50 protein-coding genes, 1 tRNA gene, 2 pseudogenes and 1 riboswitch (2 of these 54 cut by a window edge) are annotated in these 57,671 nt (G+C 50.7%); of the genes and pseudogenes, 25 read left to right on the forward strand and 28 right to left on the reverse strand.

What is annotated here, in order from left to right; all coding sequences use genetic code 11:
- The 8 genes and pseudogenes from alr to CPA57_RS01405 form a co-directional block, all read left to right on the forward strand.
- Positions 1-1,059, forward strand: the 3' portion of a protein-coding gene (gene alr, locus CPA57_RS01370) for an alanine racemase (protein ID WP_182080837.1). Its footprint begins 18 nt before the window's first position; only the last 1,059 of its 1,077 coding nucleotides appear in the window; the start codon falls outside the window, past its left edge; the stop codon is at positions 1,057-1,059.
- 79 nt (positions 1,060-1,138) lie between these two features.
- Positions 1,139-1,247, forward strand: a riboswitch (TPP riboswitch).
- A gap of 182 nt (positions 1,248-1,429) precedes the next feature.
- A pseudogene (thiC, locus tag CPA57_RS01380) lies at positions 1,430-2,651 on the forward strand (phosphomethylpyrimidine synthase); the annotation flags it as partial.
- Between the two features lie 361 nt (positions 2,652-3,012).
- Positions 3,013-3,141: a hypothetical protein gene (locus CPA57_RS08995; RefSeq protein WP_268235187.1), complete on the forward strand. Its 129-nt coding sequence runs from the start codon at positions 3,013-3,015 to the stop codon at positions 3,139-3,141.
- 20 nt (positions 3,142-3,161) lie between these two features.
- Positions 3,162-3,503, forward strand: coding sequence for a thiamine phosphate synthase (locus CPA57_RS09050; RefSeq protein WP_407647556.1), 342 nt, complete (start codon positions 3,162-3,164; stop codon positions 3,501-3,503).
- Between the two features lie 75 nt (positions 3,504-3,578).
- Positions 3,579-3,854 carry a HesA/MoeB/ThiF family protein gene (locus CPA57_RS01390; protein ID WP_182080841.1) on the forward strand — a complete coding sequence of 92 codons (276 nt, stop codon included), beginning with the start codon at positions 3,579-3,581 and terminating at the stop codon, positions 3,852-3,854.
- A gap of 43 nt (positions 3,855-3,897) precedes the next feature.
- Positions 3,898-4,509 carry a ThiF family adenylyltransferase gene (locus CPA57_RS09055; RefSeq protein WP_407647557.1) on the forward strand — a complete coding sequence of 204 codons (612 nt, stop codon included), beginning with the start codon at positions 3,898-3,900 and terminating at the stop codon, positions 4,507-4,509.
- Between the two features lie 432 nt (positions 4,510-4,941).
- A pseudogene (locus CPA57_RS01400) lies at positions 4,942-5,058 on the forward strand (hypothetical protein); the annotation flags it as partial.
- A gap of 130 nt (positions 5,059-5,188) precedes the next feature.
- Positions 5,189-6,574: a peptide MFS transporter gene (locus tag CPA57_RS01405; protein ID WP_182080847.1), complete on the forward strand. Its 1,386-nt coding sequence runs from the start codon at positions 5,189-5,191 to the stop codon at positions 6,572-6,574.
- 19 nt (positions 6,575-6,593) lie between these two features.
- Here CPA57_RS01405 and CPA57_RS01410 read toward each other — a convergent pair whose 3' ends face one another.
- From CPA57_RS01410 to mutM, 10 genes are all read right to left on the reverse strand, one after another.
- A complete protein-coding gene (locus tag CPA57_RS01410) occupies positions 6,594-9,179 on the reverse strand; it encodes a cation:proton antiporter (RefSeq protein WP_182080849.1) in 2,586 nt (861 codons plus the stop codon).
- Positions 9,180-9,307: 128 nt separating this feature from the next.
- Positions 9,308-11,131, reverse strand: coding sequence for a glutamine--fructose-6-phosphate transaminase (isomerizing) (glmS, locus tag CPA57_RS01415; RefSeq protein WP_182080851.1), 1,824 nt, complete (start codon positions 11,129-11,131; stop codon positions 9,308-9,310).
- A complete protein-coding gene (glmU, locus tag CPA57_RS01420) occupies positions 11,131-12,459 on the reverse strand; it encodes a bifunctional UDP-N-acetylglucosamine diphosphorylase/glucosamine-1-phosphate N-acetyltransferase GlmU (protein ID WP_182080853.1) in 1,329 nt (442 codons plus the stop codon). The genes glmS and glmU overlap by 1 nt, the downstream gene beginning before the upstream one ends.
- Positions 12,460-12,508: 49 nt before the next feature.
- Positions 12,509-13,330, reverse strand: coding sequence for a DUF3108 domain-containing protein (locus CPA57_RS01425; RefSeq protein ID WP_457851367.1), 822 nt, complete (start codon positions 13,328-13,330; stop codon positions 12,509-12,511).
- Between the two features lie 52 nt (positions 13,331-13,382).
- Positions 13,383-15,830 carry a DNA topoisomerase (ATP-hydrolyzing) subunit B gene (gyrB, locus tag CPA57_RS01430; RefSeq protein ID WP_182080857.1) on the reverse strand — a complete coding sequence of 816 codons (2,448 nt, stop codon included), beginning with the start codon at positions 15,828-15,830 and terminating at the stop codon, positions 13,383-13,385.
- Between the two features lie 127 nt (positions 15,831-15,957).
- Positions 15,958-17,058, reverse strand: a complete 1,101-nt coding sequence (gene recF / locus CPA57_RS01435; protein ID WP_182080858.1) for a DNA replication/repair protein RecF — start codon at positions 17,056-17,058, stop codon at positions 15,958-15,960.
- Between the two features lie 9 nt (positions 17,059-17,067).
- Positions 17,068-18,192 carry a DNA polymerase III subunit beta gene (gene dnaN / locus CPA57_RS01440; protein ID WP_182080860.1) on the reverse strand — a complete coding sequence of 375 codons (1,125 nt, stop codon included), beginning with the start codon at positions 18,190-18,192 and terminating at the stop codon, positions 17,068-17,070.
- 74 nt (positions 18,193-18,266) lie between these two features.
- On the reverse strand, positions 18,267-19,715 hold the full coding sequence (gene dnaA / locus CPA57_RS01445) for a chromosomal replication initiator protein DnaA (protein WP_195805388.1): 1,449 nt from the start codon (positions 19,713-19,715) through the stop codon (positions 18,267-18,269).
- A gap of 286 nt (positions 19,716-20,001) precedes the next feature.
- A complete protein-coding gene (gene rpsT, locus CPA57_RS01450; protein WP_077395865.1) occupies positions 20,002-20,274 on the reverse strand; it encodes a 30S ribosomal protein S20 in 273 nt (90 codons plus the stop codon).
- A gap of 108 nt (positions 20,275-20,382) precedes the next feature.
- The gene (mutM, locus tag CPA57_RS01455) at positions 20,383-21,237 is read right to left on the reverse strand and encodes a bifunctional DNA-formamidopyrimidine glycosylase/DNA-(apurinic or apyrimidinic site) lyase (RefSeq protein WP_182080870.1); all 855 of its coding nucleotides are present in this window, start codon (positions 21,235-21,237) and stop codon (positions 20,383-20,385) included.
- Positions 21,238-21,266: 29 nt separating this feature from the next.
- On the opposite strand from mutM, the gene ubiE reads away from it, so the two are divergent.
- The 5 genes from ubiE to CPA57_RS01480 all read left to right on the forward strand — a co-directional run bounded on the left by ubiE (position 21,267) and on the right by CPA57_RS01480 (position 26,592).
- On the forward strand, positions 21,267-22,055 hold the full coding sequence (gene ubiE, locus CPA57_RS01460) for a bifunctional demethylmenaquinone methyltransferase/2-methoxy-6-polyprenyl-1,4-benzoquinol methylase UbiE (protein WP_077395531.1): 789 nt from the start codon (positions 21,267-21,269) through the stop codon (positions 22,053-22,055).
- A gap of 3 nt (positions 22,056-22,058) precedes the next feature.
- Entirely contained in the window at positions 22,059-23,246 is a 1,188-nt protein-coding gene (gene coaBC, locus CPA57_RS01465) for a bifunctional phosphopantothenoylcysteine decarboxylase/phosphopantothenate--cysteine ligase CoaBC (RefSeq protein WP_182080872.1), read from the forward strand.
- Positions 23,247-23,281: 35 nt separating this feature from the next.
- A complete protein-coding gene (dut, locus tag CPA57_RS01470) occupies positions 23,282-23,734 on the forward strand; it encodes a dUTP diphosphatase (RefSeq protein WP_182080874.1) in 453 nt (150 codons plus the stop codon).
- Between the two features lie 254 nt (positions 23,735-23,988).
- Positions 23,989-25,269 (forward strand): ABC transporter permease subunit, encoded by a 1,281-nt coding sequence (locus CPA57_RS01475; RefSeq protein WP_182080876.1) that lies wholly within the window; start codon positions 23,989-23,991, stop codon positions 25,267-25,269.
- A gap of 3 nt (positions 25,270-25,272) precedes the next feature.
- Positions 25,273-26,592, forward strand: coding sequence for an ABC transporter ATP-binding protein (locus tag CPA57_RS01480; protein WP_182080878.1), 1,320 nt, complete (start codon positions 25,273-25,275; stop codon positions 26,590-26,592).
- Positions 26,593-26,638: 46 nt separating this feature from the next.
- On the opposite strand, the gene msrA is transcribed toward CPA57_RS01480, so the two are convergent.
- Complete coding sequence (gene msrA, locus CPA57_RS01485; protein ID WP_182080880.1) at positions 26,639-27,172, reverse strand: peptide-methionine (S)-S-oxide reductase MsrA; 534 nt, start codon at positions 27,170-27,172, stop codon at positions 26,639-26,641.
- A gap of 171 nt (positions 27,173-27,343) precedes the next feature.
- Here msrA and ilvD point away from each other — a divergent pair, with 171 nt between their 5' ends.
- Entirely contained in the window at positions 27,344-29,197 is a 1,854-nt protein-coding gene (gene ilvD / locus CPA57_RS01490; protein WP_182080882.1) for a dihydroxy-acid dehydratase, read from the forward strand.
- A gap of 74 nt (positions 29,198-29,271) precedes the next feature.
- On the opposite strand, the gene CPA57_RS01495 is transcribed toward ilvD, so the two are convergent.
- Complete coding sequence (locus tag CPA57_RS01495) at positions 29,272-31,977, reverse strand: valine--tRNA ligase (RefSeq protein ID WP_182080889.1); 2,706 nt, start codon at positions 31,975-31,977, stop codon at positions 29,272-29,274.
- 97 nt (positions 31,978-32,074) lie between these two features.
- Complete coding sequence (locus tag CPA57_RS01500) at positions 32,075-33,520, reverse strand: TolC family outer membrane protein (RefSeq protein WP_407647558.1); 1,446 nt, start codon at positions 33,518-33,520, stop codon at positions 32,075-32,077.
- Positions 33,521-33,721: 201 nt separating this feature from the next.
- Here CPA57_RS01500 and CPA57_RS01505 point away from each other — a divergent pair.
- Positions 33,722-33,795 (forward strand) — tRNA-Cys (locus CPA57_RS01505).
- Positions 33,796-33,942: 147 nt separating this feature from the next.
- Here CPA57_RS01505 and glk read toward each other — a convergent pair.
- Positions 33,943-34,932 carry a glucokinase gene (gene glk, locus CPA57_RS01510; RefSeq protein ID WP_182080891.1) on the reverse strand — a complete coding sequence of 330 codons (990 nt, stop codon included), beginning with the start codon at positions 34,930-34,932 and terminating at the stop codon, positions 33,943-33,945.
- Positions 34,933-35,027: 95 nt separating this feature from the next.
- On the reverse strand, positions 35,028-35,849 hold the full coding sequence (locus CPA57_RS01515; RefSeq protein ID WP_182080893.1) for an SDR family NAD(P)-dependent oxidoreductase: 822 nt from the start codon (positions 35,847-35,849) through the stop codon (positions 35,028-35,030).
- 60 nt (positions 35,850-35,909) lie between these two features.
- Between CPA57_RS01515 and CPA57_RS01520 the strand changes: the two genes are divergently transcribed.
- Positions 35,910-37,088 (forward strand): hypothetical protein, encoded by a 1,179-nt coding sequence (locus CPA57_RS01520; RefSeq protein ID WP_182080895.1) that lies wholly within the window; start codon positions 35,910-35,912, stop codon positions 37,086-37,088.
- Between the two features lie 59 nt (positions 37,089-37,147).
- Here CPA57_RS01520 and thiL read toward each other — a convergent pair whose 3' ends face one another.
- From thiL to nrdR, 3 genes are read right to left on the reverse strand one after another with little or no spacing between them, the layout of a single operon-like run.
- Positions 37,148-38,092 carry a thiamine-phosphate kinase gene (gene thiL / locus CPA57_RS01525; protein WP_182080897.1) on the reverse strand — a complete coding sequence of 315 codons (945 nt, stop codon included), beginning with the start codon at positions 38,090-38,092 and terminating at the stop codon, positions 37,148-37,150.
- 11 nt (positions 38,093-38,103) lie between these two features.
- The gene (gene nusB, locus CPA57_RS01530) at positions 38,104-38,586 is read right to left on the reverse strand and encodes a transcription antitermination factor NusB (RefSeq protein ID WP_182080899.1); all 483 of its coding nucleotides are present in this window, start codon (positions 38,584-38,586) and stop codon (positions 38,104-38,106) included.
- A complete protein-coding gene (nrdR, locus tag CPA57_RS01535) occupies positions 38,583-39,068 on the reverse strand; it encodes a transcriptional regulator NrdR (protein ID WP_182080901.1) in 486 nt (161 codons plus the stop codon). The genes nusB and nrdR overlap by 4 nt, the downstream gene beginning before the upstream one ends.
- A gap of 149 nt (positions 39,069-39,217) precedes the next feature.
- Here nrdR and CPA57_RS01540 point away from each other — a divergent pair, with 149 nt between their 5' ends.
- A complete protein-coding gene (locus CPA57_RS01540; RefSeq protein ID WP_182080903.1) occupies positions 39,218-39,727 on the forward strand; it encodes a copper chaperone PCu(A)C in 510 nt (169 codons plus the stop codon).
- A gap of 12 nt (positions 39,728-39,739) precedes the next feature.
- Here the strand turns inward: CPA57_RS01540 and recQ are convergent, their stop codons facing one another.
- The 4 genes from recQ to cydD all read right to left on the reverse strand — a co-directional run bounded on the left by recQ (position 39,740) and on the right by cydD (position 45,484).
- A complete protein-coding gene (gene recQ / locus CPA57_RS01545) occupies positions 39,740-41,584 on the reverse strand; it encodes a DNA helicase RecQ (RefSeq protein WP_182081761.1) in 1,845 nt (614 codons plus the stop codon).
- A 41-nt stretch (positions 41,585-41,625) separates the two neighbouring features.
- Positions 41,626-42,042 (reverse strand): OmpA family protein, encoded by a 417-nt coding sequence (locus tag CPA57_RS01550; RefSeq protein WP_182080905.1) that lies wholly within the window; start codon positions 42,040-42,042, stop codon positions 41,626-41,628.
- Positions 42,043-42,152: 110 nt separating this feature from the next.
- Entirely contained in the window at positions 42,153-43,790 is a 1,638-nt protein-coding gene (gene cydC, locus CPA57_RS01555) for a thiol reductant ABC exporter subunit CydC (RefSeq protein WP_182080907.1), read from the reverse strand.
- Positions 43,790-45,484 (reverse strand): thiol reductant ABC exporter subunit CydD, encoded by a 1,695-nt coding sequence (cydD, locus tag CPA57_RS01560; RefSeq protein WP_182080909.1) that lies wholly within the window; start codon positions 45,482-45,484, stop codon positions 43,790-43,792. The genes cydC and cydD overlap by 1 nt, the downstream gene beginning before the upstream one ends.
- A 134-nt stretch (positions 45,485-45,618) precedes the next feature.
- On the opposite strand from cydD, the gene CPA57_RS01565 reads away from it, so the two are divergent.
- Positions 45,619-47,430 (forward strand): ABC-F family ATP-binding cassette domain-containing protein, encoded by a 1,812-nt coding sequence (locus CPA57_RS01565; protein ID WP_182080911.1) that lies wholly within the window; start codon positions 45,619-45,621, stop codon positions 47,428-47,430.
- Positions 47,431-47,483: 53 nt separating this feature from the next.
- Here CPA57_RS01565 and CPA57_RS01570 read toward each other — a convergent pair whose 3' ends face one another.
- Both CPA57_RS01570 and CPA57_RS01575 read right to left on the reverse strand, forming a co-directional pair.
- Positions 47,484-47,918: a superinfection immunity protein gene (locus CPA57_RS01570; protein ID WP_182080913.1), complete on the reverse strand. Its 435-nt coding sequence runs from the start codon at positions 47,916-47,918 to the stop codon at positions 47,484-47,486.
- Positions 47,919-47,965: 47 nt separating this feature from the next.
- Complete coding sequence (locus tag CPA57_RS01575; RefSeq protein ID WP_182080915.1) at positions 47,966-48,946, reverse strand: Gfo/Idh/MocA family protein; 981 nt, start codon at positions 48,944-48,946, stop codon at positions 47,966-47,968.
- A 156-nt stretch (positions 48,947-49,102) separates the two neighbouring features.
- Here CPA57_RS01575 and secD point away from each other — a divergent pair, with 156 nt between their 5' ends.
- Positions 49,103-50,641, forward strand: a complete 1,539-nt coding sequence (gene secD, locus CPA57_RS01580; RefSeq protein ID WP_182080917.1) for a protein translocase subunit SecD — start codon at positions 49,103-49,105, stop codon at positions 50,639-50,641.
- Between the two features lie 5 nt (positions 50,642-50,646).
- A complete protein-coding gene (gene secF, locus CPA57_RS01585) occupies positions 50,647-51,576 on the forward strand; it encodes a protein translocase subunit SecF (protein ID WP_182080919.1) in 930 nt (309 codons plus the stop codon).
- 79 nt (positions 51,577-51,655) lie between these two features.
- Here the strand turns inward: secF and CPA57_RS01590 are convergent, their stop codons facing one another.
- On the reverse strand, positions 51,656-51,952 hold the full coding sequence (locus tag CPA57_RS01590) for a hypothetical protein (RefSeq protein ID WP_182080921.1): 297 nt from the start codon (positions 51,950-51,952) through the stop codon (positions 51,656-51,658).
- Between the two features lie 38 nt (positions 51,953-51,990).
- Complete coding sequence (gene mscL, locus CPA57_RS01595) at positions 51,991-52,455, reverse strand: large conductance mechanosensitive channel protein MscL (protein WP_182080923.1); 465 nt, start codon at positions 52,453-52,455, stop codon at positions 51,991-51,993.
- 244 nt (positions 52,456-52,699) lie between these two features.
- Here mscL and rpmE point away from each other — a divergent pair, with 244 nt between their 5' ends.
- The 4 genes from rpmE to CPA57_RS01615 all read left to right on the forward strand — a co-directional run bounded on the left by rpmE (position 52,700) and on the right by CPA57_RS01615 (position 55,455).
- The gene (gene rpmE / locus CPA57_RS01600) at positions 52,700-52,927 is read left to right on the forward strand and encodes a 50S ribosomal protein L31 (RefSeq protein ID WP_077395507.1); all 228 of its coding nucleotides are present in this window, start codon (positions 52,700-52,702) and stop codon (positions 52,925-52,927) included.
- A 268-nt stretch (positions 52,928-53,195) separates the two neighbouring features.
- Entirely contained in the window at positions 53,196-53,807 is a 612-nt protein-coding gene (locus tag CPA57_RS01605) for a DUF1013 domain-containing protein (RefSeq protein WP_182080925.1), read from the forward strand.
- A gap of 20 nt (positions 53,808-53,827) precedes the next feature.
- Positions 53,828-54,322 (forward strand): 5-(carboxyamino)imidazole ribonucleotide mutase, encoded by a 495-nt coding sequence (gene purE, locus CPA57_RS01610; protein ID WP_182080927.1) that lies wholly within the window; start codon positions 53,828-53,830, stop codon positions 54,320-54,322.
- Complete coding sequence (locus CPA57_RS01615) at positions 54,319-55,455, forward strand: 5-(carboxyamino)imidazole ribonucleotide synthase (RefSeq protein WP_182080929.1); 1,137 nt, start codon at positions 54,319-54,321, stop codon at positions 55,453-55,455. Before purE ends, CPA57_RS01615 begins: the two co-directional genes overlap by 4 nt.
- On the opposite strand, the gene CPA57_RS01620 is transcribed toward CPA57_RS01615, so the two are convergent.
- Entirely contained in the window at positions 55,456-56,001 is a 546-nt protein-coding gene (locus tag CPA57_RS01620; protein WP_195805390.1) for a JAB domain-containing protein, read from the reverse strand.
- Positions 56,002-56,097: 96 nt separating this feature from the next.
- Positions 56,098-56,721 (reverse strand): RadC family protein, encoded by a 624-nt coding sequence (locus tag CPA57_RS01625; RefSeq protein WP_182080931.1) that lies wholly within the window; start codon positions 56,719-56,721, stop codon positions 56,098-56,100.
- A 99-nt stretch (positions 56,722-56,820) separates the two neighbouring features.
- On the opposite strand from CPA57_RS01625, the gene CPA57_RS01630 reads away from it, so the two are divergent.
- Positions 56,821-57,671, forward strand: partial view of an ATP-dependent helicase gene (locus CPA57_RS01630; protein ID WP_182081763.1) — the start only. 1,360 nt of this gene lie beyond the right edge of the window; 851 of the gene's 2,211 nt are visible here — the first part of the coding sequence; the start codon lies at positions 56,821-56,823; the stop codon falls past the right edge of the window.

Consider the following 57,671-nt stretch of genomic DNA (forward strand, 5'->3'; position numbering starts at 1 on the left):
ACAAGTGCTCGCCTGACGGTAGACCTTGCCGCCATCAGGAAGAATCATGCTTGGTTGGCCAAGCATGTAGAGGGGGCGGAATGTGCTGCTGTCGTGAAGGCAGATGCCTATGGTCTGGGTATGCGGGAGGTTGCGTCCTGCCTAGCTGACAATGTTCAGACATTCTTCGTGGCGCAGCCGGAAGAAGGGCGTCAGCTCCGCCGGCTGTTGCCTGAGAAAAAGATTTTTGTGCTGCATGGTTTCGCACCGGGGCGGCCGGAAACGATGGCGGAATATGAATTGGTTCCGGTGCTGAATAGTTTGGATCAGGTGCGGCAGTGGCGAGCCTTTTGCCAGCGGGAGGGTACGGATCATCCTGCGGCCCTGCAGCTGGATACGGGTATGTCCCGGTTTGGTATTTCGGAAGATGATTTGGGCGATGAGGTGGTGAGGGGGCTGAAACCTGTTCTTGTCATGAGTCATCTGGCCTGTGCAGATCAGCCTGATGATCCTGCCAATGAAGAGCAACGCCAGCGTTTTTTGGCCATGAGTGTCGCCTTTCCCGATGTGCCACGCTCATTGGCGGCTTCAGCAGGTATTTTCCTGGGCCCCGACTACCATTTCGAAATGGTTCGCCCTGGTATTGCGCTTTATGGTCCTCCGCTTCACGAGGAGACCAATCTGCTTGTTCCAGCTGTAAGGCTTGAGGCCCAAATACTACAGGTTCGTACCATCGAAGCAGGAGGTCGTATTGGATATGGCCTGACCTATCGTGCCGTACAGCCTATGCGTGTGGCGACTGTAGGCATTGGATATGCTGATGGTATCTTTCGTTCTTTCGCTCGGAACGGAGCTCTCTGGAAGGGAGATATACGATTGCCTGTGCTAGGGCGGATTTCCATGGACAGTCTTTCAGTCGATGTCACGCATTTACCTGATGACGCCACGCAGGAAGGGGAGTGGCTGACAGTTATCGGGCCACAGCAGGATATTGCCGATATGGCTGATCATGTTGGTACGATTGGTTATGAGGTGCTGACGTCTCTTGGTTATCGGTTTGACCGTTTTTATCAAGGTTAGACAAGGCGGCACCTGTTGCAGGCGTTTATGCAAGGTGGTTTTTCATCTTGACGGAGCGGCGTAGGCTCGATACGCAAGAAAGATGGCCCGGGGGTGTCCTGTCTTTAGTCAGGGCTGAGACGGTAAATACCGAACCCTTTGAACCTGATCCGGGTCATGCCGGCGAAGGAACGGGAAAATGTAGATGGGGGGTGTATGTCCTCTGCCTGAACTCCTTATAGATTGTCATTTACTCCCGGATCTTTTCTCACATTTAACATGTGGAGAGAAAATCAATGCAGGGCTTCACGGTTACTACAGGCCTTCGGAGAGAGCGGACATTCAGGGGGGCATGCTCGCTGATGAGATTCAGCCTGTGCAGCGTCTGTAGGATACATCCGGCCCTTATACCGATCTAAATGTCAGTACGGCACTGGATGTAGGTTTACCCAAAATAAGAGAACAGTGGCTGGAAGATAGGAAATTGGGCCGTCAGCAGGGACAAGGCGAGTTATCTGCGTCTGATGTTCCTTTTTGTCCGGCACCGCATACGTTAAGACGGGGCGTAAAAGGGCAGCATGTCACTCAATTGGATTATGCCCGCGCCGGGATCGTGACTGAAGAAATGATTTATGCAGCTTGGCTGTTACGCCCGGCGTGGCAGAAGAAGTGGGAAAAATGGTCTGGGCTACCCGTTGGGGCGCAGATACAGTCATGGACCTTTCAACAGGCAGCTATATTCGGCAAGTTCGTTCATGGATTCTGCGGAATGCTTCTATGCCGATTGGAACTGTGCCTATGTATGAGGCACTGGAGCGTTTCGGGAATGATCCACTCGCCTTAAGCTGGGAAGTTTTTCGAGATGTGCTGATTCATCAGGCTGAGCAGGGGGTGGATTATTTCACCATTCATGCCGGTGTGAGATTGGCTCATATCCCTTTGACAGCCAAGCGTGTAACAGGGATCGTTAGTCGTAGCGGGTCCATTATTGCCCATTGGTGTCTGAATGGGCATCGTGAGAGTTTTCTTTACGAACACTTCGATGAAATCTGCCATCGTTATGACATTGCTCTTTCCCTTGTGGATGGTCTGCGTCCGGGGAGTATTGCTGATACTAATGATGAGGCCCAGTTTGCGGAACTGAAAACACTAGGAGAATTGACCCAGGTTGCTTGGAAACATGGTTGTTAGGTCATGATCGAAGGGCCTGGCCATGTACCGATGAATCTGATCCATGAAAATATGGAAAAACAGAAGGAATTCTGTGCAGATGCTCCGTTCTATACGCTTGGCCGCTTACAACGGATATTGCGCCAGGATATGACCATATAACATCTGCCATTGGAGCCGCCATGATAGGGTGGTTTGGTACGGCGATGCTCTGTTACGTCACGCCTAAAGAACATCTTGGCCTGCCAGATCGGGATGATGTTAAGACTGGGGTGATCACCTATAAGTTGGCTGTTCATGCGGCGCACCTAGCCAAAGGTCATTCAACCGCTCAGCAGCATGATGATGCATTGTCTCGTGCGTATTTTGCTTTTCGCTGGGGAGATCAGTTCAATCTAGCGTTAGATTCCGAGACAGCCCGTTCCTTCCATGATACGACAGTCTAACCCTCCTTCAGTTGGCATAATTTTATAAAATAGCTGAACTCATACCTGCTCTTACTCCAAAGGGAAAAAGTTATTCCATTCATCTTTATAAAAAGACGAAACATTTAGGTGAGAACATATGAGGGTACCGTAAAAGCCGGTAGCCTTGTTCTTTCAGCAGCACGTGACCGAAGTGAGATCATCCGTTTTGGTCGCTGTACACAAGAACATCAAATTGTAGATGAGAGCAGACTGGACAGGTTAGAGTCTGATCTGGGTGGCCGTTTCCAAGAAGGATTGGTTCTATCCTCGAGAAGCACATATCGACCCTCGTCGAGCTCTTCCAGCTTTAGAGGCGTACTTAAAAAGCGCAGGAGGTGTGGTAAGCCGTGGTGTCGAGGTTCAAGCAGAAGAGTTAAAGGAAGATATCATCGTGGATTGTTGCGGTCTTGCGGAACGAGCAGACCTACCTGCATTGAGAGGTGTGCGTCTTTTGGTGCGCTATTAGTAGTTAATGACCATTGGAAAATTGCCTTGGAGGAGGGAGCTCCTTACATCCATCTTGGTCAGGATGACCTGAAAACGGCAGATGCAACTCGTATTCATCAAGCTGGTGTGAAGTTAGGGATTAGTACTCATGATCATATGGAGTTAGGGAAAGCTCGCGCCATTCGACCAGCTTATATTGCACTAGGGCCCATCTGGGGAACCACGCTGAAAGTAATGCCTTGGCGTCCACAAGGGATAAATCATGTGAAGCTGTGGTCTATGTTTGCTGAACCCCATTCCTCTCGTGGCAATTGGTGGCATTACAGCATAACGAGCTCCGGCTTGTCGTATGGCGGGAGTTGCAGCGGTGTCCGCTGTTAGTGATATTTTCCGTAATGGCGATCCAATAGCGCAGATCCATCATTGGCGGAAATGTCTGCAGGAAGGGAACGCCTGATGTCCCGTTATGATAGTCAAATGATTTTGCCAGAAATCGGCGAGATAGGGCAAGCTAGATTAAAGCGGGCAAGGCTTTTGGTTGTTGGGGCAGGGGGGCTTGGCTCGACTCTTTTGCCTATATTGGTTGGAGCTGGTGTTGGTCACATTCATATCATGGATGACGATGTTATCGAAGAAGACAATCTTTATTGGCAAACACTTTATAGCATGGAGGATATAGGTCGCAATAAAGCTATCGTGGCCGTATCTTGTTTGAAGGGCCTTGAACCCTGATGTTTCCCTTATAACCCATCCGGTTGGCGCACAAGCTGACACGGTGGCGTCAGTCATGGAAGAGCTGTGCGAGATAAGTGGAGAAGAGGACTATCTGGCCGTATTGGATACGGCTGATAATTTTGCCACTACTCATATGTTGAGCGACTTTTGCCAATGTATGACGTATTCTCTCATTAGTGCATCAGTCATTCATTGGATGGGATATGCGGCGATCTTCTGTGCTGAAGTACCTAGTTATCGGGCAGTTTTCCCCGATATAGGTCAGAATATGCAGGACTGTCGGACAGCGGGTGTCTTAGGGCCTGTCGTAGGGTTAATTGGGTTGTTGCAGGCCCAGCTGTGCTTATCGCATATTCTCAGAGTGATACCATCTCCGGGTCGGACAGCTGTATCATTGGAATGCAAAAACAATGCGGATGAGTTCGTTATTGTTATAGATGTCCGTTCTTTCGGGGAAAAACCGACCATATCGTACAAGAATTTACACTTCGTACCATTAGATCATTTGATCAGATTAAAGAAAGTGGATGTGAAGAAGGATAAGAGAGTGGTTCTTTGTTGCCAGAGTGGCCTTCGATCTGCACGGGCAGCGATTCTGCTATATCGACAAGGGTATAAATTCTTGGCTCTTTTAGCTGTTAAGCACCAGTAGTAGAAGAGGGGCGCATATATGGCGGGTCGTACCTCAGTGGATATGCGCTGACCGTTGTTACAGCTGTCATTGCTCAAAGTAGTTATCGGGTATTTAAAAGGTTGTCGGTATTAGCAGAGATGATTGTTGCGCATTGATGCGATTAAAATAGGACTATTACCTTAAGTAGAGAGCGTGCAGGCTGTATCGGTTTTTTTGCAAATAAAATAGCCATTTGCTGTTATGTTAGGCTAGTACGCAGCACTGTCTCGTAGATGAGATTGTTTCTTGTATGATGAGAGAACATATTTTTCCGTATATTAGCTTGGTAACTCCCAGTTTGTCTGAAGCCGCTCGGTTGTTAGAGGGAGGGGGTAGCCCAGGCACGGGGTGAAATGTTTTTACAGGCGGGGGCATTACGGAAGTTGGGGATAGCCAACTGAAAACGTAAGCTTTGATTTGTTGATAACTGAAGATGGCACCATACGCTGGTATGAGGCAGAACGAATTGTTACATCTCATGGCCGAGGAACAGGCTGTACGTTAGTGTCAGCTTTGGCATTTCTTTAATAAATCATACAAAGAGTTATGTTGCCTAGGCATTGTGGACTGCTAATAAGTTGGCATAATATATATTATACGACTTTTATATGAGCGAACAGTACTCCCATATGGATGCTTGTGATGCTATAAAACCTCTATGACTGACGATCCAGCCAACATATTGTCCAATAACAAAAGTGAGCCTACCTCTAACATATTAGGCCATCCAAAAGGCTTGTGGGTCTTATTCTGGACGGAAGGTTGGCTTTCTTTCGCACAATACGGAATGCTTTCCATATTAGTGCTATATTTAAAGGACATTTTTCAACACCCTGAACGAGCTCAAAAAATCATTGGGCTCCCTTCCCTCTTGGCTATTAATCATAGTTTCTATGCGCCAAAAGGATTAGATGCCACGGCTGGCAGTCTTTCGGGGCTTATAATGGCTGTTATTTTTGCTGCTCCATTTATTGGAAGCTTTATAACTGATCGTGGCCTTGGCAGAACCCGTTCTACCATCATAGGTATCAGCTTACTAACAATCAGCTTCGGTCTTATGGAAGAAGAAACCTGTTTTGTTCTAGCGCTATGGTTGTTCCTTGCCGGGGTCGGTTTTTCAGGTAGTTTGAAGGCACAGGTTGGAGCTTTATACGATCTCGAAGATCGTCGCCGTTCTGATGCTTACCAACTTTATAGCCAGAGCATACAGATCATGGCTATTATCTCTCCCCTACTCTGCGCTTTTCTGGGAACAATAGCTTGGCGTTGGGCTTTTATGGCAACAACCTGCGGTATGATTATGGGGTTAGCCGGCTATCTTATGGGACGAACTTATCTTCCAATAGAAATAAGCTTCCCGGATCCGACAAAGACCATCCAAGCTAGAAGCTGTTCCAAATTAGAAAAACAGCGTATTTTCTTTTTGCTCTGGATAGTAGGGTTATTTGCGCTTGGTATTCTTCCTAACCAAGAAATTATGGACGGCTATCTTCTTTGGGGGGAAGAACATTACCAGCTAACAGTACTCGGAATTACATGTCCTGTGAGTACACTCGTATCACTGGATAGTGTAATAAGCATGATTACAGGGTTTCTAGTATTATGGTTCTGGCGTTGGTATGATTACCGATATGGTGTAGTCCGTGATATGACGAAAATCATCATCGGCAGTGCTATTGCTACAATAGGACCACTTTTCCTTATTGCAGGAGAATATGTCCAACCGGCTCCCCATCAAATAAGCCTATGGTGGGGTGTAGCTTTTCATACAATCAACGATATTGGTTGTGGGATGACCTTCCCTATTGGGATGGCGCTTTTCTCTCGGTATGCACCCGAGCGACATAATACGACATTGATATCCTGCTTTACGCTTCATATTTTTCTAGGAAATCTAATGGTCGGTAAGCTGGCCGGAATGTTGCATCAGATTCCGGATATTATATTCTGGTCCCTTCACTCAGGGGCGGCTTTGCTTTCTACTGTTGGGTTAATAGCGTCCAGCCGGATCAGTAGCCGCCTATTTGCTGTGGTACCTTCCTAACCCCTCTCGCTTTTGAAAGTCAGCGTTTCTCCACGATGGGTGAAATGATGAATCCGGCTTCGTGGACAGGAGAAATAGTATTACCATCTCTAGTAATTACTACATTGGCTTCAAGAGAACCATTCAGCCGCATATCATGCCTTTTCATGATCTGGCGCTTTACTATAGGGAAACGTTGAAGAAGCTTGTCAAAATCAGCTCTAGGAATGGCAAGCATGTGGGAGAATTGTAGGGAGCGAACGGTATTATGGGCTCTTTGCCCCTGAATATGACTATTAGCTCCGATTAGGTCCCCTGCTCCCAGCATGACTTCTTGCGTTTCTGAACTAGTAGATGATTCAACAAGGCCAGCAACCTGTGCATAAATAGTACGAATACGTTCACCTTTACGGATCAGGATTTCCCCTGGTGAAAGGAAGCAGATAAACACTCGCCCAGCCAGATCATGGAGAGCTGCATCTGGTACACCATTAAAGGCCGGGAATGATCTTAACCGCTGCTCGATACCACTGCGAAGATTGAAACGCAGCGGGGTATCGAGCCGGTTTCTTTGCCGCTCGATGGATTGATGAAGCTCACGATGCAGCTCCTGCGAGATGAGATTATCTTTTGCGAGCGTAGCGTATTCTTCATCCTCCAAACGTAGCGCAATTTGGCGTAGAAGACGCCCTTCTAACGCTTCGGAATAACCAGAATAATGCAGGCGTAGCGTTGCCAAGGCATCGTCCAAAAGTTTGCGTTGCCTGCCTAGTACCTCAGACACGATCTCTGTAATACGGAGCCCTAAGGTGGGTTCCATACGTTCCCGAACAAAACGGATTAGGGATGTTGAAACCAGATGAGAAATAATTAACGTTTCAAAACGCTCCATCATACAGATTGTCAGGGGGCGATCTATATGGAAGCGTCTATGTAGCATTTGGGCCAGACGAAGACGCCATGAAGGTTGAAGGCTCTTACGGCGTGTTTTGACATACCCATACCGTCCTTCCAGCTGGGTCGCATCCACAATGGCCTCGGTCGCACGTAATAATGTCTCAATTACCCGACGACTAGACATTCCCTGAACGCGGAAAAGGTCCAGCAACAGAGAGCGTTCTTGATTGGCAATAGTTAGCAACGCCATATTGACGCGGTCTTTGTCAGTCAGAGCGGTTTCAAAGTTATTGCTGGCTTTTTCTTTTTCAGCACGTTGCTCAAGGCGGCTGATTACTCCCCCCCGTGTACGGGCACCAAAGCTTAGCTCATCAGATACATGGGCCACACGTTGGGCGACATGACTCAACCCGATACCAATGATCTGATTTCGTAACGCCTCATCAACGGGAGACAGCCTATCCAGTTTCAGGAAGAGAACGAGAGAGCGTAAGGTCGTGCCATTAACAAGAAGTGTCGTTAACACGAATCCCGTGGCCACAATCCCAACAAAATGGGTGATGGAATCATTAATATGGGGGTTTTCATTTACAGCTAACGCTAGAGCCAGCGTAATAGCTCCTCGTAGCCCCCCCCATGCCATGGTTGTTTTAAAGCGCAAAGGTACAGGCGGCGAAAGTCTGGTGATGATAAGAAGTGGTAAAAGGCCAAAAATGACTGCCGCTCTGGCAATTAGTCCGGCGAGACTGGCAATGAGGATTAGGAGTAAATCCCATTTCGTCATGCCGATCATCATACGAGGGACAAGCATAGCAGCCAGCATGAAAACAAGCGTACTGGCCCAGAACTCAATCTGTTCCCAGAGCTCCCGAAGGAAGCGCCATGTCTGCGGGCGGAACGTTGATGGACCGAAGGCAGAGATGGTTAGACCAGCAGAAGCTGTTGCTACAACGCCAGAAAATCCCAGAATGTCATCACAAAGAATATACACCCCATAGGGTAATACGAGGGAAAGTGTAATTTCGGCGGCAGGAAATCCGCTGATGGCAGTAATCATGACCAGGGTTAGCCGTGCTACGGCGACACCGATGATGACGGCACCGGCAAAATTGGTCAGGAAGTCGATGCAGGCTTCACTGAAGCTGATCTGATGATGAGCCGTAATGGCTGCAACAAGAATAGTAAAGATAGCAATGGCGGCTGCATCGTTTAGCAAAGCCTCCCCTTCCACCAAACGACTTAGCCGGGCGGCGGCACCAATTTCCCGGAAAATACTGGCCACAGCGGAAGGGTCTGTCGTGGCAACAATAGCACCAAGTAGTAAGCAGGCGATGAGACTCTGTTGTGCAAAGGGATATAAAGCGAAACCGATCGTTGCTGTGGAGACTATGACCGCCACGATGGCTAGTAGTAGTACCGTAGCAATTTCGTGCGTCAGACTACGGACATTGATTCCCATGGCCCCCTGAAAAACCAGAAGCGGCAGGAAGATAAGTAGGAAGCCCTCACTGCTTATAGGAAAAGACAGCAAGGCCCCTGCAGGCCCTTCCAGTAGGTCTAACCCCATGGAATTATTAACAAGAGACGATGCGGCCCCCAGTCCTATTCCTAGAACAGCAATGATAACCGTTTCCGGCAGATTGATCTTCTTGGCCAAGGGCGGAATGAAGCTGATGAGAAAAAGGAGGAAAACAAGGGTCAGAAGAACAGCTGCTAGCCCTATTTCCATCTGATGTCCCCTTTCTCACCCTCTGATATTCTGGTCGGAGAGTAAGCGTAAAACCCCCGTCAGGCAAGCCTTACAGGGGTTCATTACCTGTTTTCCATCTTCAGCGGGATGTAAACAGAAGGTGCCCTTTACTCCACAGTGACAGACTTGGCCAGATTGCGAGGCTGGTCCACATCCGTACCCTTCAGCAGAGCCACTTCATAGGCTAGAATCTGTACCGGGATGGTGTAAAGAATGGGAGCAGCAAAAGCACTGACATCTGGAAGGATGACAATATGCTCAGCAATATCCTTCAGTCGCTCGGCCCCTTTTGCATCTGTGAAGACAAGAATGCACCCACCACGAGCACGGGCTTCTTGAAGGTTGGAGAGTGTTTTGTCGAATAAAATGGTAGACGGAGCAATAGCTACTACCGGCACGCTCGGATCAATTAGGCTGATAGGACCGTGCTTCAGTTCTCCAGCGGCATAGGCTTCGGCGTGGATGTAGCTGATTTCTTTAAGCTTTAATGCTCCCTCCTGTGCTACAGGCATGCAGATACCACGCCCCAGATACAGGACATCACGAGCCTGAGCGATGACCCGGGCCATAGTACGTATCTGGTCGAAAAGGCCAAGCACCTCCATGGCGTGAGAAGGAAGATCAAGCAGATTGTCCGTCAGTTCCCGCTCTTTTTGCTCATCAAGCAGTCCACGTTGACGGGCAAAATCAATGGTCAGAGCCGCAAGAACGGATAGTTGAGCTGTAAAGGCCTTGGTAGAGGCAACGGATATCTCCGGGCCGGCTACCATACCTAGAACAAGATCGCTTTCTCGGCCCATGGTGGAATGTTCTACATTTAGGATCGAGACAATATTCTGCCCTGCTCCCTTGAGTTCCCTCAACACACCGAGTGTATCGGCCGTCTCACCGGACTGCGATATCAGCAGGGCAAGCCCTTTATCCGGCTGTGGCGGGTTGCGGTAACGCAACTCCGAAGCGACATCAATATCCACCGGTAGCCGAGCAAGCTCCTCGAGCCAATAACGCCCAACCATACCAGCATAAAAAGCCGAACCGCAGGCTGTAATAGTGGCGCGGGAGAGTGTGGCAACATCAAATGGCATGTCAGGCAGCGCAATGCGGCGTGTTACCGGATCGACGATACGCTGAAGAGTTTGACCAATGGCAACAGGATGTTCATGCAGTTCCTTCTCCATGAAGTGCCGGTATCCATCTTTGCCGATCTGTCCTGTCGTCAAAGAAGCGGTTTGAACAGGACGTTCAACGACTTTGCCCTGCCCGTCCAGAATCTCAACATGATCCTGCGTTAGGACGCACCAGTCCCCATCCTCTAGGTAGGTTATCCGGTTGGACAGTGGTGCCAGTGCCAGGCTGTCGGAGCCGAGAAACATTTCGCCTTCGCCATACCCGATGGCCAAAGGAGCCCCATGACGAGCGCCAATGAGAAGATTGTCATGTCCCTCAAAGATCATGCCAATGGCGTAGGCCCCCTGGAGTTGACGGATTGTTGCAAAGGCAGCTTCTTTTGGAGACATGCCCTGTTGCATATACTCATCTAGAAGATGGGCGACGGCCTCTGAATCAGTTTCAGTTTTAAAGGTGCGGCCCTTAGCTTCCAAAGCGTTTTTTAAATCTGCGAAATTCTCGATAATGCCATTATGGACAATGGCTACCTGACCAACCCTATGGGGATGAGCATTGTTAGTGGTTGGAGCCCCGTGAGTAGCCCAACGGGTATGGCCAATGCCTGTTGTACCTGCAAGGGGGGTATTTTCTAGAGCATTTTTCAGATTATCTAGCTTTCCCGCAGCACGGCAACATGCAAGGCGGCCATGTTCTACAGTTGCAATCCCGGAGGAATCGTACCCGCGATATTCTAAGCGGCGGAGTCCTTCAAAGATGATCGGAGTAGCAGGACGGTGTCCAACGACGCCACAAATACCACACATCAGCCCTGTTCCTTCTTTTTCCGTAGTGCCTGCTGAAGGGCTCTCCCCTTGCCTGCCTTATTTTCCTGCCGTGCCCGCCCGAAAGCAAGAGCCCCAGATGGCACAGCCTGTGTAATGACGCTGCCAGCAGCTGTCATGGCGTCATCTTCGATTTGAACCGGTGCCACCATGATACTGTTAGAGCCGATGAAGCAATGGTCGCCAATAGTGGTTCTATGCTTGAAAACACCATCATAATTGCAGGTAATGCTACCAGCTCCGATATTGCTCATCTTTCCTATTTTAGCATCACCCAGATAAGTTAGATGATTTACTTTACTGCCAACGCCTAGATCGGTGTTTTTGAGTTCCACGAAATTACCGATATGACTATTTTCATGGCAAACCGTGCCAGGACGTAACCGGGCATAGGGGCCAATCGTAGCACCATTCTTCACAAGACAGCCTTCTAGATGAGAGAAGGCACGGATTAAGCAACCTTCTTCCAACGTAACGCCCGGCCCGATAAACACGTTGGGTTCAATTACGACATCACGGGCAATGACTGTGTCAGGATCAAGGAAGATGCTTGAGGGGTTAATAAGGGTTGCCCCCTGTTCTAGGGCGTTCTGCCTTAATCTTTGCTGTAGCCGGTTTTCTGCTTGTGCCAGTTCGGCACGAGAGTTGATGCCCGCTAGTTCTTCTTCAGTGCCTTCCACGCAACTGACCCGCCCTTCTTTGGCTGCCAGAGCAACAATATCTGTTAGGTAATATTCATTTTGGGCATTTTCGGGAGTAATGCGGCTCAACCAGTTTTTTAGATGGGCAACATCCGCACACATCATGCCAGCATTGCAAAGTGTAATACTGCGCTCTGCAGCAGACGCATCCTTGAACTCAACAATACGCTCTACGTGCCCCTCTACTCCCGTTACGATCCTACCATAATGCCCGGCTACTACAGGGCGCATACCCAAGAGAGATAGGATATGTCTTCCTTCATGAGCATTCAGCAAGCGTTGCATTGTATTTGCTGTCAGTAAGGGATTATCCGCATATAGAATAATAGCTTTACCATCATTCAGCATGTCCACGCCTATTTTGGCAGCATGGCCCGTCCCTAAACGGTCATACTGGATGACTGTCTCGTGAGGAGAAACTTGTTGGGCTAGTTCATCCATGCCCGGCCCGATAACAACTACGATACGGTCTACAATCTGTCGGGCTGTTTCGATGAGATGCCAGATCATGGGACGATTTCCCAGACGCTGCATGGCCTTGGGGAGCCGAGACTTCATGCGCGTTCCCATACCGGCAGCCAAAATGACAGCAGTGGTGGTAGAACTCATAGGTCAGGTCTCCTTGGGGTATTTGAACAGGCTTATCGTGTAAAAAGGCTTAATGTGTCTGGGAGCGTACTACAGTGGAAATCTTCGGTGCGGACTGTAAGACAACAAGAATCTGCCCTAATTTGTAATGAGCAAACTCGATACGAGCCGGAATAAACCCACCTTGTTGATCATGAACGAACCAGACAGCTCCTTTGTGTGGTGAAGACTGAGCCGCCTTGAAATGGGAGCCAAGAGAAAAACCACCGATCTGTCGGCCTGTAAACTCGCACTTCAAGGCATCACTTTTGAAATAAGAACCGTGATCTTTCGGAATGGTCGTCTGACTGGGGCCATGTACTTCCAGATAGGATAACCGGACACCATCAAAAATGGGCCTGCTCAGAGTGCAGTCATGCTTCAGAGAAATGCGATGTGTTAGCTCAATAAGAAAACTGAGCATGTCGACGGATTGCTTCAGCTCTGGTTTAGGCAGTGGCTCTCGCTGCTTTTCAACTGGCAGAAGGACAGTTACGTGAGGACCAGACAGATCAAAATCAATATGCGTCGTTTCCTCCTCACCATGAGCAAAGCCACTATTGTTGAAGGAAATTGGTGCTACATCATCCCCATTGAAACGTCCCTGGGTACTACTCATTAGGTTTAGTGTAAGAAACCAGCTCGCAAGGCCAACGGTATAAAGATGCGTTTCTACACCGTATCCCCATGGCTGCAGAACGTAATCTGCATCAGCACTAAGGGCATGATAATCGTGGACGAAAACGCCGTATCGAAGATGTATGTTCTGCGCAGCAGATGCCACTGGTGCAGAAGGGGGACCTGCTGAATCTGCAGCAGCACCCGCTTCCCCCGCAAGGTAGCTAGAGGCCATTATCAGGCTAGTGAGCCATCCACTGATGACGAAACAACGGATGGAAGGCGTATCAAACGTCAAGATTGGCCACTTTCAGTGCATTATCTACGATAAATTCACGGCGAGGTTCTACAACGTCCCCCATGAGGGTTGAGAAAACCTGCCCCGCCTCTTCCACATCGCCGACCTGCACTTGAAGGAGAGTGCGACTAGCGGGGTCTAATGTAGTATGCCAGAGCTGTTCATCATTCATTTCTCCTAGCCCTTTGAAGCGGTTGATGGCCAGACCACGACGTCCCTGTGTCAGTATTTGCTCCATCATCATACCGGGGCCAGAAAATTCGAAATCTTTTTGATCAAGCCGTAATGTTACAGGCTTACTGAAGAAATCAGCCAACCACTGAGATTGAGTTTGAAGGCGGCGCGCCTCGCTGGAACGGAGAAGTGTTACCTCAAACGTATAACGCTCCCCAACACCACGGAGGAAACGGCGGCAGGTCACGCCCTGCCCATCAGCTTCCACACTCCAGCCCCGTTCACTTTCGGGGGACGCCGCATTAAGGCGGGTCACGAAACCATCAAGAGCTTTTTCTCTGATTGTGGCATCAGGGTTGATGATGCCACTGACGGCAGCCTGTTCTACGATCCAAAGCGGAACACGGGCTGAGAGTGCCCGCATATCCTGCGCAATCCGACTAAAACGGTCGATTACCTCACGGAGGGCCGTGCCTTCCAAAACAGCCCCATCATGACAGGTCAAAGCTGCATTATTCAGGGCTTTATCCAGCAGGTAATTGTCCAGTGCTAGCTCATCCTTAAGGTAACGTTCCTCCTGCCCACGCTTAGCCCGAAAGAGTGGAGGCTGGGCGATGTAGAGATGACCATTTTCAATCAGCTGAGGCATCTGGCGGAAGAAGAAGGTCAGCAGCAGGGTCCGAATATGAGAACCATCAACGTCAGCATCGGTCATGATGACGATTTTGTGGTAGCGGAGCTTCTCAATATTAAAGCCCCCCTGCTCGGCAGGGCCGTGACCAATACCTGTTCCTAGTGCCGTAATCAATGTGCCGATTTCAGCAGAACCTAGCATACGATCGAAGCGAGCTCGTTCAATATTGAGAATTTTACCACGTAAGGGAAGAATGGCTTGGAAACGGCGGTCCCGCCCCTGCTTGGCTGTACCACCAGCGGAATCACCCTCCACGATGAACAGTTCGGCCCCCGCTGGGTTGCGTTCCTGACAGTCAGCTAATTTCCCAGGCAAGGATGACACGTCCAACACCCCCTTACGGCGTGTCAGTTCCCGTGCACGCCGGGCTGCCTCTCGGGCATTGGCCGCATCTGCAATTTTGGCAATGATGATGCGTGCTTCTTTGGGGTGTGTTTCAAACCAATGGCCAATCATGTCAGCTGCAATGGCATGTACAACAGGCTGTACTTCGGAGGAAACCAGCTTGTCTTTCGTTTGAGAAGAAAATTTGGGGTCTGGCACTTTAACAGATAGGACCGCAGACAGTCCCTCCCGCATATCCTCACCAGTAAGGTTGTTGGTCTCTTTCTTATTTCCCAACATGGAAGCATATTTCCCGACAGCTCGTGTCAAGGCTTGTCGGAACCCTGCTAGATGTGTTCCGCCGTCGCGCTGGGGAATATTATTGGTGAAGCACAGCATTGTCTCGTGGAAGCTGTCATTCCAGCAGAGTGCAAATTCCACCTTAATACCGGAAGCGTCATCCTGGAGCTCACCAGTAATAGGAGGATCAATTAAGGGTGTTTTGGAGCTGTTGAGCCATTGAACAAAAGCCGTCAGCCCGCCTTCATAATGAAAAACCACCTCTCGGGGCTCGCTATGACGCTCATCACGGAGAATGATTTTCATGCCAGAGTTCAAGAAGGCCAGCTCACGGATGCGGCGTTCCAGAATGCTGAACTCGAATTCGGTTTTGGAAAAGGTTTCTGCGCTAGGCTTAAAGGTAACTTCTGTACCGTTTTCCTCGGTTGAGTCGCCAATGACTTCCAATGGAGCCACTCGCTCACCGTGGCGGAAATGGATGGCATGCTCCTTCCCTTGGCGCCAGATACGGACATCCATAGTTTCGGAGAGCGCATTAACAACCGCCGCCCCTACGCCATGCAGACCACCGGAAACTTTATAGGAATTCTGGTTAAATTTACCACCAGCATGCAGTTTGGTAAGAACAACCTCAGCGGCACTGATGCCCTCTTCCTCATGCAGGTCCGTTGGAATACCCCGCCCGTTATCCCGGACAGTCACAGAGCCATCCCCATTCAGGGTGAGAATGCAATAGGAAGCGAAACCGGCCTGAACCTCATCAACGGCATTATCGATGATTTCGAAGACCATATGATGCAGCCCGGAGCCATCATCCGTATCACCGATATACATGCCGGGCCGTTTACGAACAGCATCCAATCCCCGTAGGACAGAGATGGAAGAGGCGCCATATTCCTCATGATCGGAAGACTGGATTTCCGGCTGGTTATGGGATTCTGACATGCCTGCGCATTACTCCGGTTAGCTGAGAGCTCTGATAAGCGAATATACTGTCAGAACCCTTCCCTGACCAGTGCTGTCGCCCGTGTTATCCCGAAAACCGTAAGAAAAGTGCCGTATCCCCGTTTAGTTATGCTGGATGGAGAGTGCCATCATGAACGTGAAAGAAAGAGGCAACTTTTTTGATGGGAGCAAAAGGTTCTGCTTCCGTCCCGGTCAAGATGGTTGTTGTTTTCAGAGCGGAGAGACTTTCCATCAAAATGATACGGCGACGCTCATCAAGGTGGGTTAAAGGTTCATCTAGCAATATAACCGGAGCATGTCCCCAAATTCTACTGATGGCATAAGCGTGCGACAAGATAACGCTAAGGAGCATAATTTTCTTTTGTCCACTACTAGACTGAGATGCTTCACGGCCAGTCATGGAATCTTGCAGAGTCATGTCTGCCTTATGCGCCCCGATAGATGTGCTTTTACGGGCTCGGTCCTGCTCCCGTGATTGTTGCAAGGCATGGCACAGCCTGTCTTCAACCTCCAGTGCTGGACTGGTCTTCAGAGCGGCGGCAATGGGGCAATGTAGGTTCAGAATTGTTTGGGGGAAGACTTCATTACCGAAGGGGGTTTCAGCCAACGTTTCGACAAGGTGCAGACGAGCCGCAGTAGCTGCAACGGCATGACGGCTTATTGATCCCTCCAGTGAGGTCAGCCAAGCGGTTTCGTGGGGCTGTTCCAGAAGGACACGGTTCCGACTCATGACGGAACGTTCATGGGCCATAAGCTGTTGGGTGTGGTCGGGGAGAAGCGCTACGGTTAACCGGTCCAGAAAACGTCTTCGGCTGGAGGCCCCTTCCAAAAAGAGGCGCTCCATTTGCGGTGTTAGCCAGACGCAAGAATATAGGTGGGCAATTTCTGAGAGGGTCTTCGTCCGTTCACCATCAAGGAGAAAGACACGCCTTCCCCGCCCTTCTGCTAGACCGGTAGATAATTGGAACTGTTGTCCATTTCTATCCAGATGAGCGGCGATACCCCACTGGGTTGCCCCGTGACGGGGCAGTACATGAGCGGGTGATCCCAAAAGCCCCCGCCCTGGAGCAAGCAGGGAGAGAGCTTCTAGAAAATTGGTCTTGCCGCTGCCATTTTCTCCTGTCAGGACAGAGAGAGCTTTTGATGGCTCCCAGACGCAATGTCTGTAATTACGAAAATCCGTTAATGTCAGACGTTGCAGGTTCAAGGAGACCGTTCAAACTCTGATGGGCATAAGGACATACAAAGCTGCTGGCTGACTAGTATCGCGGATCAGTGTTGGAGATGAACTGTCTGCGAAGGCAAATTCGGCCTCAACATCAATCTGATCCGTGATATCCGTCAGGTACCGAGCTTGGAAGCCAATTTCCATGTCATCACTACCATAAGTGACGCTACTCTCATCCAGTTCTTCCTGAGCAATACCCTGATCGGGGTTGGTAGCTGAAAGAGTTAGATGATTCTTGGTGATGGTCAGTTTCACAGGGCGATGACGTTCCTGACTGATGGCCGCCACACGTCCTACGGCTGCTGCAAGGTCCTGCTTAGTAACACGCAGGAGGCGTGAATTGGACTGGGGAATGACCCGGGTATATTCCGGGAAGGTGCCATCCACCAGTTTGGACGTCAGAAGAATAGAGCCGATGCGGAACTGTATGCGTGTCTCGGACAGGGCTACTTCTACAGAAGCTTCGTCATTGTCTAGTAATTTCCGAACTTCTGTAACTGTTTTGCGTGGAACGATGATCCCTGGCATTTCTTTGACGCCAAACGGTGCAGGAACATCAACCTTGGCCAGCCGGTGTCCATCGGTGGCAACAGCTCTTAGATAGTTTTTCTTTCCTTCCAGTACAATATGGAGATAAATGCCGTTTAGGTAGTAACGAGTTTCCTCGTTAGACATGGCAAAGCGGGTGCGGTCAATCAGCCCTCTTAGATCACCTCCCTGAATGGTGAAGTGGTGAGGAAGATCACCAGCAACCATGGCCGGGAAATCGTCCACAGGCAGGACATTCAGACTTGTTTCATACCGCCCAGCCCTCAACTGCAGGGGGCTTTCCGAATCTATCTGCGTAAACTCGATCAACGAACCATCGGTGAGCTTACGGACAATCTCAAAAAGGACAGCAGCAGGAACGGTGACAGCACCCGCTTGCGTGGCCTCAGAAGAGATTTCTTCAACAACGGCAATTTCCATATCCGTTGCTGTTAGGCGCAAAAATTCACCGTCATGCTCCATCAGCACATTGGCGAGAATGGGGATGGTGTTCCGTTTTTCAGCTACACCCTGAATGTGAGACAATGCACGCAGGAGCGGCGCGCGATCAACCGTGAACTTCATGACAACCCCAAAGCCTTATCGGGAAGAGTAATATGTCTCTCTAGCAAAATAAGAACATGCTTGAAAAGCCATCTTCAGCTTTCTAGCATATGGCGGAGCAGTTCGACGCTTTCGGCTAGACCGGGGTCCTGCTCCATCAATTCTGAAATGCGGTTTACAGCGTGCATGACGGTTGTATGGTCCCGATTACCAAATTTGCGACCAATTTCTGGCAAGCTACGGCTTGTAAGTTGCTTGGCCAGATACATGGCAATCTGCCGAGGACGGGCAACGGCTCGTGCTCGACGTGCAGAGGACATGTCTGTTAGGCGGATATTGAAATGTTCTGCCACCTTACGTTGAATCTCATCAATCGTAACACGACGCTCATGGGCCTTGAGCATGTCCTTCAGGACATCCTGTGTCGATTCCAGTGTCACAGGGCGACCAACGAGATCGGCATGTGCAATAAGGCGATTTAGGGCCCCTTCCAGCTCCCGGACATTGGTGGTAATTTTATGGGCCAAATACTCCAGAACCTTAGGGGGAACTGGCGTTCCAGAAGCTTTGGCTTTTGCTTCCAGAATGGAAATTCGCAACTCGAATGTTGTGGCATGAATATCCGCCACCATACCGCAGCCCAGTCGTGTGCGGAGCCTGTCTTCCAGACCAGAAAGATCTGAGGGACTCTTATCAGCACTAACGATGATCTGCCGCCCAGCATCTACCAGCGCATTAAATGTATGGAAGAACTCTTCCTGCGTGCTGTTTTTTCCAATCAGGAACTGGAGGTCATCAATCATCAGCACATCGACTGACCGGAGCTGCTCCTTGAATTCCATCTGTGATTTGGATTGCATGGAAGCGATAAAACGGTACATAAATTTCTCGGCGGACATGTAGGCGACCGAAATATTTCCCCGTTCAATCAACTTAAGGCCAATAGCATGCATGAGATGCGTCTTGCCAAGACCTACCCCACCATAAAGGAAAAGGGGATTAAAGCCGGGACTAGCTGGATGGTCTGCTACGCGCCCCGCACAGGCATAGGCAAATTCATTGGGTTTGCCGACAACGAAATTATCGAACGTAAACCGCCGGTCCAGCGGGACAGCCAGGTCGTTCCGAACCTCATTTGTTGAAGTGGGTACCGCTATAGTCGCCTCTTCACGTTCTAAAGCAGCAGCGTCTTCACTGGCCATAGCACTGACAGAAGAACTGTGAGCAGCACTGCCACTACTAGCCTGAGGTAGATCATCCATAGCTGCTGCACGCTGTGCTTTTTTGTCGATACGAAGTTCAACATGCTGGACGACCGGGTTTTCTTCGCGCCACAAAGACTGAAGACGCTGGCCATATTGTGCACGGACCCAATCTCTTAGGAAGCGTTCCGGCAGGTAGAGTGTGATTTCGTCATCATCCAGTGGCCCCAAAGTGATGCGCTGGATCCACATCCGATATTCCACATCACCGACCTCACTTTTCAGACGGTCGCAGATGCGTAACCAGGATATTTTAAGGGCAGAACCATCAGAAGAGGCCATAGCAGCGTCCTGGGACTGAGCTTTTTCCACTTCTGATCTCCGTACTTTGTAGTCTGGCAAACCTCCAGTCAGGGTAGAACCCGCTGGAAGGGGTAATCAAGTGTTTTTGCCGGCGTGGTGGATATCCCGTCACACTACCTTAACCTTCATGGAAGGAAAAGCCTGTTCAGGGTTATATCCCTATCACTCCTTACGGACGGCAAAAAAAGAACGCGCCCACAGCGGGCGCGCCCAGAACCGCTTCATCAGGAATGATGAAGCGGGCCATTCTGCTTTGATCAGTTGATCAGGCAGCGGCAGCAAGGGATTTGATACGGGCAGACAAACGAGAGATCTTGCGGCTGACCGTGTTGCGGGAAATCACCCCCTTACCGGCTGCACGCTGCATCTCAGGCTGAGCGGCGCGTAGTGCTTCAGCTGCTGCGGTCTTATCGCCGGACAGGATAGCCTTCTCAACATTCTTGATGAAGGTACGCATACGGGACAGACGAGAAGCGTTGCGCAGACGGCGGCGCTCGTTCTGACGGATGCGTTTACGGGCAGATGCGTTGTTTGCCATGGGCTTCAGGTTTCCTGCGGATAGTTCGCTAAAAAATAATGTCTGCTCCTCTACCCCCATGCCAGCATTACGTCAAGCATTGTCTTTATGCTCTATAGCGATGACAGATCACTTATGCGGATTTTTCTGACAGTGTGGACAGAAAAACGTGGATCGGCTGCTTTGTGTTATGCGTTGTACGGAGACAGAGCGTCCTTTCGTCAGGCAAATGAGACAGCATTCCCCTTCTCTACCATATACAAGATGTAAGTTTTGAAAAGCGCCGGGCTGGCCATCGGTGTGGACATAATCCCTTAAAGTGGACCCACCCGCTGCAATAGCCTCCTGAAGTATCTCCACAATGAAACCGTGAAGGCGCTTCATATCTTTTTTGTCCAGACTGTTTGCTGCTTTTTGGGGATGAATGCGTGCCTTAAACAAGGCTTCACAGACGTAAATGTTTCCTAGCCCAACAATACGGCGCTGATCTAATAAGGCATTCTTGATCGGCATGCGGGTTGTGGCAAGAGCTTCAGCGAGGGTTTGCGCTGTAAAATGGTCGGAGAGTGGTTCTATACCCAGATGAGCCAGTTGTGGTTGTTGCTCTTCCTGTTTTGTTTGAAAGAGACAGACCATGCCGAACCGTCTGGGATCAACAAGAGCGATACGGTGTTTGTTTTCTGTCCAGAGAACAAGGTGCTCATGTTTGCGAGGGGGAAGATTCTCTCCTGCATGGTTAATGAACAGTCTACCAGACATGCCCAGATGTATAAGGATGGTCCAGTCATGTTGGAAATCGATAAGGATGTATTTAGCACGACGTCGCAGCCTTATGATCGGCTGGTGTAGCGGGATGGTGGACAGCCCCTGCGGAAAAGGCAGGCGTAAGTCCGGCCTATTGACATCTATGGATGATAGCGTTTGCCCTTCCAGGACTGATTTCATGCTCTGGAGGATGGTCTCAACTTCTGGGAGTTCTGGCATAAATATCCGCAATGAGATAACGATGATGTATGACTGAGAACCATTCTTCCCATACCTCTTCTTCTTCGTCAGCTGATTTTGAGGCTGATACGATTGATTTCGGCTATCGTGATGTGCCACGGGGTGAAAAAAAACCGCTGGTCCGGCAGGTGTTTGAAAGTGTTGCCGGTAAATATGACATCATGAACGACGCTATGTCTCTTGGGATTCATAGGGTTTGGAAGCGTATTTTCGTGACCATGCTCTCTCCACAGCCAGGGCATAAATTACTCGACCTGGCCGGTGGAACGGGCGATATCACATTTGGTTGGCTGCGACGTGGTGGTGGTCATGCCGTGCTTTCGGACATTAACGAGGCGATGCTAGAGGTTGGCAGGAAGCGTGCCATCAAGGCAGGTCTAATCGGCAAGATGGATGTTTGCGTTGTCGATGCCGAGACCCTTCCCTTTCCGGATGCCTCTATGGATCGTGTTTCTATGGCGTTCGGATTGCGGAACTGTACGGATAAGGAGGCTGTTCTGCGAGAAGTGCGGCGTGTCTTGAAACCGGGTGGGCGTTTCCTTTGTCTTGAGTTTTCGAAAGTGGATGTTGCTGCTCTATCCGCCATTTATGATCTGTGGTCATTTCAGGTTTTACCTCGCATGGGCCAGATGATTGCCGGTGATGCAGAAAGCTACCAGTATCTTGCCGAGAGTATCCGTATGTTCCCTGATCAGGAGACGCTGGCCGGTATGATGCGAGCCGCTGGGATGGAGCGTGTGTCCTATCAGAATCTCTCCGGGGGAATTGTGGCCATTCATTCCGGTTGGCGGCTTTAATTCATGTCCCGTATCATTCTCATTCTGGGAGGGGGGATTGCTGCCTACAAGGCGTTAGATCTTGTCAGGGAGTTGCAGCGTGAAGGAATGGAGATCATTCCCGTGATGACGGAAGCGGCAAGGCAATTCGTGACGCCGCTTTCGCTGGAAGTATTATGCGGCAATCCTGTTCATGATGAACTATTCCGGCCCGGGCAGGAAAGTGAAATCGGGCATATAGCACTCGCCCGCTCGGCTGATCTGGTGCTGGTCTGCCCGGCCACGGCCAATCTCATGGCCCGTATGGCGCATGGGATAGCTGATGATCTGGCAACAACCCTTCTTCTAGCTACAAAAGCTTCTATTCTTCTAGCTCCTGCCATGAACCCGCATATGTGGGGGCATCCAGCCACTCAGGCAAATCTTTCCTTGCTGCAACAACGTGGTGTCCGTTGTGTTGGGCCATCACATGGCAATGTAGCCTGTGGCGAAACTGGCACGGGGCGACTGGCAGGGCTTGATGAAATTCTAGTAGCGGTCAGATCATCCTTGAGAAAAGCGACTGATCTGGCTGGTCGCCGCATTATAGTGACGGCTGGTCCGACTGTTGAGTCGATTGACCCGGTACGTTTTATTTCCAACCATTCGTCAGGTCTTCAGGGATATGCCATTGCGAGCGCTCTGGCGGCAAGAGGTGCGGATGTTCGGCTTGTAAGTGGTCCCGTCTCCTTGTCCACCCCACCGTCTGTACAGCGGATTAATGTGCGAACAGCAGAGGAAATGAAAGCAGCATGTCTTGAGCAGCTTCCAGCTGATGCAGCGATCTGTGTAGCAGCGGTCAGTGATTGGCGGCCAGAGAGCGTCAGCAATCGGAAGATGAAGAAGACTGCTGATGGTCCTCCGACCCTAATGCTTCGTGAAAATCCGGATATTTTGGCGACATTGTCTCAGATGGCGGAGCGCCCTACCCTTGTTGTTGGTTTTGCAGCAGAGACGGATGATCTCCGGAAGCATGCAGAGCAGAAACGACGTCGCAAGGGCTGTGACTGGCTTCTCGCTAACGATGTAAGTAAGCATCGTTTTGGAGGACATCGAAATCAGGTTCTATTCCTAACGGAAACGGGTACGGAAGATTGGCCTGAAATGAACAAATCCGCTCTGGCAGAACGTCTTTCTGAACAGATAGTAGCCTTTTTCCAGAAACAGGGTTAACAGTCACCCATTCTTATTTGAGGGGTTGCCAAGCCATGTCGAACGTTATGAATGTCCGTATTCTCCGCCTTCCTCATTCCGAAGGTTTGGACCTACCCGCTTATGGTACAGCCGGTGCGGCAGGAGTGGATTTTCAGGCTGCCGTAGAGGCACCTTTGTCCCTTAAGCCGGGGCAACGTGCTTTAGTGCCGACAGGGCTTTGTATTGCCCTTCCTGAGGGCTATGAACTGCAGATACGTCCTCGTTCGGGATTGGCGTTGAAGCATGGCATTATGGTTCCCAATAGCCCCGGTACCATTGATGAAGACTATCGTGGAGAAATTCGCATTATTCTCATCAATGCGGGAACGGAGGAGTTTGTTATTGAGCGTGGCATGAGGGTTGCTCAAGGGGTTCTGGCCCCCGTAGTGAGAATGCAGTGGCAGGAATGCAGCAGCCTTGATACAACTGACCGTGGGCATGGTGGCTTCGGCAGTACCGGTCACTGACTGCTTCCCCATACCCGAAGGGTGACATTTAAAGGGCCGGTCATGAATATTCATTTACCCATGGGCCAGTCATGAGGAGAGATACTTGGCCATTTGCTCATCTTTCCAGCTTGGGGGAAAGATGCAGGTGTTGGCTGCTAGCGTATCGAGGCAGTGGAGTATCTTGCTGTATTATGATTGCTGGGGCCCTGTACGGCCTTCTTCGAGATTGTGACTTTATATCTACTCCAATCTTCCCAGCCCCGTGGGAAGACATGTTCTGGACATTGGGTAAAAGTGTAGTTGCACTGTTACTGGCAATAATGGGGCATGGTGTTCTTCTATCCCTAGCAGCCTCCTCGGCCGTGTTGAGGCGGATCATGGCTGGGGTAACGGCTATCCTGGGGGAAATACCGTCTCTCTGCCTTCTGGGATTGTTCTGCGCCGTCCTGACGCCCTTCTGGAGTGTTCTGGTGGTGGCATTCTTCAGTTTACTGATGAGAAGTGTTCATGCCACCCTGAAGGCGGAAGCCGGTATCCCGTCTAGTTTTTTGAAAACTGCCAGAGCTCTAAGGCTGGGGCGCTGGCAGACATTCTGGCGGCTTCATCTTCCTTTTGCTTTTCCCGAGTTGGTAAGGGCTGTCTTGCGGGAACTCCCTGATTTTTGGCTGTGTATCCTGGGGGGAGAGCTGATGATAGCCCTATTCCTTCCCCCGGTTCCCGGGTTGGGAGGCGCCCTTCTCTCCTCCCTAATGGCAGGTGGTAATGGGGAATTATCTGCCTGTATTGTACTGATCCTCATGCTAGTTCCTATTTTTCTGGTTCAACACGGTCTCATTGGCCCTCTGCGGGGGTATGGGCGCCATTATGCGGTCTGTGATCAGATGCAGAAAAGCAGGTCAGAAGATCGTTCTTTATCTTGGAAAAGACGCTGGTTACTTGGCGCTATCGGTACTATTCTGACCTTATTCTTGGCATGTGGCTTTTGGGGAGCACCAGGCCCCTTAGGGATGCTGGTTGTTGCCATTTGTCTGATTGGTGGGGTTTGGGGCTGGGTCGGCGGGCTATTGCTGGGACTTCCCACAATAGCGCAAAAGCGTATTCGAAAATGCTGTCTAATCGTGGCCCTCCTCCCTGTTTTTATGGCTTGGCTGGGCCTGTCTCTTCCTATTCCCTTGGTGGCCATACCTACTTTGGCTGTCATGGGGCTTGTCGGCTGGGCTTTTCTGCGGGAATCTGATGCAGCTGGACGCCAGTTCATTGTTATGGGGTATCATCTTCGTCTGCCTTTCTGGTCGTTCTGGAAAGAGGTTCGCATCCCTCTGCTCTGTCCAGCACTATTGCAGGCGGTCATCGTGGCCCTCCCGTTTTTTTGGGATAATGTCTATCTAGCCGCTTTACTCGAGAGAAAAACGCTTCATCTCCGTATCCTTCAGGCGCACGCTTATGGAGTACAAGGTGTGCTCCTGTGCCTGATGACGTTAATGGCCGTCTCTGTTCGGTGGGGGCTTTGTATCCCACTGCAGGAACGTATGGCGCACCGTTATAGGATCTAGCTCATGAGTGCTATCTTACGCTTGGCTGACTGTGCACAATTTGCACACAAGGCCCGCAATCAGGATGTTCCAATTGTTGAACAGGTCAATATGGAAGTCCGTGAAGGGGAGATTCTGGGGCTGGTTGGACGTTCAGGATCAGGGAAATCCAGCCTTTTGAAGATCATGGCGGGGCTAGAAACGCCTAAAAAAGGGAAAGTGTTCTGGAGAGAAGGCCGTGCTACAACGCAATCGTTGGAGGCAGTGTCTATCATCCTACAGGATGATGTTCTCTTTCCATGGCTGACAGTTCGAGAGAATGTTCTGTTAGCACTAGAGGCCAAACGTCAGTCACGAGAAGAGCGTGAAAAGATCGCCGATGCCATTATTGAGGTTCTTGATATGGATGGCTATGAAGGTGCCTACCCGAGGGAACTTTCCGATGCCCTGGCGGAACGAGCTTCCCTAATCCGTGCTCTAGCCCGACAGCCTGAAATCCTGTTACTTGATGAACCATTCCTCAATATCGACCATCTGAGTGCAGAAAATCTACGAACTGACTTGATTGAACTATGGCAGGAGCATCGGCTAGGACCGCTCAAGGCTATGGTGCTGGCGACACATGCTATTGAGGAGGCTGTGTTGATGTGCGACAGAATCCTACTTTTTTCATCTGGGCCGGGACGTATTACACACGAAATCGTTGTGCCCTTCCCACACCCTAGAAACCGTCAGGATGATGATTTTCGGCATTTTGTGGATCAGATATATACCTTGATGACACTTCGAGCTCCGAGTGTTTCGGAGGCTGACCTCGCTGTGCCTGAACAAGGTGATGTTCAGGATGAAAGCGATTCTTTCAGCGTACTGCCTGATATTTCGATCGAACTATTAGTTGGTCTGATGGAATCTCTTGAGCATGCCCCCCTCTCCGGTCGAGCTGATTTACCGGAACTGGCCAATCAGCTCCAGATGACGCTAGATGACCTCTTCCCTCTTGGTGAGACCTTGCAGCTGCTTGATTTTGCAGAGCTAGAAGATGGCGACATTATGCTTACCAATACAGGTCGTACATTCGTAGAGGGTGATGCAGATGCTCGCCGGGATATTATGCGGACGGCCCTGCTCCATTCCGTCCCTTTATTGAAGCTGATCCGTGGGACGCTTGATGAGCGGAGTAATCATGCGATGGATGCTGACATTTTCCGGCGCAAACTAGAGGATACCATGTCGACTACTTATGCACGACAAACACTTAATACGGCCATTTCGTGGGCACGCTATGCCAATTTGTTTGGGTATGATGAAGAAACGGATCGTGTTTTGTTGGAATATGATGAATGAAGGAGCCTGCTAGCTCCTTCAAATTGTGAGCACTTGATTGTGGGGTTTATTTTAGGCGGTCACGATAGAGCTTTCGGGCCTTGGCGACTTTAGGGGCTATGACCGCTGCACAATAGGCTGCTTCCGGGTTGCGTGCGAAGTAGTCATGATGGCTTTCTTCCGCTTCCCAAAAATGGGCAGGCCCTTCAATAGATGTAACGAGCGGCGCTTCCCAGATATTTTGTTCTGCAATCTCATCACGAATGGTCCGGGCGACAGCCTGTTGGGCCTCATCACCAAAGATGACGGAACGGTACTGGGTTCCAATATCATTGCCCTGTCGATTCCATTGAGTCGGATCATGGGTTGTAAAGAAGACCCGTAAGATATCTTCCAGACTGATCTCGGTAGAGTTGAATACAACTTGTACCACCTCGGCATGGCCTGTTTCGCCTGTACAGACGGCCTTATAATCGGGATGTTCAGTGTGACCACCAGCATAACCTGGCTTAGCCGACATGATTCCGCGGAGGCCACTGAAGATGGCTTCAACACACCAGAAGCAGCCGCCCCCGAGAATGATAGATGATGTTCGTGTCATAGTTGATCCTGTTCATGCACAGTCATGAAAGCTTTGCATATGGCCTTCAGAGGGGCGCACGGCTAGGGGGTGACGGTCATGCTTTTCATATCTTTCAAATTTTCTATTTTAGATTATCGTTTCTTACTGTAAGACGCCATAAAACGTTTCTTTTTGGAAGAGGTTCTTTAGATGCCTGCCTATCGCTCTCATACAAGCACCCGTGGCCGCAATATGGCAGGGGCCCGTGCGCTCTGGAGGGCGACAGGCATGGGCGATGATGACTTCAATAAACCCATCATTGCTATTGCCAATTCATATACCCAGTTTGTGCCTGGGCACGTTCACCTTAAAGATATGGGATCTCTCGTTGCATCCGCTGTTGAGGAGGCAGGTGGCATTGCCAGAGAGTTCAATACGATTGCCGTAGATGACGGTATCGCCATGGGCCATGGGGGGATGTTGTATTCTCTGCCTTCACGAGAGCTGATCGCTGATTCCGTGGAGTACATGGTTAATGCCCATTGCGCTGATGCTTTGGTTTGCATCAGCAATTGCGACAAGATCACGCCGGGCATGCTCATGGCTTCTTTGCGGCTGAATATTCCCACCGTTTTTGTATCCGGTGGACCGATGGAAGCCGGCAAGGCAGATATGGACGGGATCGAGAGAGCAGTTGATCTTGTGACCTCTATGGTAGCTGCAGCTGATGATCGTGTCAGTGATGACGTATCGGAGCGTGTAGAACGTTCTGCCTGCCCGACCTGTGGCTCCTGCTCAGGCATGTTTACAGCAAACTCCATGAATTGTTTAACAGAGGCCCTTGGGCTCTCTCTACCAGGCAATGGCTCACTTTTGGCAACACATGCTAAGCGAAAAGAGCTTTTCCTAAATGCAGGCCGTTTGAGCGTAAAGCTGGCCAAACGGTGGTATGAGCATGACGATGCGACTGCCTTGCCCCGTGGTATTGCTACTAAGGCCGCTTTTGCGAACGCTATGACGCTAGATATCGCCATGGGGGGCTCTACCAATACTGTGCTGCATCTGCTTGCAGCTGCACGAGAGGCCGAAGTCGATTTCACGATGAGTGATATTGATGCCTTGTCTCGGAAGGTTCCTCATCTCTGCAAGGTTTCACCTTCTGTTGCTAATGTGCACATGGAAGATGTTCATCGGGCTGGTGGTATTCCAGCTATTCTTGGAGAGCTGGATAGGGCTGGCCTGATCGATACGAGTACGCCGACCGTCCACTCTCCCACTCTGGCAGAATCTCTGAAGCACTGGGATATCATCCAGAAATGTGGTGAAGCGGAAGAATTGTTCCGGGCGGCGCCCGGCGGGATTCGGACTGTTAAGGCCTTTTCCCAAAACAGCCTCTATAAGGAGCTGGATAAAGATCGGGATGCAGGTGTTTTGCGAGACCGGGAGCATGCCTTTTCGCAGGATGGAGGGCTTGCTGTTCTCTATGGTAATCTGGCGCTGGATGGCGCCATCGTCAAAACGGCTGGTGTGGCAGAACATATTTTAAAGTTCAAAGGCCGTGCCCGGGTTTTCGATAGTCAAGATGCCGCCGTGAATGCCATTTTGGGTAAAGAAATTGTCCCGGGTGATGTTGTAGTCATTCGGTATGAAGGCCCCAAGGGCGGTCCAGGGATGCAGGAAATGCTCTACCCGACCAGCTATCTCAAATCCATGGGGCTGGGAGAGTCTTGTGCCTTGATCACGGATGGACGGTTCTCAGGGGGAAGTTCGGGCCTTTCGGTGGGGCATATTTCACCGGAAGCTGCCGAAGGTGGTTTGATCGGGTTGGTAGAAGAAGGTGATATCATTGTCATTGATATTCCTGAACGGCTTCTACATCTGGATGTAACAGAAGCAGAGTTGAAGGCTCGCCGTGCTGCTATGCATGCAAAAGGTCCGGCAGGCTGGCAACCACAGCGTGAGCGTATTGTTTCAACAGCTCTAAAGGCGTATGCGGCCATGACGACTAGTGCAGCACATGGAGCTGTACGTGACCTTTCGCAGATTGTTGTGAAGAAGCGCTAAGGGATCTCGAGCTCCCAATAAAAAAGCCTGCCTTTTTAAGGCAGGCTTTTTTGTGCGCAGATAGTTGGGGTACGTTAGCTAATGCGGCTCAGAGCTGTTTTTTGTTTGGCAAGCTCTTGCTGGAATGTATCCAGTCGGTCACGATTTTCTTGAACAACCTCAGGTTTGGCACGAGCAACGAAATTTTCGTTGCTGAGTTTCTTCTCAACTTTGCCAATCTCGCCTTCTAGGCGAAGGATTTCCTTCTGAAGGCGAGCTTTTTCAGCATCAAGGTCGATCACACCTGCCAATGGCAGGAAGATGGTAGCCTCATCCAAAATCAGTTGAGCGGCCATTTTGGGTGCTTCCTCCGTCAGAGGGGAAACATCAGAAGCACGAGCCATCTGGTCGATGGCGGCCTGCCATTTTCGAGCACGCTCGATCGTCCGGTCAGAAGCATCACGTAGCAACAGTGGTGCCTTCTGGGATGGAGGAACATTCATTTCCGCACGGACTGTTCGAACACCACTTATCAGACGAATGACCCAATTAATTTCATCAGCGGCATCCTCAGCACCAGAGACCTGGGGGACCGCAGGCCAACTATTAATTCCGAATGGGCCAGAATAACCCAGCTTTTTCCAGAGCGTGCTAGTTACAAATGGGATGACGGGATGCATCATGCGCAGAATGATACCCAGTACATGTGCTCCTGCCGCCTTTAACTCGTCCGCCTCGGCCCCTCCGGCACGGAAGGTTGGCTTGGAAAATTCTACAAACCAGTCACAGAAAATATTCCAGACAAAATTATAACAGCAGCGTGTGTACTCATCAAAACGGGATGCTTCTAGCGCAGCATCTGCCTGAGCTACAGCCTTGCGGGCTTCTTCCAGAATCCAGCGGGCTAGAGTGGATTTGACATTAGATGGATCAAAGCCAAGCTGTGGCTCTACGCCATTCATTTGAAGAAAACGGGAGGCATTCCAGAGCTTCGTGATGAATGCCCGATGCTCTTCAACACGATTACGTCCTAGCTTGATATCCCGTCCTAGGCCAGCACCCGCGGCAATGGCAAGACGGGTGGCATCAGCACCATAATCAGCAATCAGATCTAATGGGTCGATACCATTCCCCCGAGACTTGGACATCTTCTGCCCCTTTTCGTCTCGGACGAGCCCATGGATCAATATTTTACGGAAGGGGACCTTGCCCATGAAGTGAAGCCCCATCATCATCATCCGGGATACCCAGAAGAAAATGATGTCAAAGCCGGTAACTAGAGTGCTCGTCGGATAATAAAATTCCAGTGACTCTGTTTTATCCGGCCAGCCCAGCGTTGTGAACGGCCAGAGAGCCGAGCTGAACCATGTATCCAGCACATCCTCATCCTGCGTCAGAGTGACAGAAGGGCCGGCCTGTTTCTGGGCATCTTCTGCTGTTTCTGCAACATAGGTCTTCCCATCGGAACCATACCAAGCCGGTATCTGATGACCCCACCAGAGTTGACGGCTGATACACCACGGCTGAAGATCCCTCATCCAAGCGAAGAAGGTATTTTCCCACTGCCGAGGCTCAAAGACCATATCACCTGATGTGACAGCATCAACAGCGGACTGGGCTAACTTGGGGGCATCGCAGTACCATTGCAATGTTAAGCGAGGCTCTACAATGGCGCCGCCACGTTCTGCGGTAGGAACTTGAAGAACATGCGGTTCAATCTTTTCCAGCCATCCCATTTCGTCCAGACGTTTAATGATTTTCTTACGAGCCTCATCACGATGGAGCCCTTCTAGAGACCGTACGAACCCAGTATCGCTCACGCCCTCATAATCAGCTAACTCGGGTTGGATTTCATTCAACCAGATGCAGGCACTTTCATCCAGAATGGTTGGTGCTGGTAGATTATGGCGTTTCCCAACCTCAAAATCATTGAAATCGTGAGCTGGAGTGATTTTGACGGCTCCAGTTCCTTTTTCAGGATCTGAATGTTCATCAGCCACGATGGTAATGCGTCGTCCTGTCAAAGGCAGGATGACGGTCTGGCCGATCAAACTGGCATATCGCTCGTCTTCAGGATTGACGGCAACAGCGACATCACCCAGCATAGTTTCCGGCCGGGTTGTGGCAATCGTGATGGTTCCACCGTTCTCTAGAGGATAACGGATATGCCACATTGATCCCTTTGTTTCCTTGTTCTCCACCTCAAGGTCTGAAATGGCGGAACGGAATACCGGGTCCCAGTTAACCAAACGGCGATCTCGATAGATCAGCCCTTCTTTGTGAAGTTGAACGAATACCTTGCGAACAGCACGGGATAGGCCTTCATCCATTGTGAAGCGTTCACGCGTCCAGTCGGCAGAAGCACCGAGACGACGTAGCTGCTTGATAATGGTGCCGCCATATTCATTCTTCCACTCCCAGACACGATCGATGAAGCCGGGGCGACCGAGTTCCTTACGGCTGATGCCTTCCTTGTCCAGAGCCCGTTCTACAACCATCTGTGTAGCGATACCGGCATGGTCTGTCCCGGGCTGCCAAAGGACATTGGCCCCCTTCTCTCGCTGCCAACGGATGAGGATATCCTGAAGAGTGAAGGTCAGAGCATGCCCGAGATGCAGCGTACCCGTGACATTCGGTGGTGGAAACATGATGGAATAAGGCGTGCCGCCTTTCCCGGGATTTGCCTCGAATGTCCCAGACTCTTCCCAGGCATCGTAAAGTGTCTTTTCATAATCGGCAGGAGTGAAGGCTTTTTCCAGAGCGGAAGGAGCCAGAGAGATGTGTGCGTTCTGTTCGGACATGGTTTCCCGGGTATTAAGTCAATCGTGTTAGGTAATGTTATTCATATCATCGGCATGAAAACTTGCCGATAGGTGGAGAGGAAAAACTCCTCCACCTTTACCGACCCGGCTGGTCTGTTTGATAATCTCCAATGCCCCAGAGACGATTTTTGACGGCACGGTAATAAGCCTTTTCATCGTACAGCGGAACATTCAGTTTCAGGTCCACAGCGGTCAGGTGTCCCATAGCACGGGCGATATCGTAGGATGATGTAACAAGAGACGTTACACTCTGGATGAGGGCTCGCTGGGACTGCAGCAATGTTTCCTGCTGTTGGAGAACAGAAAGCGTTGTGGCTGTGCCGACCAGAGCCTGCCGCTCCACCCCAGCAAGGGCCGCTGCATTGGAAGAAACGGCAATCTGATGACTGCGTAGCGTCTCTTTAATCGACATATAGAGCTGCCAGCTTTCCGATGTCTGCTCCAAAGCAGTTCGACGCTGGACATCCACTTCATTGCGGGCGGCAATGGCAGTCTGACGAGCCTGACGGATTGCGGCATACTCACTGCCTCCCTGATAGAGAGGAACCTGCAGATTGAGAGTTGCGTATTTATTATCCTGTAGCGAATTATCTTGCCCCTGATCTTTCGCACGCTGATAAGCAATCCCGGCTGAGATTTTGGGCAAAATGGCTGCCATCTGAACAGAAATATTATCTTTCTGTTGGGCTTCATTAAAAAGGGCCGCAATAACGTTGGGATTATTACGCATGGCCTCTGCTACGGCTTCCTGCTCAGTACGGACCGGCAGCGCCAAAGGCTGTGGGGGCACCATATCCGGTGGAGCTGGCACTCCTACAATCTGAAGATAACTGGCCTGTGCAGCCTGTACGGCCCCTTCTGTTTGATGAAGGTCAGCTGTTGCTGTTGCCAGCGCGCCCTGAGCCTGCGCCACATCGGTACGGCTCAACTCCCCTAGACGGAATCGCCTGTTTGCTGCATCTAGCTGCTCCCTCAAGGCACGTTCGTTATTAATACTGACCTGCAAGAGCTGTAGGTTAGCGACCAGACGGACATAAGCATTCATAGCACTGTAAAGCACTTCCTGCTCTGTTTCGATCAGCCGTGCTCTCTGGGCAAATATCTGATTTTTAGCCATGTGGGTACTCGCAACGGTCTTCCCTCCCTGATAGATAGGTTGGGTCAGCGAGACTGTCGTATTGTAGCCACCACTACTGTAACGTTGAATATTGGGCAGCTTGACCATCCGACCGCCAATGGTGGTCTGCTGCGTATAGCTGCTGCTTCCCTTATAATAGGTCAAAGCACCGCTAGCCGTAATGTTTGGCCGCCACCCTGCTTCCGCTGCAGGCATTTGCTCATCCACGGCTCGTAGCTGCGCTCGTGCCTCTCTCAGTTGTGGATTAGTCAGATAAGCCAGAGAAAGCGCTTCTTTAAGAGTATGTGGTATAAACTCTGGATTGCCATTGGGGTTTGTAACAGCTGTCTGAGCAAAACCACTTTGGCACAGCAGCCCCGTACCGACACACAGGCTCATCCCCATCTGCATTGATTTCCGGATTTTTGAAAAAAAATGGGACGCTTGTTTCATGTTTGTGGATCTGCCGATCTGACTGTCTGTTTCTAAAAAGTTGCCAGAGAGGACTATAAGGGAGAATCACACTGAAAATAAGAGAAAAATGGCACATATCATTTTCCCCTATTGACCTGTGAGCAATAATCTTTATTAAGGACGCACACCCGAGGTCTGGTGGCAGAATGGCTATGCATCGGACTGCAAATCCGCGTATGTGGGTTCGATTCCCGCCCAGACCTCCAGTGTACTATCCCCATGCCTCCCTATACGTTCCAGAACCCTTGAGAAACTGCCATTCTCGGGGTATCAGCTGCTGTCGGCTCTCGTTTCGTATTGTTTTTAGAAAAAGGCCACCCACGTATCGCATGAGTGACCTTTCCGCTCTCAAATCAACCTATAGCTGATTCTGCACGTGCTGCCTTGCTGGCGTAAGCGGCAGCGGCACCGTACAGACCCGGCTGAGGATGGGTGATAATCTTCACCGGCATCTCGCTCATCATGGTTTCAAAACGCCCTTTGGCGATGAAACGCTCAGAGAACCCTGAATGTGGCAGAATGTGGGCCAGGCGCTGCCCTAATCCCCCAGCTACGACAACACCGTGTGCTCCATGGGCAAGAGCAAGATCCCCGGCTACTGCACCAAGGCTCAGGAAGAAGCGCTCCAGAGCGGCAGCGGCCAGAGTGTCGGTGCCTTCCATCGCTGTGGTCCAAAGAGTACGATTGTCCTTAATGGTGATGGGACGATCCTGAAGTTCTGCAATGACCTCATATAGGTTGGTCAGGCCGGGGCCGGAAACGATTCGTTCGACCGAAACACGCCGGAAACGGTCCCTCAGAGCCCGGAGGATGTGATCTTCAACAGCATCCAGCGGAGAGAAGTCCGTGTGTCCTCCCTCCGTTTCGATTACATGATAGCCCTTCTCACCCCGCAGGAGAGTCGCAACACCTAGCCCTGTTCCTGGACCCAGAATGGTGATGGTTCCCTTGGTAGGAAGATCAACATCTGGTCCGCACAGATGGTTCATGTATTCTGGGCCAACCTGAGCCACTGCATGGCCGATCGCACCAAAATCATTCACCAGAGCGAAATCATCTAGCTTTAGACGGCTACCAAGCTGTGCGGGCTGGATGATCCACGGATTGTTGGTCATCTTCAGGATTTCACCGTTAATCGGGCAGGCTACGGCAATGCCTGCCTCCCGCGGTATAGGCCGCCCCAATGAACGACCAAATGCTTCCCATGCCAAGGCGAGAGAAGCATGTTCTGCACATTTCAGCGTGGTGGCCTCTCCTAGAGAGACCACATGACCATCCTTGATTTCAGCGATGGCAAAGCGGGCGTGGGTTCCGCCGATATCAACGGCAACAATTTCCTTCATACGTCTATTCCTTCAGTACGCAGAGAGATGTGTTGCCCCTTTTCCCACGCCGCTATCATGTCTGCAAGCACCTAGCCCCGTGAGGTTCCCCGCAATTAGCCTTTAGTAGGCTTTTCATTTTCCGGATGCTGCATGACATCTAGGCGGCGCAGAATGCGATGTGCAATCGGCCGCGGCAGAACCATTTCCAGAAGGCGGGTCAACTGGAACACCCAAGGGAATACTAGCACCCCTCTTCCCTGATTGATGCAGCGGGCAATCTTACGGGCCGCTTTATCTACCGGCACGAGGAACGCTTGATCACCATCCAAACGCTGGCTCATAGGCGTGTCCACAAAACCCGGGGCAATCAGACAGACACGGACGTTATAAGGCGTCATGGCAGCCTGAAGAGCGGTGCTGAATCGGCCTATCCCAGCCTTGGAGCCACTGTAGACCGTTGCCAGTGGCAGATCATGGAAGGATGCTACGGATCCCATAAGGGCAATACGGCCATGCCTGCGAGCGGCCATGCGGTTTGCCATCTCGGTTGCCATAGCCACCGGCGTGGCAAAATTAACCATAGACATCCTGAGGGCTGTCTCAGCTGATTCGGCTAGAGCATTATGGGGCCGAATATCCGCCATGCCTGCCGAAAGGATCAGAATATCAATAGATAGAGCATCATCTGCACTGGCTAGAGCTTTTAGAGCTTCGTCGGCCTTTGTCAGGTCAATGCTAAGCGTATCTACGCTAGCGCCCTTCGTACGTGCCACGAACGCCGTTTTTTCTAACCGTTCTTTACTACGTCCCCATAGTGTCAAATGTACGCCGGGCCGGGCATAATATTCCGCCAGAGCAGCCCCAATGCCACTGGAAGCGCCAGTTATGAGGATATGATGCCGAGGCATTGTTGAGTTTTTTTCTGGTCTGGACATGAAGCCCCTTTCATTTTTGCCCTCTAGCGGGAAGGCTCGTGTACGAGTATAGCCATTGCTATGCAATGTGAAGCGCCAAACTCTCAGTCTGCCAAGGTCGATGTTCGTCCCGTGACCACACGGGGAGATTTACGTCGTTTTATCACACTTCCACGCCATATCTACAAAGGAATGGAAGGCTTTGTTCCTCCGTTAGATATGGAGCAAAGACATTTGCTCAGCCCGAAGGAATCACCGGTTTTCCGCCATGCAGAGATACAATATTTCCTTGCTTGGCATGGGGATCGTCCTGTTGGTCGAATCGCCGCTATCGTCGATCATAAGGCAATTGAGCATTGGCAGGAAGTTATCGGGCAGTTTGGTGCACTTGATGCTATTCCTAAAATGGAGGTCGTTTCAGCCCTTCTACAGACTGTTGAAAAATGGTTTCACAAACGGCAGATATCCAAGGTACGTGGGCCTGTCACACTGAGTGGAAATGCGGAGAGTGGCACCATGGTAGAGGGGCAATGCTCTGCCCCCATGATTGCCATCCCATGGCATCCGAAAGGTCTGGACGCCCTTATTCGCAAGTGCGGGTATGAGAAGGCGCAGGATCTGCTGAGTTACCGCCTAGAACTGGATGGTAGCATGGAAGAGCGTTTCAGAGTTCCCGGCGATATGAGACTCGGTGAAGGACGCCTCAGCAAGATAACCACCCGCAATCTCTCCAAAAAGGAAATCACCGCTCAGGGTGAAGTGTTGCGGAAGCTATATAATGATGCATGGTCACATAAATATAATTTCGTACCCATGCAGGATTATGAAATGACGGCGATGATTGAGCAAATCAAGCCGCTTCTACGCCCCGAGCATTATGTCCAGATTGACCAAAATGGTGAACCAGTCGCCATGGCGATGGTTCTGCCTAATCTTTATGACATTGCAGGAGATTTAGGAGGGGCGCCCTCACCTCTTGGTTGGTTACGTCTTGGCTACCGATTGGCTACCCATCGATTCCATTCTGCTCGTGTTATTTTGCTTGGTGTTTCCAGCAAAATGCGCGGAACGATACTCGGGTCACTACTTCCCTCTTTCGCCATCGTTGAGCTAATGCGCCGAGGGAATACACTGCCCTATAAGTGGGTTGAATTGGGATGGGTCCTAGAGAGTGATGTAGCAATGAGGAATCTAGCCGAATCCCTCGTACCCCATCCTCATAAGACGCACCGTCTCTACGAAAAGATACTTCTTTCCTGAACATTCCAGGAAAGAAGTGTCTTTTTTAATATGGTGTAACGAGTAATCAGATCAGGTTGTCAAAAATGCTGCCAACCTGTCCGCGAGAAATTGATGGGGAGCTGCTGTTTATCTAACATGGTTACGCCTCGCCCCTCCCTCACTGTTCCTACTCTAGTGAGAGGTACGTCATGCTCTTTGCAATGGGCCTGTAAAGCAGCCTCTTGAGCAACAGGGCATGTCATGAGCAACTCATAATCATCGCCCCCCAGAAGAATCATCTCTCGATGCGTCGCCATGTGAGCTATAACCTCAGGCGCAAAAGGTAATTTTTCCTCAAAAAGCGTGATAGCGACACTAGACTCTTCGGCAATATGTCCGCAATCCTGTAGCAGGCCATCCGATATATCCATAGCTGCACTGACTATACCATATAAAGAAAGGCCAATGCGGGGTGTCGGTATGCGGTATGCCTCTACAAGAGACGGTTCTCCACCATTCAGTTTACTCAGACGAACCTGCAAACCCAATGCAGCCCGACCGAGGCTGCCTGTAACCCAAACACCATCCCCCGGCTGGGCACCGTCGCGCCTTAAAGCTTCCCCCTGACGAACCGACCCAAGAATGGTGACATTCAACATCAAAGGAGATGGGCTGCCAGTTGTATCTCCTCCCAACAAAGAAATATCGTACTGCTTCTGATCCGCTGCTAGGCCAGCGGTAAATCCTGTAAACCAGTCTTCGTCATAATGCCGTCCGGATGGGACGCTGACATTCAACATATAATGCCGTGGGCGACTACCCATGGCTGCCAAGTCAGAAAGATTACAGCGTAATAATTTTTGGGCCACAGTGTGTGGTGGATCATCTGGAAGGAAATGTAACCCTTCGACCATGGTGTCGCTGGAAAGAACAAGTTCCTCTCCCGCCGGAAGGGCCATAGTTGCCCCATCATTGCGGAGCTCCATAGCACCCCGGCCAGCGAGTGGCCGGAAATGCCGCGCAATGAAATCAAACTCTCCCATTAACTGCTGCCTTATTTTACGCTTTGTTCTCCGCCTTGTTGGCGAGCAAACTTATCCAAGATCCCATTAACCATCTTTGGTGCATCACCACTGAAGAAACCATGGGCGACGTCCAGATATTCATTAATGGCAATTTGAGCAGGAAGACCTGCCATCATCTCGCCAATAGCTGTCCGCAATAAGGAGCGTAGAACTGGGTCAAGTCGATCCATCGGCCAGCTTTCAGGCAGAAGGCTGATCAATGTGCTATCGATTACATCTTGTTTCAGAACGGCATTACGAACAATTTCCTCCAGCAAATTCAAATCCGCATCAGGGATATGGCCGTCTTCAAAACTGGCTGTAGGAGCAATATGCCGGTGTCGGATAAACTCCATGATGACGCTTTCAGGATTGGCCCCGGTCTGCTCGCATTGATACAGAGCCTGAGTTGCCGCCATGCGGGCAATGGTCCGGCTGCGTTTACGGGGGGTAGTGGATGACGGTTCAGTCATGGGGTCTCCTGAGAGGGGGGATTGGCAGGCTTGTCCATATTCATATCAATAAGTATTTTGGAAAATGCCTCAATCTCCCGAAAATCTTTATAAACACTAGCAAAGCGGACATAAGCTACGTCATCAATGTCACGTAGTGCATCCATAGCAAGCTCTCCAATCCTATAGGATGGGACTTCCTGCTCACCAGATGATTCCAGCTGTCTGACAAGTCCGTTAAGCAGGCGCTCCTGCCTTACATCATCGACCGGCCGTTTCCGTAAGGCGATGCGGATGGATCGAGCTAGCTTGTCACGATCGAAAGGAATACGCCTACCGTCCGCCTTGATGACGGTCAGTTCTCGCAGCTGCACACGTTCGATGGTGGTAAAGCGCTGGGCGCAAGCACAGCAGACACGGCGACGGCGGATAGCAGCACCATCCTCCGCCGAGCGGCTATCCTTCACCTGCGTTTCCTGATTTCCACAAAAAGGGCAGTACATGGCATAATCCGAAAAGCAACTAAAGCAGGGTCTTCCTTGACCCTGCATGGTGCACAGTCTATCGGAAATGGCGGCACTGAGGAATATGAAAGGGTCTTTTTCTTTATAATTGCTCAGTATTTTCCCTCAGTCTGAAAGCGGGAGCAGGAATGATGAATAGGACGATACGTAACACCCTGACAGGGGCAGCCTTGCTGATCAGTCAGAGTGCAGGAAGTGCCATTGCAGTGGGTAATGATGCGGCGCCCCCACCAGTGTCTATCAAGAGCATCACTATCAGTGATACCGCCCTGCATACACGCTATAAAGAAGCGCCTTTTATTTTTGGCACATTTTCGCTGACAAATCATGGTGTAACGGACATGCTGCTTCGTGGTATCATATCCTCCAGCTGCAACTCTGTCACATCAAACCGGAGTAGCCAGGTAGCGATTCAGTCTCCTCGGCAGACTTACGATATTTTCCAGCGTATGGCTGTCCCGCATGAAGGAACGCTCGTTTTTCCTATTAGTGGTTATCATTTGATCTGCCACGGGCTGAAAGTGCCTTATCAGCCGGGTAACAAGCTAGATTTCACATTCCATTTTCAGGATGTTGGTGATGTAACTGCTTCTTTCACCATGCAGCCCATCGTGGAAGAAAAACACGTCGGCCCTTGAAGGGATAAACCTTCAAGGTGCCTCTTGAAGAATCGCCAAAACGGCATCGCCGTAACGGTCAATCTTGCTTTGCCCAACTCCCCGTATCTCGCCCAGTTCCTGCTTGCTAGCAGGGTGGGCTCGGATAATCTCCCGCAATGTGGCATCACGGAAGATGATATAAGGCGGGATCTCTTGCTGATAGGCCTCTTCTCGTCGCCACATTTTTAGTGCCAGAAAATGACGGTGCTCTTCTTCTGAAAGTTCTTCAGAGGGGGAGCCCGGTGCAGTATTTCCTATGCTGGCGAGATGTCGTAGTGTCGCATCTTCCCTCAAACTGACAGCAACATCGCCTCGTAGAATGGGGCGGGCCGTTTCCCGTTTCAGCCCTAGACCACCATGATCTCCTACCATTCCAATGGCGCCGCGGGCTATAAGCTGTCGAATGACCATTCGCCACCAGACATCCGTTCTATCTTTACCGATACCAAAGACTGAAAGATGCTGAAGGGCATGACGTTCCACAGCTTCGGTCATTTTTCCCTTAAGAACAGCAATAAGCTGCACAGCTCCAAACCGTTCTCCTGTTCGATATATGGTAGAAAGAACCTTCTGAGCAGCTTCAGTTGCATCGAAAGTAGAAGGAGGATGCAGGCAGTTGTCGCAATGCCCGCATGGTTCATGCAGAGCTTCTCCAAAACAGGCGAGAACAGCCTGTGTCCGACAGCCTGTCGTTTCTGTCAGAGAAATCATACTTTCTAGGCGTCCCTGCATCGCTCGTTTTTCACTTTCAGGAACTTGTGCCTCTTCGAGCCAGTAGCGGGCTCGGGCAACTCCCTCCCCATTATATAACAGCAGCGTATGTGAAAGTTCACCATCACGGCCAGCACGTCCTATCTGCTGGTAATATCCTTCTGGTGAAGTTGGCATATCCAGATGAATGACAGTCCGGACGTCGGGACGATCGATCCCCATACCAAAGGCGATAGTAGCTGCCACAACCATTGGTTCACCAGAACGAAACCGTAAAAGGACATTTTTCTTATCTGCTGGAGACATGCCGGCGTGGAACGAGAAAGCTGTATAACCCTTTTCCCGAAGCTGTCGGGCCAGTGATTCCGTTTTTTTTCGACTGCCACAATAGACGATGGCTGCTCCCTGCCCCATATGACGGCTCAAAGCATCCAGTACCTGCCGTGTCTCAGACAGTTTTGGCTGTGCTTGAAGGAACAGGTTATTTCTGTGGAAACTACCCATCAGGATGCGAGCTTGCGGCATATCCAACGCAGAGAGTATGTCGCTACGTGTGCGAGGGTCTGCCGTAGCTGTTAGCGCAATGCGAGGAACACCGGGGAACAGTTCCTTCAAATTAGCTAATTCCCGATACTCCGGCCTGAAATCATGCCCCCAGGCAGAGACGCAGTGAGCTTCATCAATCGCAATGAGGGACAGGTTGCATCGTTTTAGTAGATTGAGACTGTACGGGGTTAATAGCCGTTCTGGCGAAATATAAAGAAGATCAAGCTGATCACAGACTAGATCTTCCCGGACCGTCTGCTGATCCTGATGATCCATCTCAGAGTGTAGTGCTGCCGCCCTCACCCCGAGTTGCCTCAACCCAGCGACCTGATCTTCCATCAGGGCAATTAGAGGTGAAATGATGAGTCCCACCCCTTTACGGCAGAGAGCGGGAACCTGATAGCATAGGCTTTTACCCCCCCCTGTAGGCATGAGGATGAGAACATCCTCCTGATTCATGACAGCCTGAACCGCACTCTCCTGAAGTCCTCGAAAAGCTGTAAAGCCAAACACTTTATGCAGGACTTCTTCAGGAGATTCGCCAACGTGGCGGGGGAAATAATCGATCGGGTTGCCTATCCCTTCGTAAAGCTCCCCGTCACGCTGATCATGATGCTGGATCAATGGTCGGCCAAATGAACCGTGACACGGCGGAACGCAACACGTGAGTTCTCAACATCTGTCGGTATGAAAGTTTCCTTCCGGATATCTTCACGCTTGATGCCATCCTGCACCAGCACATCAATCACGGAATCTGCCCGAGCATCAGCCACTTTCTTCAAGACATCCGCATCGCCACTTTTTCCGGCAGAGCCCGCCACAGTAATATGCGAAATGTGACGCTTATGTGCTGCTTCAACAGCACTAGCAATGATAGCTTTCCCTGTAGGGGTGAGCGTTACGGATTCTGTATCAAAGAAAATGACATAATCATTTCGTGGTAGGTGCGAAACACAGCCAGCTAGAAGTCCGGCTACCATGAGGGAAGTCGCCCCCACGGGAGCAAGACGACGCATGAAAGCAAAAACCTTCTTCATGGGAGCCCCTTTTCTCATCAATGATAAAAAATCTCATCTTTAACTGCCCGTGCTTTGCCCTGTGGTCAATATGGCCCAGCCCTCAATGACAGTAAAAATGCATCGTTCCCTCAAAGAGAGTGGGAGATTAAGGTGCCGTCCTGAATTGTCCAGAGATGATCAAGCTGCTCTACCCCCGTAAGGCGATGAGTGATCAGCAAGATAGTACGGGAACGGTCTAGCTGATTGAGGGTTGCCAGAAAAGCGCGCTCGGTCTCCATATCAAGCCCGGAACCAGGTTCGTCAAGAATCAGTACCGGAGCATCAGAGAGTAGGACACGGGCCAGAGCGATACGACGCCCCTGCCCTCCAGATATGTGTGATCCATTTTCACCAATCCAGCTATCCAGCCCATCAGGCAGGGAGCGCACGAAATCGGCAATCTGGGCTTGCTCAAGCGCCGCCCATATAGCGTCTTCGGAAATGCCATCTCGCCCTAGCAAAAGGTTGGAGCGAACCGTATCATCAAAAAGATGGCTTGACTGTGAGAGCCACGCAACCTTGCTCCGCAGGGCTTCAGTCTGGATGGAGGCGATATCATGTCCGCCTAGAGTGATACTCCCCTTTTTAGGAGCGACCACCTTAAGCAGCAGGGCCGCAAGACTGGACTTTCCTGCGCCAGAAGGTCCAATCAATGCTGCTCTTTCACCTTCCCGGATTCTAAAATTCACATTGTGCAGAACGGTCTTGCCCGGGAGCCAGCCGAAGGTAATGTTCTTACCTTCAATTTCATGTCCATTAGGCGCAGGCTCTGTTCCTTCTCCTGGCGTGCCGTTAGGAACGATCGTAGCTTCTACGACGCGTTCTGCTGCATGACGGATACGACCGAACAACAGACCAGCCCTCGGGAGGTCTACAATATTGTCGAGAGCTGTCATGACCACAAACAGAATGGTAATTCCCATGACTGCTTGTTCTTTTGGAAAGAAGAAACCAGTACACCCTGCTAAAGCAAATACGACACCTAAACGGGTTAGCAACAGAGACAATGCGTGCACATGCGCCATAGCACGGCCTTGTCGACGTTGCGCTGTATAGAAAACATCCTCAGCAGTTAGGAAACGTTCCGTCGCTGCATCTTCCTGTCCGAAAATCCGCAGTTCACGCATGCCGCCAACAAGATCAAGGGCCTGATTGTTCATTTCGGCCTGTGTTCTCTGGAGTTCTGGCCCCCAACGATATGAGATTTTTGCCATGAGGGTAGGTAAGGCAAAGGCGACCAGACAGAAAATAATTCCTATACTGAATGCGAGCAAGACGCTTCCCTTCAGGCAGATCCCAAGGACGATGCACAGGCTCAAAAGGGCGGTCGCCAGAGGAACCAGAATACGTAGATAGAAGCTGTCCAGGCTTTGTACGTCAGCAACAAGACGGGACAATAGATCACCAGAACGACGGAATCCCAGTCCAGCTGCGGCGCCTTTGGCAAGCCCCCTATAAAACCAGAGACGGATATCAGCCAGAACCCGGAAGGTAGCATCATGTGTTGCTAGACGCTCCAGATAGCGCAGGATAATACGGGAAGCCCCAGCAAATCTGAGTATTCCGAATGCAGCGACCCCGCCAACAGCAATCAGTCCGAGGCGAGACCCTGTCTGTCCCATGAGAAGAAAGACAGCACAGACGGAGAGTTCAGCCAGAAGAAGCCCCACAAGCAGGCGACCCCCACGGGATTTCCATATATTCCATAATGGCTGTAGCTGTTTCATTACAGAATCTCCTGTTCCATAACCCGTCCTTTTTCGATAGCGAGATGCACGGTCTCGCCGATATTGTGGAACTGGGAAGAATGAGTGGAGATCAGAGCTGTACGTCCTTTTAGAAGACGCCGGAGAGAAACAAGTATGTCCTGTTCTGTCGCAGGGTCGAGGTGGGCTGTTGGTTCATCCATGATGAGCAACGGCGCATCTTTCAGGAAGGCTCTGGCGATGGCGATACGCTGTGCCTGCCCGCCGGAAAGGCCATACCCTCCCTCACCCAGTTTTGTCTCCAGTCCATCAGGCAAAAGAGCCAGATAATCCACAATAGCAGAAGCCTCCAGAGCTTCTTGAAGCTGTTTTTCTGAAGCTGCCGGTGCTGCAAACATGATGTTCTCACGCAGGGTTCCAGCGAAAATAACCGGCTTCTGACCAATCCAACTAATCTGACGCGTCATATCGGCTGGCTGTAATGCCTGAAGGTCAGCACCACCAAGAAGGATATGTCCTTCACGTGGACGAATGAAGCCCAGAAGCATCTCTATAAGCGTCGATTTTCCGGCCCCCGAAGGGCCAGTCAGCAGGGCAATATCGCCCGCTTTGAGGTGGAAGGAAACGTCGTCTAGTGCTAAGGGACGGTCTTCCACCCACTGATAGGAAATATTCCGCACATCCAGATCAATACCCTTATCCGTACGATCCGGGACCAAACGGGGGGCGGATTCTTTTACTGTCAATTCAGGTAGGAGCGGTAGTTTCTGGATGGCCTCACCACTGTTAGTAATCTGTGCCCTATCCTGATAAGCTGCAGAGAGAGCCCGGAATGGTGCAAACGCTTCTGGCACCATAAGAACAGCAAACAGGATGCTAGTTGTCTGCGGTATAGAACCACCATGTAGCAGGCTGTGGCGCTGGTCGATCACAATCCAGACTAATGCGACAATCATAGCAATATCGGTTGAAGCGGAAGTTAGAAACGCCATACGCAGCACTTTCATGGTCCGCTGGCGTAACTCGTCAGCGGCGCGACCAAGGTTCTGGGCATCCTTTTCCGCATTCCCCGAAAGCACGATGGTGGCGATACCGCGGATGCGGTCAAGAAAACGAACCTGAAGACGGTTAAGTGCTAGCAGTTGGCGACGTGAGGCAACGGCCGTAGCAATACCAAAGACAGCTTGAAAGACTGGGAGGAAAAGGCAGCATCCACCTAGGATGAAACCAGCACGGTGATTCTGCCAGAATACAACGAGCACAACAGACCACTGGGCCACCACCCACAAGGCTGAGGCGGGCAGCCAACGGGCGAAATACCCTTCCAACGCTTCAATGCGATCTGTCAGAAGGGAGGCCAGTGCCGCACTATGCTGATGCCGAAGTAATGCAGGCCCTTGTGCAAAGAAACGAGCAAGCAACTCACGCCTCAAGCGTTTGCGAGCTTTTTCACCGCTGGACACAGCCAGTTGTTCTTGCGCATAGCCCAGAATGACACGGAGGATAGAAGCTAAGACGAAGAGTACCAGCCAGCGAAGAGCTACCCCCTGCCCGCTTGCTAGCAGCTCCGCCAGAATGGAAGCGAGGCTCCATACTAGAACCATTCCGGTAAGAACGTTACACATCCCCACCAGAGCCATCGTCATCGTAGCCGAGCGATTGGCGCTATTCTGCTGCCGTACCCAGCTTTTTAGCATCTTTTTGTCTGCCTTCATGCGGGGATATATACAGGTGAAAACAGGGAAATAGAAACAGACAGAGTAAAAGTTTTCTATCGGAAAAATCTTTCTTACATCTCTTTACCTGTTTCATATTGCAAATCTGCTCAGTTTTCCGCACATCAAGGCACATGTCTGCACCAATTCTCAATCTACAGAATATTTCATACACGCTAGGCGGGCGCCCCCTGCTGGACGGCGCGACACTCTCCGTACAACCAGGTGAGAGGCTCTGCCTTGTCGGGCGTAATGGTTCTGGCAAATCCACTCTACTCCGTATTGCTGCGGGAGAGCTGGAGGCTGATAGCGGAAAACATTTTCTACAGCCCGGTCTGAAAGTACATTACCTGCCGCAGGAACCCGATCTGTCCGTTTGGGACACTGTCTTTGATTACGTCACGGCGGATCTGGACGAAACGACGCATTATCGGGCTCGCTCCATGCTTAGCGAGTTGGGTATGAGCGGTAATGAGAAATGTGCCAGCCTTTCTGGAGGGGAAGCACGCCGGAGCGCTTTGGCTCGTGCCCTAGCGACTGAGCCAGACCTTCTTCTGCTAGATGAGCCAACCAACCATCTGGACCTCCCCTGCATCGCTTGGCTGGAACGAGAGCTTCTAGCCTCGAATGCCGGGATGGTTATCATCAGCCATGACCGTCGCTTTCTAGAGACCCTATGCAAGGCTGTCATCTGGCTGGATCAGGGAGGAACGCAGAGACTTGATGCTAGCTTTGCTCATTTCGAATCATGGCGAGACGAGCAGATTGAACTTGCCGAACGAGCAGCTCATAAACTGGATCGCCAGATCGCTCGTGAAGAAGACTGGATGCGATATGGTGTTACAGCTCGACGAAAACGAAATGTCCGGCGTGTTGCCGAGCTAGCAGCTCTGAGAGCGGAGCGACGTGATGTGGCTTCTCGTCAGAGAGGCACTCTAAAGCTTGAAGCTAGTGAAGCAGAGAATACCAGTAAAATTGTCATGGATGCCGAATCCATCAGCTGGACATACCCTGAGCGTCCCCTCATCTCTGCCTTGACCCTCAAGGTTACCAAGGGAGACCGGCTAGGTATTTGCGGCGCCAATGGTGCTGGGAAAACAACGCTCTTGCGTCTTCTTATAGGTGATATGGAACCGCAGACAGGAGAGATTAAGCGCAGTCCCTCCATTCAGATGGTCACATTGGACCAGCAGCGTAGTGCGTTGGATGGGAATCAGAATGTTGCTAACTTCCTGACGGACGGCCATGGCGAGATGGTGCAGGTTGGCACAGAGAAACGTCATGTCATTGGTTACATGAAAGACTTTCTCTTTAGGCCGGAACAAGCACGCACACCGGTTAGCCACCTCTCGGGTGGTGAGCGTGGACGGCTAGCCTTGGCGGCAGCTCTTGCCCGTCCCTCTAATCTGTTGGTGTTAGACGAGCCAACGAACGATCTGGACCTTGAAACGCTGGACCTATTGCAGGACATGCTGGGCGACTATGCTGGGACAGTCCTGCTCGTCAGCCATGACCGTGATTTTCTGGATAGGTTGGCAACATCCACTTTGGTAGCGGAAGGTAATGGTAGCTGGATTGAATATGCCGGCGGCTATTCAGATATGTTGGCACAACGCAGGGGGCAATTACCTGCAGAAAGACAGCAGAAAGATGCGGTATCATCTTCAGATGGAAAAAGTTCATCTGCTTCTCGCTCTGAGAAAAGCCCTGCTAAATTGAGCTACAAGGAACAGCGGGAACTAGACCAACTACCGGAAAGGCTCGAAAAACTCGAAAAAGATGCAGTACTCTGCCGGAACGCTTTGGCAGACCCCGAACTTTATACGCGGGACCCGGTCCGGTTTGAAAAAATTACAGCAGCACTGGCAGAAACTGAACAAAAACTAAGTCTAGCTGAAGAGCGCTGGGTCGAGTTGGAGAGTAAGCGAGAAGAGTTAGAGGGGTAACCCCAGCGGTGTGTTCCAGCCCGCCTATTTCAAGCAGGCGGGCTGGATATAAATTACAGACGATTGATGAGTTGTTCTTTCGCCTTGGTGAATTCCTCTTCCGTCAGCGTGCCGTGATCTCTCATCCGAGCAAGCCGTGCAAGCGTTTCAGCTGGAGGTTCTGCTGTAGCGCCGGAACCACTGAAAGACTGCGTCTGGCTATGCGCCTGATAAGGCCCCCAGCCCTGCCCTTGCCCATTCTGGAAAGCGATCAGCTTCTCTTTGGGCCAAAGTGCCCAAATGAGCAGACCAATCCAGAAAAAACCAGTCCAGCCCGCAAATACGTTCAGGGCGATGAGTAACCATTTCTGTGGGTGCTGCCGCATGATAGCAATGATGCTCGGCAGGAAGTATAGCCCCAGCATGGAAAGCATAAGAATGGCAAAGATCAGCAGACTAAGATACGGATTTATCGCATTAAGCTGCTGCGTATAGTCGGTCACGTCCATGAGAATTATCTCTCCGTAGTATAAGGAATTGTGGGGCGGCAAGCCGGTCAGTCAATCAAGCCCGCCTGCCGGACCAGAGCCTGTGCAGCCCGTATCTCTTCTCCGACTCTTAAGGCGGCGTCAAGAGCCCTTAGCCCAGCCTGTCCATCCACCATCACGGGGGCTCCATCCAGACAGGATGCAACAAAAGCATCATGTTCGGCAGCAAGGTTGTCATGTTCTTTCCAATGAAGGCTTTGCCGCCTGAAACCGTTGCTGCTTGGCAAGAGTATGCCCTTATCACGATTGATGAAGGTCAACTTCCGGCTCATGAAATCCGCTGAAAGATAACCTTCTTGTGCGAAAAGACGCATTTTACGCTCGGTCTTGAACGAAATGCGGCTAGCCGTAATGGAAGCAACACAACCATTTTTAAAACGGACACGGGCATTAGCGATATCTTCATGAGCACTGGAAACGGCAGCCCCCATAGCGTCAATGTGCACGATAGGGCTGTCTACAAGGGAAAGAATAAAATCGAGATCATGAATCATCAGATCCAACACGACAGATACGTCGGTTCCTCGCTCCTTGTAAGGGGCAATTCTTGTAGCCTCAATATAGAGGGGGTGCTTTATGCGGTTACTGATGGCATGATGCTCAGCAGAGTAACGCAATAAATGCCCGACTTGGAGAATGCAGCCCTGTTCCTCAGCATAACGAACTAGTTCCGCTCCTTCTTCCCTTGTGGACGCAAGAGGCTTCTCGACCATTACATGACGTCCAGCTTCTAAAGCTTGTCGGGCTAGACGGTAATGTGTCTCGGCGGGAGAGGCGATAAAAACAGCGTCACATTGTTTCAGCAAGTCTTCATAAGCTTTGAAGGCAATAGCCCCTGCTTCCTGGGAGACTGTTTGAGCTCGTATATAATCAGAGTCATAAAGCCCGACAAGATGCTCCCGCCTATGTCGGGAGGCCTGAAGTGCATGGAAGCGGCCAAAATAGCCTGCGCCTGCAATGGCAACATTAAGGGGCCGTCTTTCTATCATGTGAGCGATCATAGCACCCAGTGGAGGTTGTGCAAGACGCTATACAGTCCTGCATAATGGTTGCAATAAAGGACCGGAACGGGCATGGTCACACCCCATCTGCGAGATTAGTTCTGGCCACTTCCTCTTCACGCTTTTGAGGTTCTCTGACCCCCTATGTTGTATTACAGTCGCCTCAGGATGTTAGGCGTGGTGGGCATCTGCCTGATCAGTGCCCTCCTCTGTCTTCCTAATTTCATGAAATCCCCCTCATCATTCTTGCCCTGGCATCAGGTGCATCTTGGGCTTGATCTGCGAGGCGGTTCCTATCTCCTGTTGCAGCTGGACACGAAGACACTCCAGCATGACCGGCTCCAGTCTCTAGAGGGTGAAGTACGCCAGGGGTTGCTGACTGCCCATCTCGGCTATCGTAACATTGAGCGTGATGATGCTACGGCCTCCGTGTTGGTTACGCCCCGGTCAGATAGTGAAAAAGATAGCGACCGAAAAGTTCTGGAAGGGCTGACGCCATCCATTCCCGGCGAACTTGCTGTTAGTGAAAAGAATGGCCAGTTTGCTATCAGTCTGACACCAGAGGCCATCCGTAGTCGTGCCCGGGAGGCTGTTTCACGCTCTATTGAGATCGTGCGCCGGCGTATCGACAGTACAGGTGCCATTGATCCGAGTATCGCCCGTGAAGGTGAAGATCGCATCGTGCTGGAGCTCCCAGGTATTAGCGATCCCCAGCGCATCAAGACGTTACTCGGTACGACTGCCCGTATGACCTTTCACCTTGTTTCTCCAGACCCCACTCATGCTGGGCCCGGCACAACTATGCTGCCCCTCTCCGAAGGGCGTGGGGAGCTGGCTGTGGAAGACAGGATTGACGTCGATGGCGCTAACCTGACGGATGCTGCCGCCACGATGAACGAAGGACAGTGGGTTGTTGAACTGAAGTTCGACAATAAGGGGGCCGATGACTTTGCCCGCATTACCACGCAGAATGTTGGCAAGCCATTTGCTATCGTGTTGGATGGCCGCATCCTGACAAGCCCGGTCATCAATGGCCCCATCACGGCTGGCCAAGGGATTATCACAGGTAGCTTTACGGCTCGGTCGGCCTCTGATCTAGCATTACTGCTACGTGCTGGTGCACTTCCTGCCCCGCTTACCGTGGTAGAACAGCGGAGCATTGGGCCAAGTCTAGGTGCAGCATCCATTCATGCAGGCATCATCAGCCTTATTGTTGGCTTCGTGCTGGTCGTACTGTTCATGCTGCTCTTCTATGGTCGGTTTGGCCTTTATGCGGATGTTGCGCTTTTTGCCAACCTTGTCATGATTCTAGCTATTCTGTCTCTTTTTGAAGCAACCCTGACATTGCCAGGTATGGCAGGCATCCTGTTGACTCTTGGTATGGCCGTGGATGCTAACATCCTCATCAATGAACGCATTCGGGAAGAAGTCCGGAATGGTCGCAAGCCGCTTCAGGCTTTACAGGCCGGATTCCAGCGGGCAACGAGTACAATTATCGACAGTAATGCCACAGCCTTTCTTGCGCATGTCATGCTCTTTGTCTTCGGTACAGGGGCTGTCCGCAACTTTGCCTTGACCATCACCATCGGTATCGTCACCACACTGTTTACGACACTGGTACTATCCCGCATGCTGATTGTCCGTTGGTATGCTCATAAACGTCCACAAGAACTGCCGGTCTGATCGCCATGTTTTCTCGCCCTCTTCTCCGTTTCGTACGTGATGACCGACAGATCCACTTCATGCGTGGTCGTCATGCCGGTCTGATTGTTTCTGCACTTCTTTCCATCGCCTCTGTGGTACTGTTCCTCACGCCCGGCCTAAATCTTGGGCTGGATTTCCGTGGAGGCGTTATTGTAGAGACCCATTCTCCAACTGCGGAAGACCCTGCACATATGCGGGCTGTCCTGAAGGCCGGTCAGATCAATGCGGCTTCTGTGCAGTCCTTCGGGTCGCCTCAGGATGTCCGAATTGCCATCAATCTCCCCCGTGGTGGGGAGGATGAGCATGTCACCCAGAAACTGGTCGATCATGTCCGGGCTGTCATTGTGCAGGCTATCCCTGGTGTTCAGATTCAACGGGCCGATGCGGTGGGCGGGGCCGTCTCTTCTGAGCTGTTCCGTGATGGTGTTCTAGCGCTTCTATTCAGTCTGGGGATGATTCTCATTTATATCTGGTTTCGATTTGAACGAGAATTTGCCTTAAGTGCCGTCATTACTCTTGTACTGGACCTGACAAAGACCATCGGTTTTCTGATTGTCACACGTTTTGAATTCGATCTCGTCATGGTAGCTGCACTGCTTACCATTCTTGGGTACTCCACAAATGATAAAGTGGTCGTTTATGACCGCGTTCGTGAGAATCTCCGCAAATATCGGACGATGCCTTTACGGGAGCTTCTTGACCTTTCCATCAATGAGACGCTTAATCGGACACTGGGAACATCTATGACGGTGTTCCTCGCCGCTTTGCCTTTAGCTCTGTTCGGTGGCAGCACATTGACCGGCTTTGCTACCGTCATGCTGTTCGGTATCGTGGTAGGAACATCATCATCCATCTTCATTGCCGCTCCGCTTCTGCTTCTAATGGGACAAAAAAGGTTGCGGCGGGAAGGCTGATAAGAAGTTGTTTAATGGTTGGATAAAAAAAGGGGACGTGATGCCCCTTTTTTTTATAACATTCTTACTAGACGCCTACTTATTTCAAAATAAGACCAAGATAACGGGTTAGCATTTGCTCTGCTTTAAAATCTGACCTGATCGTCTTGGAGTCTAGATTACAAAGTAATACTTTGCGGGTTATTTCATCCATCTTGATCAACACTGGCATGTCTTTTGGGTGTAACTTCCCGAGAAGAAAGGCCCCACGAGCCATACCGTTAATGATGAAGTACGAATAAAGATGCACGTTGGGCGATAAAGGCACGCCAAAAGCAGTACTCTCCGCCCTTGCGGGACCGATAAAAACAGCCCCCGCCAAGACGAGGGCCGCCATAGAAACCCGCCCTAATGTTTTCGTAACAAGAGAACAGGTCATTTTTCTGATGAACGCGCAGCCAGAATATCGCGAATCTCTGTCAGCAACACTTCCTCTTTGGAAGGTGCCGGCGGAGGAGTAGGCTGAGCCTCTTCTTTGCGGTGCAGTTTACTAAGAAGGCGCATCATCCAGAAAATGAAGAAAGCAATGATCAGGAACTGAATCACTGCGTTGAGGAACAGACCAACATTGATGGTCACTGCTCCCACCTTCTGCGCTTCTGCCAGCGTATCCTTAACCGGCCCCTTCAAGGTAATGAAGATATTGCTAAAATCCACTCCTCCGGTCAGGAGGCCTAGAATCGGTGTCAAGATATCCTTGACAGCACTGTTGACGATGGAACTAAACGCAGCACCAACGACCACACCGATTGCCAAGTCCACAACATTGCCACGCATGATGAACTTCTGGAAATCAGCCACCCAGCCAGGTGCTTTGATAGGGCTCTTTATGGGGCTCATATAGCCTTTCCCTGAAATTTGGAGAACAGACGCTGTTGGCAGGTGCTCTGCCATTGGTAGTACAGCGTCCACCTCATCGTAGCATACAGCGCATTATGGCAAAACTGTATGAAGTTTTTCAGAAATTGCACCATCGGCAAAAAGAATGACACTCAACCTTTATTTTATGGGCTAAATCCTTTATGGAGGGCTCCGTCTGCTCCGGTCGGTATCGGAGCTTCTTTCATCAGGTTCAGGAAATATTATGAAATCCGGCATCCACCCCGACTACCACGAAATCACAGTCGTGATGGCTGATGGCAGCGAGTACAAGACCCGCTCCTGCTACGGCGAGCCTGGCGCTAAGCTGCGTCTGGACGTTGACCCCAAGACTCATCCGGCTTGGACTGGTGTTCAGCGTATTCTGGATACAGGGGGGCAGGTTGCCAAGTTCAACAAGCGCTTCTCTGGTATCGGTAATATCAAGAAGTAAAGTTAACTTCACTCTGCGGGAAACCCGGAGCAAGCCCCCTCCCTTCCCTTACTGGGAAGCGGAGGGGTTCTTTTTTGCTGCAATATGCATTCAATTTTTGCAGCATTCGTATCTTGACCTCTCATACTCTCTAGCGCATTTTGGCAGGAATGTCGTGCATTATGCAGGCACCGCCCCTTATCAGGGTGGCGGGTGATTCTTTTTCAGAGTGGCCCGGGCCCTGCCAGATGCCGGACCATATTATCGCTCTGCAAAGGACTGCGTTGACATGACCCTGCCGCTAATGCCGAAGGCGACCGCCGTCTGGCTGATTGAGAAAACTGGCCTTACTTTTGATCAAATCGCCACTTTCTGCGGGATGCACCCGCTAGAGATTCAGGCTATTGCTGATGGTGAAGTTGGCGGTGGGATCAACGGTTATGATCCTGTAAAAAACAACCAGCTGACCGAAGTTGAAATCAAGCGCTGTGAAGCCAACCCTTCCGCTCGTCTTAAGCTGATAGCTACCCCGAATCCTGTGGCCCGCCGTGCTAAGGGTGCGCGCTATACTCCCGTTGCTAAGCGGCATGACCGCCCTGATGCGATTGCTTTTGTCTTACGGCAATTCCCTCAGCTAAATGATACACAGATCGTTCGGCTTCTGGGCACCACGAAAGATACGATCGCTAAGATTCGCAATCGTGAGCATTGGAATAGCCCCAACATCAAGCCGCGTGATCCGGTCATCCTTGGTCTTTGCACCCAGACAGACCTGAACGCTGCTGTGCAGGCTGCCAATGACCGCCTCGTTCGTGAAGGTAAGCCGCTTGAGACTATCCATGAAGACCTTGATCCGAACAGTCTCTTCTCATCCCATGATGGAACAGATTCCAACATCTAGGAAGGTGGAGAGAAAAGACGATGAATGCCTCACCGATGCCGACAGTGGGTGTGATCATGGGAAGCCAGTCCGATTGGGAGACCATGAAACATGGCTGTGAACAGCTGGAAGCTCTAGGTATTGCCTACGAGGCCCGGATTGTCTCTGCGCATAGGACCCCGGACCGTCTCGCTGATTATGCCAGAACTGCCCGTGAGCGTGGCCTGAAAGTCATTATTGCAGGAGCCGGTGGGGCAGCACATCTTCCGGGAATGTGTGCTGCATGGACGACCTTGCCCGTTTTCGGCGTTCCTGTGGAAAGCCGAACACTCAAAGGACAAGACAGTCTGCTTTCTATCGTACAAATGCCCGCTGGCATTCCTGTAGGAACATTGGCTATTGGGAAAGCCGGTGCCATTAATGCGGCCCTGCTGGCAGCCTCCGTTCTATCACTTTCTAATGACGAGCTTGCCGCACGGCTGAAAGTGTTCAGGGATAAGCAGACGCATTCTGTTGCAGAGGTGCCGGTTGGATGAAGATTGAAGCATTAAAGCCCGGCGCCTGTATTGGCATTGTTGGTGGTGGACAGCTGGGGCGCATGTCTGCTGTTGCCGCTGCTAGATTGGGCTATAAGGTTCATATCCTTTCCAATAGTAAGCCTAGCCCCGCAGCAGAAACAGCCGCTTATTTGACGATTGGTTCCTATGACGACCCTGTTTGTCTGGAAAAATTCGCTCGATCCTGTGATGTCATCACCTTTGAGTTTGAGAATATCAGTGCAGAAGGGTTGAGCCATCTTGCTCGTTTCTGTCCAGTTCATCCATCGGGACGCATTCTGGAGATTAGTCAGGATCGTATAACGGAAAAGACAACGCTTGGCTCTTTTGGGTTGCCAGTAGCACCATGGCGAGAGATTATCTCTGCAGATGAACTACGCTCCCTGTCGTCATTCGGATTTCCTTGTATTCTGAAAACCACCCGTTTTGGATATGATGGGAAAGGCCAGTTCCGCTTAGATGATGAAGAGGCTTTCAGAACACTTCTAGAAAAAGCGGATACTCTCCCCTATCCACTGGTCGCTGAGCAAAAAATTGATTTTGCTCGTGAGGTTAGTGTGATGGTAGCCCGTAATGCTGAAGGTACTATTCGTTGTTTTGACGTGTCAGAGAACTATCATCAACAGGGTATTTTGCGTGTTTCTATTGCTCCAGCGCCCATCATGCCCCTATTGGCTGAAAAGGCGCAGACCCTGGCAACAGAACTAGCTGAAAAGCTCGGGCTAATCGGTATCATGGGGGTAGAACTGTTCGAGGATCGGAACGGGAACCTTCTGGTCAATGAGATTGCTCCTCGCCCTCATAATTCAGGTCATTGGACCATGAATGCCTGTCTTGTAGATCAGTTCGAAATGCATATTCGTGCCGTGACCGGGCTCCCTCTTCCTCCTGCCCGGCGTCATTCAGATGCGTATATGCATAATTTGATTGGCCCGGATGATATGGCACTGCTGCCGGGAATTTTTCAGGAAGAGAATGCGTCTATCCATCTTTACGGGAAGGAAGAAGCTCGTCCCGGGCGTAAGATGGGTCACGTTAATCGAATCTTCCCTCGTGGCGGACTACCCGGAAGCATGGTTCTATCTAGTTATCAGCCTAGGCTTGAGGGGTGATCAATCATCAAAAAGCCCAAGCTGGCGAAAGCTGGTTTGGGCTTTTCTTGTAATGATGAGATGATCAATCAATTTGACATCTATGACAGCTAAGGCCCTCTCAATATTCTGGGTCATAATGATATCACTACGAGATGGATTGACCTGTCCTGATGGGTGGTTATGCACTATGATGATACCTGTTGCTTTTAGCTCCAAGCAGCGTTTGGCTATTTCTCGTGGATAGACTGATACATGGTTGGTTGTACCATGGCTCTGTACTTCATCACGGATGAGATAGTTCTTGCCATCAAGGAAAAGGATACGAAATTGTTCTACCTTTTCCCGAGCCATCTGAACCATAAGGTAGTCTTTCAGCACATCCGGTTGCTCTAGCAAATTCCCTTCTGGCAGAAGGGCACGTCCATATCGGTGGGCAAGCTCCTTCAATACAGCACAGAATACAGCCAGAGATATGTTTTCCTTGGCGATATTCTTTTGGTCTGTTGGTTGATCAAAAATAAGTTCAGCTAATGAGGCATGGTGACACAGCAAATGCTTTGCCAACTCTTTGCGAGCAGCCTCACTAGATACGACAAAAGATGCAACCCTGTGGAAGATATCTGCTACGGATAATTGATGCTGCGTAATTATTTCCGCTCCTTATAGAAGCCCCGATTCGCTCATACTGACATACCATCCATCCCCTATGAGGATCCCCTCATGTAAGAGGATATCTAAAGTTTGCAATGCCAATTTTAATCCTCGTATCTCGGGTGCTAATGCTGTAGCCGGAGATCGCGAATGGTAATAAACGATGATAGCGGCCGTGGCATGACAAGAAAGAAGATGTTGCGCTATCAAGCGATGAAAGCTGTGTAGATTGCTACTGGCAGGCAATAATTTTTCTGTAATGAGGCTGTTGTTACTATCCAGACAGATTAGACCGATTGTCGGTTCGTGCATTCTCTGCAAGGTGCCCTTCAGATAATTCATTAAGGCTGGGGCATTGCTTAGTTGGAGTGGTATGTCATCATCATTCTCCATAAGAGAACGGGCAACCAACACCGGAAGCTCTAGAAGGATGATGAGACGGTCAGTAAGACCGTGCCGTTTCAATTTGGCTTGAGGAGATTGCAGTAATCTCCCTAATGACCCAAAAGCTGCAAGCAGTGCCTTAGCCTGTGGGTTCGTATCCCTTCTTGGTATGGCGTAGAAAAGTAACACTTCTAGCAGCTCATAATCAGCAAGGGTCTCTGCTCCGTGTATGAGGATACGCTCTCGCATCCTAGCTCTATGTCCTTGTTTGGATGAAACTGCTTTTTTCACAATCTACGGTTATGTCCTAGCCAGCGTGTATGAGCCGCATTATACCAGATAATCGTGATGGATGATCTTTTTTCCCCCCGCTTACCGCCCGCAGGTCCTGATTATCTGCAGGGTCTGAATGAAGAGCAGCGCCTTGCCGTTGAAACAACGCAAGGCCCCCTTCTGATTCTAGCTGGTGCTGGTACAGGAAAGACCAGGGTTCTGACAACACGGTTTGCTCATATCCTGTTGGAGAAACTGGCATGGCCGGAACAGATTCTAGCTGTGACCTTTACCAACAAAGCCGCTAGGGAAATGAGGGAACGTATTAGTGCCATCCTCGGTAGGTCGATAGATAGCTTATGGTTGGGAACATTCCATTCCCTTTGTGCCCGTATGCTACGACAACATGCACCGCTTGTCGGACTGGAACGTAACTTCACCATTCTGGATACGGATGATCAGCTCCGTCTACTGAAACAGGTTATTGAACCTTGGAAACTTGATCTTAAACGCTCTCCCCCGGCGCAGATCATGCATCAGATCCAGTTATGGAAAGATCAAGCTTTGCTCCCTGACGCCCTCACTTCGGCACAAGCATCTGAATTAGCTAATGGTCAAACCCCGGCTATCTATGCGACTTATCAGGCCCGCTTGAAAGAACTGAATGCATGTGATTTTGGGGATCTTATGTTGCATATGATGACTATCCTACGTCAGCATCCTGACGTTTTGGAACAGTATCAGCAACGCTTCCGGTATATTCTGGTTGATGAGTATCAAGATACGAATGCCATTCAGTATCTATGGCTTCGTTTGCTAGCAAAAAGGCAGGATGGGCAGGATTCGAATATCGCTTGCGTTGGAGATGATGACCAATCGATTTATTCGTGGCGCGGTGCGGATGTTGCAAATATTTTGCGGTTTGA

Source organism: Bombella favorum (assembly GCF_014048475.1).
GTDB classification, from domain to species: domain Bacteria; phylum Pseudomonadota; class Alphaproteobacteria; order Acetobacterales; family Acetobacteraceae; genus Bombella; species Bombella favorum.

What these genes read in the sequence shown, in the direction of transcription:
- CPA57_RS01390 (WP_182080841.1), top strand. Translation starts at nt 3,579, where the DNA reads ATGTCCCGTTATGATAGTCAAATGATTTTGCCAGAAATCGGCGAGATA.
- CPA57_RS01405 (WP_182080847.1), top strand. Translation starts at nt 5,189, where the DNA reads ATGACTGACGATCCAGCCAACATATTGTCCAATAACAAAAGTGAGCCT.
- CPA57_RS01410 (WP_182080849.1), bottom strand. Translation starts at nt 9,179, where the DNA reads ATGGAAATAGGGCTAGCAGCTGTTCTTCTGACCCTTGTTTTCCTCCTT.
- glmS (WP_182080851.1), bottom strand. Translation starts at nt 11,131, where the DNA reads ATGTGTGGTATTTGTGGCGTCGTTGGACACCGTCCTGCTACTCCGATC.
- glmU (WP_182080853.1), bottom strand. Translation starts at nt 12,459, where the DNA reads ATGAGTTCTACCACCACTGCTGTCATTTTGGCTGCCGGTATGGGAACG.
- CPA57_RS01425 (WP_457851367.1), bottom strand. Translation starts at nt 13,330, where the DNA reads ATGGCCTCTAGCTACCTTGCGGGGGAAGCGGGTGCTGCTGCAGATTCA.
- gyrB (WP_182080857.1), bottom strand. Translation starts at nt 15,830, where the DNA reads ATGTCAGAATCCCATAACCAGCCGGAAATCCAGTCTTCCGATCATGAG.
- dnaN (WP_182080860.1), bottom strand. Translation starts at nt 18,192, where the DNA reads ATGAAGTTCACGGTTGATCGCGCGCCGCTCCTGCGTGCATTGTCTCAC.
- dnaA (WP_195805388.1), bottom strand. Translation starts at nt 19,715, where the DNA reads ATGGCCTCTTCTGATGGTTCTGCCCTTAAAATATCCTGGTTACGCATC.
- rpsT (WP_077395865.1), bottom strand. Translation starts at nt 20,274, where the DNA reads ATGGCAAACAACGCATCTGCCCGTAAACGCATCCGTCAGAACGAGCGC.
- mutM (WP_182080870.1), bottom strand. Translation starts at nt 21,237, where the DNA reads ATGCCAGAACTCCCAGAAGTTGAGACCATCCTCCAGAGCATGAAATCA.
- ubiE (WP_077395531.1), top strand. Translation starts at nt 21,267, where the DNA reads ATGACTGAGAACCATTCTTCCCATACCTCTTCTTCTTCGTCAGCTGAT.
- coaBC (WP_182080872.1), top strand. Translation starts at nt 22,059, where the DNA reads ATGTCCCGTATCATTCTCATTCTGGGAGGGGGGATTGCTGCCTACAAG.
- dut (WP_182080874.1), top strand. Translation starts at nt 23,282, where the DNA reads ATGTCGAACGTTATGAATGTCCGTATTCTCCGCCTTCCTCATTCCGAA.
- CPA57_RS01475 (WP_182080876.1), top strand. Translation starts at nt 23,989, where the DNA reads ATGTTCTGGACATTGGGTAAAAGTGTAGTTGCACTGTTACTGGCAATA.
- CPA57_RS01480 (WP_182080878.1), top strand. Translation starts at nt 25,273, where the DNA reads ATGAGTGCTATCTTACGCTTGGCTGACTGTGCACAATTTGCACACAAG.
- msrA (WP_182080880.1), bottom strand. Translation starts at nt 27,172, where the DNA reads ATGACACGAACATCATCTATCATTCTCGGGGGCGGCTGCTTCTGGTGT.
- ilvD (WP_182080882.1), top strand. Translation starts at nt 27,344, where the DNA reads ATGCCTGCCTATCGCTCTCATACAAGCACCCGTGGCCGCAATATGGCA.
- CPA57_RS01495 (WP_182080889.1), bottom strand. Translation starts at nt 31,977, where the DNA reads ATGTCCGAACAGAACGCACACATCTCTCTGGCTCCTTCCGCTCTGGAA.
- CPA57_RS01500 (WP_407647558.1), bottom strand. Translation starts at nt 33,520, where the DNA reads ATGGGGATGAGCCTGTGTGTCGGTACGGGGCTGCTGTGCCAAAGTGGT.
- glk (WP_182080891.1), bottom strand. Translation starts at nt 34,932, where the DNA reads ATGAAGGAAATTGTTGCCGTTGATATCGGCGGAACCCACGCCCGCTTT.
- CPA57_RS01515 (WP_182080893.1), bottom strand. Translation starts at nt 35,849, where the DNA reads ATGTCCAGACCAGAAAAAAACTCAACAATGCCTCGGCATCATATCCTC.
- CPA57_RS01520 (WP_182080895.1), top strand. Translation starts at nt 35,910, where the DNA reads ATGCAATGTGAAGCGCCAAACTCTCAGTCTGCCAAGGTCGATGTTCGT.
- thiL (WP_182080897.1), bottom strand. Translation starts at nt 38,092, where the DNA reads ATGGGAGAGTTTGATTTCATTGCGCGGCATTTCCGGCCACTCGCTGGC.
- nusB (WP_182080899.1), bottom strand. Translation starts at nt 38,586, where the DNA reads ATGACTGAACCGTCATCCACTACCCCCCGTAAACGCAGCCGGACCATT.
- nrdR (WP_182080901.1), bottom strand. Translation starts at nt 39,068, where the DNA reads ATGTACTGCCCTTTTTGTGGAAATCAGGAAACGCAGGTGAAGGATAGC.
- CPA57_RS01540 (WP_182080903.1), top strand. Translation starts at nt 39,218, where the DNA reads ATGATGAATAGGACGATACGTAACACCCTGACAGGGGCAGCCTTGCTG.
- CPA57_RS01550 (WP_182080905.1), bottom strand. Translation starts at nt 42,042, where the DNA reads ATGAAGAAGGTTTTTGCTTTCATGCGTCGTCTTGCTCCCGTGGGGGCG.
- cydC (WP_182080907.1), bottom strand. Translation starts at nt 43,790, where the DNA reads ATGAAACAGCTACAGCCATTATGGAATATATGGAAATCCCGTGGGGGT.
- cydD (WP_182080909.1), bottom strand. Translation starts at nt 45,484, where the DNA reads ATGAAGGCAGACAAAAAGATGCTAAAAAGCTGGGTACGGCAGCAGAAT.
- CPA57_RS01565 (WP_182080911.1), top strand. Translation starts at nt 45,619, where the DNA reads ATGTCTGCACCAATTCTCAATCTACAGAATATTTCATACACGCTAGGC.
- CPA57_RS01570 (WP_182080913.1), bottom strand. Translation starts at nt 47,918, where the DNA reads ATGGACGTGACCGACTATACGCAGCAGCTTAATGCGATAAATCCGTAT.
- CPA57_RS01575 (WP_182080915.1), bottom strand. Translation starts at nt 48,946, where the DNA reads ATGATAGAAAGACGGCCCCTTAATGTTGCCATTGCAGGCGCAGGCTAT.
- secD (WP_182080917.1), top strand. Translation starts at nt 49,103, where the DNA reads ATGTTGTATTACAGTCGCCTCAGGATGTTAGGCGTGGTGGGCATCTGC.
- secF (WP_182080919.1), top strand. Translation starts at nt 50,647, where the DNA reads ATGTTTTCTCGCCCTCTTCTCCGTTTCGTACGTGATGACCGACAGATC.
- CPA57_RS01590 (WP_182080921.1), bottom strand. Translation starts at nt 51,952, where the DNA reads ATGGCGGCCCTCGTCTTGGCGGGGGCTGTTTTTATCGGTCCCGCAAGG.
- mscL (WP_182080923.1), bottom strand. Translation starts at nt 52,455, where the DNA reads ATGAGCCCCATAAAGAGCCCTATCAAAGCACCTGGCTGGGTGGCTGAT.
- rpmE (WP_077395507.1), top strand. Translation starts at nt 52,700, where the DNA reads ATGAAATCCGGCATCCACCCCGACTACCACGAAATCACAGTCGTGATG.
- CPA57_RS01605 (WP_182080925.1), top strand. Translation starts at nt 53,196, where the DNA reads ATGACCCTGCCGCTAATGCCGAAGGCGACCGCCGTCTGGCTGATTGAG.
- purE (WP_182080927.1), top strand. Translation starts at nt 53,828, where the DNA reads ATGAATGCCTCACCGATGCCGACAGTGGGTGTGATCATGGGAAGCCAG.
- CPA57_RS01615 (WP_182080929.1), top strand. Translation starts at nt 54,319, where the DNA reads ATGAAGATTGAAGCATTAAAGCCCGGCGCCTGTATTGGCATTGTTGGT.
- CPA57_RS01625 (WP_182080931.1), bottom strand. Translation starts at nt 56,721, where the DNA reads ATGCGAGAGCGTATCCTCATACACGGAGCAGAGACCCTTGCTGATTAT.